Source organism: Micromonospora sp. CPCC 205558 (assembly GCF_036902955.1).
Taxonomy (GTDB): Bacteria; Actinomycetota; Actinomycetes; order Mycobacteriales; family Micromonosporaceae; genus Micromonospora.
The window spans coordinates 288,358-344,640 of record NZ_JBAKHR010000005.1; the positions used below are offsets into that span (position 1 = coordinate 288,358).

Genomic DNA, 56,283 nt, shown 5'->3' on the forward strand with positions numbered 1-56,283 from the left:
CACCCTCTGGGCGCTGGGTGCCGTGGCGCTGATCTTCACGGTGCTCTCCTTCGGGCCGGTGGCCAAGGTCGACGGCCGGCGCACCGACCTCCCCATGCCGTTCGACCTGCTCGGACAACTGCCGGTGGTGAACGCCGCGCTACCGGCTCGCCTGGCGCTGGTGGTCGCGCCGGTGGTGGGGCTGTTGCTGGCGTACACGATCGACCAGTTGCGCGCCGCACCCGTGCGGCACCGCTCCACGGAGCTGGCCTGGCTGCTCGGTTTCGTGGTGGCCCTGCTGCCACTGCTACCCACCCCGTTGCTGACCGACGAGCGGGAGCCGATCCCGCGGTTCATCACCTCCGGCACGTGGCGGGAGTACGTCTCACCCGACGGGGTGCTGACCCCACTGCCGCTGACCGTGGACATCTACCCGGACGGCCAGCGGTGGCAGGCGTACGCGTTGTCGCACCGGCAGGGCGAGTTCGCCATCCCCGGCGGCTTCTTCCTCGGCCCCGGCGGGCCGGACGGGCGGGGTCGGATCGGCCCGGTGCCACGCACGCTGAGCGCGTTGATGGACCAGGCCGGCCGCACCGGGCTGGTCCCCATCATCACCGACGGAACGATCCGGGAGGTCCAGTCGGACCTGCGGCACTGGCGCATCGAGACGGTGGTGCTCGCCGACCAGGTGCACGGCGCGAAGTTCGAGGTCGACGAGGAGGCGCTGCGGCGCACCGGCACCGCCCTGTTCGGCGAGCCGCAACGGGTCGACGACGTCTGGCTCTGGCGGATCCCGCCGAGCAATGGTGATCTTCCCCGGTGAGGCGGCTCACCAGGGAAGATCGCCTTCAACGGGACTACGCTGGGGCCGTGACAACGACGACCCCCGGCCTGACGGCCGTTCGTGCCGGCCTGCTCGACTACCAGGCCGCCTGGGACGAGCAGCGACGCCTTCACGAGTCGGTGGTGGCTGGCGCGCGCGGCGACACCGTGCTGCTGCTGGAGCACCCGAGCGTCTACACCGCGGGCAAGCGCACCGAACCGTGGGACCGCCCGATGGACGGCACCCCCGTCGTCGACGTGGACCGCGGCGGCAAGATCACCTGGCATGGGCCGGGGCAGCTCGTCGGTTACCCGATCCTGCGCCTGCCCGACCCGGTGGACGTGGTCGCCTACGTGCGCCGGACCGAAGAGCTGCTCATCGACGTGTGCGCCGAGTTCGGGCTGAGCGCCGGCCGGGTCGAGGGGCGCAGCGGGGTGTGGGTGCCCGAGGACGACCGGGGGCCGGCCCGCAAGGTGGCCGCCATCGGCATCCGGGTCGCCCGGGGCGTCACCCTGCACGGCTTCTCGATCAACTGTGACTGCGACCTGACGTACTTCGACCAGATCGTGCCCTGCGGCATCCGGGATGCCGGCGTCACCTCGCTCACCGCCGAGCTGGGCCGCCCGATCAGCGTGGCCGATGTGCTGCCGGTGGTCGAGCGCCGGCTCTCCACCCTCGTCACGGTCTGAGACCCGACCGCGCGTCGGGGTGACCGACGGTCGGCCTACCCTCGGTCGGTGCAGATTGATCTGGTCACCGTCGTCGTCACCGAGTACGACCCCGCCATCGCCTTCTTCACCGGCGTGCTCGGCTTCGAGTTGGCCGAGGACACCCCGTCGCTGACCAACGACGGACGGCCGAAGCGCTGGGTGGTGGTCCGTCCGCCGGGCGGCGGCACCGGCCTGCTGCTGGCCCGCGCCGACGGCGAGCGGCAGGAGGCCGCGGTGGGCGACCAGACCCACGGCCGCGTCGGGTTCTTCCTCCAGGTCGACGACTTCGACGCCACCTACCGCCGGATGGTCGAGAACAACGTCGAGTTCGTCAAGCCGCCGCGCACCGAGCCGTACGGCCGGGTCGCCGTCTTCCGCGATGTCGCGGGCAACCTCTGGGACCTGCTCGGCCCCGCCTGAGCCCCCGCCGGCCCACTCCACCGATCGAGTGGGCCGGCAGGGCGCCCACCTACGGCGTCAGGCGGTGCAGGTCGCGCGGGAACGCGGTGACCTCCCGGACGTTGCCCGCGCCGACCAGCCGCGCCACGAACCGTTCCAGGCCAATGGCGAAGCCACCGTGCGGCGGCATGCCGTGCCGAAACGCGTCCAGATAGCCGGCGTACGGCTCGACCGGCTCGCCCCGGGCCGCCAACGCCGCCAGGTAGTCGGCGTGCCGGTGCAGCCGCTGCCCGCCGGTGACCAGCTCCACACCACGAAAGAGCAGGTCAAACCCGTTCGAGTACGCGGGCCGCGCCGGGTCCGGGTGGGTGTAGAAGGGCCGCTTCGCCATCGGGTAGCCGGTGACGAAGAGAAAGTCCGACAGGTGCTCACGCAGTGCCCACTCACCGAGGGCCCGTTCGTGGGCGGGCGCGAGGTCCGGCTCGTCGGCGGGCGCGCCGGCGATCGTCAGCGCCTCGGTGAAGTGCACCGCCGGGATCTGCGCCGGCACCTGCGGCGGCGTGACGCCGAGCGTCGCCAGAGCGGCGCCGGCCCGCTCGCCCACCGTGCCCAGCATTCCGGCCAGGGTGTCGCGCAGCACCCGCATCACGTCGGAGTGGTCGGCGATGAAACCGAGCTCCGCGTCGAGCGACGTGTACTGGGCGAGATGCCGGACGGTGTCGTGCGGCTCGGCCCGGAAGACCGGCCCCACCTCGTAGACACGTTCGAAGACGCCGACCATCAGCTGCTTGTAGAACTGCGGCGACTGGGCCAGGTACGCGGGCCGCCCGAACCAGTCCAGCGCGAACACGTTCGCCCCGCTCTCGGTGCTGGAGCTGACCACCTTCGGCGTGTGGACCTCCACAAAGTCGCGGGCGTCGAGTGCGGCCCGGAACCCGGCCACCGCCGCCGCCGAGATCCGCAGCGCCGCCGACCGGGTGGGGTGCCGCAGCGCGGTGGGCGCGTTGTCCAACTGGGTGGGCAGGCTGGCGGTGAGCGCCGGCCGGTACAGGTCGAACGGTGGCGGTGTGGCGGGCGGCCCGAGTGGACGTACCGTCGGGTCGGTCAGCTCGACCCCGGCGGGTGCCGTGCCGTTCGCGGTGGCCGTCGCGGTGACCTCGACGACCGTCTCCTCGGTGAGTTTCTCCAGCTGGGCGCGGACGGCCGGGTCGGTGACGACCACCTGGGCCAGGCCGGTGGCGTCCCGCACGATCAGGAAGGCCACCGACTTGAGCAGTCGGCGGCGGTGCACCCAGCCGGCGATCCGCACGGTCGTGCCGATCGTGGCGGGCAGTTGATGGGACAGGGTTCGTTGCATGGCGGACTGCTCCTCGGTCGATCGCCACGCCGTCGCCGCCCCGGGGCGGCGAAGCGTCGCATCAGCCCCAGGCAGGTGTGGGCGAGCGGGAACCTCGCGGTGCCACCACACCTTCACCCCCGCCGAAGCGGGGGCCTCGTTCGTCGCCTGATGACCGGGGCCAGCCGGGCGGGCTCTACTGGGCGTTTCGCCGTTCTGCCCGCAGCTCGGGAGGGTCTTCGCGCGCCGGCACCAGACCGCCTCTCAGCACCGGCGGCTCTCTGCACTGGCGGGTCGGGCGCTACTTGGCTCCGTCATCGCTGTTGGCGGTGACCGTAGCACCCGAAACCCGCTCGTGTGACGCCCATTTTCGACAGGCCGGTGTCCGGCGTCACAAGGTCTGAGGCGTGACGCCGGTCGCCCGACGCACATAGACACCTGCCGTCCGGCGTAGGCTCGTTTTCGTGACGATCGAGCACTCCGCGCCGACGACCGGCCAGGCAGCGCGCACCGCAACGGCGGCCCCCGAGGGGCGGCGTCTGCTGCGGATCGAGGCGCGTAACGCCGAGACGCCGATCGAGCGCAAACCGCCGTGGATCAAGGTCAAGGCCAAGATGGGTCCGGAGTACACCCAGCTGCGCGGGCTCGTCTCGCGCGAAGGGCTGCACACCGTCTGCCAGGAGGCCGGCTGCCCCAACATCTACGAGTGTTGGGAGGACCGGGAGGCCACCTTCCTCATCGGCGGTGACCAGTGCACCCGGCGCTGCGACTTCTGCCAGATCGACACCGGCAAGCCGGCCGAGTTCGACGCCGACGAGCCGCGTCGGGTCGCCGAGTCGGTGGTCTCGATGGGCCTGCGCTACGCCACCATCACCGGTGTCGCCCGTGACGACCTGCCCGACGGCGGCGCCTGGCTGTACGCCGAGACCGTCCGACAGATCCACGCCCTGCAGCCCGGCTGCGGCGTCGAGCTGCTGATTCCGGACTTCAACGCCGTCCCCGAGCAGTTGGCCGAGGTCTTCGGCTCCCGGCCGGAGGTGCTGGCGCACAACGTGGAGACCGTGCCGCGCATCTTCAAGCGCATCCGCCCGGCGTTCCGCTACGACCGCTCGCTGGACGTGATCCGGCAGGCCCGCGCCGACGGCCTGGTCACCAAGAGCAACCTCATCCTGGGCATGGGCGAGGAGCGGGCCGAGGTCTCGCAGGCGCTGCGCGACCTGCACGACGCCGGCTGCGAGCTGATCACCATCACCCAGTACCTGCGCCCCACGCCCCGGCACCACCCGGTGACCCGCTGGGTCAAGCCGGAGGAGTTCGTGGAGCTGCGCGAGGAGGCCGAGGAGATCGGCTTCGCCGGGGTGATGAGCGGGCCGCTGGTGCGTTCGTCGTACCGGGCCGGTCGGCTCTACAAGCAGGCCATCGACGCCCGCGCCGCCGCCTCGGTCGTCACCGCCAGCTGACCCGCCGACAGCGCCGCGCGGGCCGCGCGGCGCCCGGGTGCCATGATCGTGCGATGACCGCCGGGGTACGCCAGCAGCCGCGCGACGCGGACCAACCGCGTCCGCGGCCCGGTGTGCGCCTCGGGCTGGTCGGCTGGCTCACCGGGTTGGCCGTGCTCGCCGGGGTCGGCTACCGGCTCTGGCTGCTGGCCCGGGCCGCGCCGCCGACGAACAGCGACGAGGCCACCATGGGGCTGGCGGCGCTGCACATCGCCCGGGGGCAGGGCTTTCCGATCTGGTTCTACGGCCAGCAGTACATGGGCACGCTGGAGGCGTACCTGGCCGCGCCGGTGTTCGCCCTGGCCGGTGGGCCCTCGCTGCTCGGGCTGCGGTTGCCCACGCTGGCCCTGTACGCGCTGTTCCTCCTGCTGGCCTGGCGGTTGACGCTGCGGCTGACCGGGGACCGCTGGTTCGGGCTGCTGGTGGTCGCGCTGCTGGCCCTCGGCTCCGACCGGGTCGTCAAGAACCAGCTGATCGCCGGCGGCGGCTACCCCGAGATGAACGCGGCCGCTGCGGCGCTGGCCCTGCTCGCCGTGGACCTGGCCAGCGACCGACCGGGGCCGGACACATCGGTCACCGGTCGACGCGGCTGGCGGCTGGCCCGCTGGGCGACGTGGGGGTTGCTGGCCGGGCTGATGCTCTGGGTCGACCCGCTCGTGCTGCCGTACGTCGCGGCGACCGGGGTGGTCCTCGTCGCGTTCTGCCGCCGGGAGCTGTGGGGTGCCGCCGGGGCGCTGCTCGGGGTGGCGGCCGTGCTGGGGGCGGCCCCGCTGCTGCTGCACAGCGTGCTGACCGGGCGGAACCCGCTGCACGCCGTGCTCGTGGCCGGCGGCGCCAACGTCAGTGCGGGCTGGGCGGACCGGCTGCACGGCGGCCTGGTGCTCGGCCCGTCGCTGGGCATGGGCTTCTGTGCTCCCGGCAGGTGCGCCACCTGGCAGCTGTGGTGGGCACTCGTCCTGCCGCTGCTGCTGGTCATCGCCGCCGCCACCGCCTGGCGGGCCCTACGCCGACCGACCGCCAGCCCCGCCGCTGCCAGCCCCGCTTCTGCCGGCCCTGCCCCTGCCAGCCCCGCCCCTGCCAGCCCCGCCCCTGCCGGCCCTGCCGCTGCCGGCCTCGGGGCGGTGTCGCCCCGGGTGGCGGCGGCGGTCCGGCTGGCGCTCGTGCTGGCCGCGGTGGCCACCCTCGGCGCGTACACAGTGAGCAGTGCCGCCGGGCTCACCCCGGTGGAGAGTTCCCGCTACCTGTCCTGCCTGCTCATCTCCCTGCCGGCGCTGCTCTGGCCGGTGTGGACGGCGGCCCGGCACGGGCTGCGACCGGCGGCGACCGGCCGGCACGGCGTCGGGTCGACGCTGGCCCGGTCGGTCGCGGTGGTGTTGCTCGCCGCCACGCTGGGCACCGCCGCCCACGCCACCTGGCGGGCGGCGGCCACCGTCCCGGCGACCCGGGCCGCCGAGGCCCGGCACACCGAGTTGGTGAGCACCCTGCGTCAGCTCGGCGTACGGCACGTGCGCGCCGGCTACTGGACCTGCAACCGGCTCACCTTCGCCAGTGCGGAGCACGTGGTCTGCGCGGTCGTCGACGACACCCTGCGCCCCGGCTTCGACCGCTACCCCGCGTACCGCCGGGAGGTGGACAGCTCGGCGGCACCGGCCTGGGTCGCACCGGCCGGCTCGGCGCTGGCGGCGGTGCTCGACGAGCGGCAGCGGAGCACGCCGGGCAGCCTCGACCTGATCACGATCGAGGGCTGGCGCATCTACCTGCCGCGCTGATCCCGCAGGCGGCTGTCAGCGCGGCGCGGTGGCCTCGACATGCGTCAACGCGGCGCGGCGGCCTCGGTGAGCAGGCCGAGGCGGTGGGCCAGTGCGGCGGCCTCCACGCGGTTAGTCACGCCCAGCTTCGCGATGATCCGGGAGACGTGCACGCTGGCCGTCTTCGGCGAGATGAACAACTCTTCGGCGATCCGGCTGTTGCTGTGCCCCTCGGCGACCAGCCGCAGCACCTCCCGCTCCCGGGCGGTCAGCAGGTCCGCGCCGGGCCCACCTCCGGCCGCGCCGCGCAGGCCGACCCGCCGCGCCAGGGTGGCGGCCGCGTCGACCAGTGGCGCCGCACCGAGCCGCCGGCCGATCTCGGTGGCCTCGGTGACCGCCGTCGCCGTCTCGTCGCGTTCCCCGGCGGCGGCGGTCGCCTCGGCCAGCGACAGCAGCGCCCGGCCCAGCGGGTACGGCTGCCCGTCGGCCCGCCACGCGTCGACCGCCGCACGCCATGCCGGCAGCGCCTGGTCGCCGACCGCGAGCAGCGCGGTGACCTGGGCGGCGTGCGCCCGGGCCGCCGGGTGCCGCGCCGGCAGGTCGGTGGCGAGCGCCGCCACGGCGGTTGCCAGCTCCCGGTCACCCACCCGGGCTGCGGTACGCGCAGCGGCGCTGAGCACCGGCCAACCCTCCCGGGGCAGCTGCGGCAGGCTCTCGTCGGCCACCGCGACGTGGGCCGCCCGCACCGCCTCGACCTTGTCGTCCCGGGCCAGCGCCGCCTCGATCGCCAGCTCGTGCAGGGGCAGTCGGTGGTTCGGCCACAGGTACGGCCGACCGAGGAAGGTGAGCGCCCGGTCGACCAGTTCGTCGGCGCCCGGGTGGGCGCGGGCGAGCCGCAGCCCGGCGCCCAACTGGAGCCAGTGCAGCCCGGTGACACCGGACAGGTCGATCCGGGCGGCCTCCGCGCAGACCGCCTCGGCCTCGTCCCACCGGCCCAGCGCGATGAGCGCCTCGGCGCGGTTGGAGAGCAGGTACGCCCCGGTGGAGCGGCTGATCCCGACGCGGCGTGCCTCGGCCACCCCGGCCTCGGCGGCCTGCGCGGACTCGGCATAGCGGCCCAGCTCGCAGAGCATGTCCGACTCGAACACCATGGCGAGCACCAGGGTCGGCGCGTCTCCCGCGGCACGGGCGGCGGCTGCCGCCTGGCCCAGCTCGGCCAGCCCTCCGGTCAGGTCCCGCTCACCGTGGCAGAGCAGCGCGATCCGCGTCGACAGCAGCGCCACGTGTTCGCCGAGCGCCTCGGCGTCGGTGGCGGCCTCGGCTGCCACCCGGGCCGCCTTCTGCGGATCGATCTTGACCAGGTGGGTGGCGATGTCGGCGAGCAGCCGGACCCGCTCCACGCCGGGCGGGCCACCGGCCGCCAACCGGTACGCCTCATCCAGCTCGCGACTGCCGTCGCTCTTGCCGAGCAGCGCCATCAGTCGACCCCGCTGATCCAGCAGGCGGGCGGCGCGCAGCGGTGCGGCGTCGGCGTCCACCTCGGCCAGACCGGCCCGGGTCAGGGTGATGGCCCGGCTGAAGTCGCCGGCGGTGACCGCGGCGTCCAGGGTCTGCTCCAGCAACGCCAGATGGTCCATGCCGAGCAGGTCGGCGGCGTCCGGCACCAGCTCCCACAACTCCAGCGCCCGCTCCAGCAGTCGGCGCTGCTCGGCGTACGCGTACCGGTCGGCGGCGGCAGCCGCCGCGGCTCGGGCGGCGACGAGAGCACGGGGGTGGTCGTGTGCGGCGTACCAGTGGTGGGCGATCTCGGCGGGGGCCCGGCCGGCGGCGACCAGGTGCGGCTGGGCCTCGATGGCGGCGGCGAAGCGGGCGTGCAGCCGGGCGTGCTCACCGGGCAGCAACTCGTCGTGCACGGCCTCGCGGACCAGCGCGTGTCGAAACTCGTAGTCACCGTCCCGGTCGGCCACCACCAACTGGGCGGCGACGGCGGCGCGCAACGCGTCCTCCAACTCGGCCTCGGGCAACCCGGCGGCCTCGGCGATCAGGTCATGGGCGAACCGGGTGCCGCCGGCGGCCGCGATCCGCAACACCCGCTGGGCCGGCTCGGGGAGTCGGTCCACCCGGGCCAGCAGCAGGTCACGCAGCGTCTCGGGGAGCGCCACGCAGCCGATCGGGTCACCGGCGACGGCCAACTCCTCGATGAAGAAGGGGTTGCCCTGGGTGCGTTCATGGACGTCGTCGACCGCGCGGGCGAGCGGCTCGGCGCCGAGCAGGTCGGAGAGGATCGCAGCAGTGCCGTCGCGGTCCAGGCGGCCCAGCTCGACCCGCTCCACACCACGGGCCCGATCCAGCTCGGCGAGGAACGGACGCAACGGATGCCCGCGCTGCAACTCGTCGGTGCGGTAGGTGCAGACCAGCAGCAGCCGGCCCGGCCGAGCCGCCCGGACGAGGAACCCGATGAGGTCACGGGTGGAGCGGTCGGCCCAGTGCAGGTCCTCGATGATCAGGACCAGCGGACGAGCGTCGGCCAGCCGCTGGAACAACTCAGCGACCAGGTCGAACAGGTAGCCACGCGGGGCGTCGCTGAGTGCGGCGGCACGCGGTGCGGCCAGCGCCACGGAGGTGCGGCCCAGCTCGGGCAGGAGCGGGACGAACTCCGCCTCGTAGCCGGCGAAGACCTCGGGACCGTCGGCGCGGAGCACCGCGCGCAGCGCGGCGGCGAACGGGGCGAACGGCAGACCCGCCTCGCCCAGCTCCAGGCACTGGCCGACGAGCACCCGCGCCGCGCCGTCGGTGGCCCAGCCGGCGAACTCCTCCAGCAGCCGGGTCTTACCTACGCCCGCCTCGCCACCGACCAGTACGGTTGTCGGCTCCCCGGCACGCGCCCGGCCCAGCGCGTCCCGTAGCGCCGCGGTCTCACGGTGGCGCCCGACGAGGACGGAGCTGGCGGCGCGTACGGTCACGTGTTCGAGCATGCCATGGCGGCCCACTCCGCCGGCCCCGCCGATCGGCTGGCGGCCGGGCGGCGGGGTCGGATCGGGTCGGGCGGACCGCCCGGCGGGCGTCGTGGACGTGCCGGCCGCGCTGGGTGCGGTGGCCGTGCCGGCCGCGCTGGGCGCCGTGGACGTGCCGGCCGCGCTGGGTGCAGTGGCCGTGCCCGCCGCGTTGGGTGCGGTCACCGGCGGGCGTCGCTGGTGCGACCGGCCTGCCTGCGCCGGCCCAACCACCCACGGCTGACCGGACGCGACAGCGACCGGGCGAGCCGGTCCGCGGCCGCGTCGGCGCGCAGCTCGGCGGCGTGGGTACGGTGCAGGCTGAGCAGGAAATCTACGTCGTTGCCGAACATGTCGGGCTCCTTCGTGGCGTCGTCATCTTCTGCTGATGACTCTGCGCGCGAAGGCCCCACCCGGGCATGGGCATGCCGCCTCATCTTCCCGGCTCAGCGCCTCCTTACCCGGCGGGTAAGGAGGCGTACGGAGACGTAAGGTACTCAGCTGCCCCGGCACCCGGACGCGGATCAACCGGGCCGGCGGCGACCACTAGACTCTGCGGCATGGCAAAGCCCCAGGAGAAGGTCTCGTTCGGCCAGCGGCTGAAGCAGATCGGGATGGTGTTCCAGTTCACCGCCAAGCAGGACCGGTGGTTCGCGCCGTTGGTCGCGGCGGCGGTGCTGATCCCGCTCGCGCTCACCGTGGTCGCGGTGATCTTCTGGGGCTGGATCTGGCTGCCGCTGGGCATCCTGTTCATCCTGCTCGCGGTGCTGATCGTGCTCAACCTGCGATCCAACAAGGCGATGATGAACGCCGCCGAGGGGCAACCCGGCGCGGCGGCCCAGATCATGGAGAACATGCGCGGCGACTGGCGGGTGACCCCGGCGGTCAGCTCGACCACCCAGATGGACATGGTCCACCTGGTGATCGGCCGTCCGGGCGTGATCCTGCTGGCCGAGGGCAACCCGCAGCGGGTGCGCGGCCTGCTCGGCCAGGAGAAGCGGCGGCTGTCCAAGGTGATCGGCTCCGCTCCCCTGCACGACTACGTGATCGGGCAGGAGGAGGGCGAGCTGCCGATCCGCAAGCTGCGCACGACGCTGCTGCGTCTGCCCCGCGCCCTCTCCGGCAAGGACGTCAACTCGCTGGACAAGCGACTCAAGGCGCTCACCGCCCGACCGCAGATGCCCAAGGGCGCGATCCCGAAGAACATGCGCCCGCCGGGTGCCTTCCGCCAGTCGCGGGGCCGCTGACCCCTTTCGGCGTACGCCGACAAGAGCCGGACCCATGCGGGTCCGGCTCTTTCGCGTCGGGGCGTCGAATGCGGGTCGCCCCGTCGGTCCCGTCGCCTCGCGCCTCGCGCCTCGCGCCTCGCGCCTCGCGCTTCGTCGCCAAGATCGTGCTCGAACCTGGGTGTAGTGGTCTCAGTGGCGCGTGGATGCCACTACATCAATGATCGAGCACGATCTTGGGCTGCCGAGCTCGGCTCAGCCGCCTTCGGGGGCGCAGAGGGTCGGGTCAGGCGCGGGGGGCGTCGACGATGACCGAGTCGGCGAGTCGGTCGTGCAGGCCGCGCCGGTGCTCGTCCATGATCAGTGCGGGGACGACCAGGGCCAGCAGCAGGCCACGGATCAGCGCCCGGAGCACGCCGATCCGGCCACCGTCGTGCCAGTTCACGCAGCGGATCTTGGTGATGTACATGCCGGGTGTCTGGGCGAACAGGCCGAGGAAGATGCCGTACTCCAGGACCAGCACCAGCACCGGCGCCCAGCCGTCGCGTACCGGGTCGGCAAAGAAGTTGGACACCAGCAGGCAGAGCACCCAGTCGATGATCAGCGCCCCGAACCGCCGACCAAGGCTCGGCGCGGTGAAGGTGGGGTCGGTGGCCGGCGCTGCCGGAGGGTGCGGATTGGTCACAGCGGTCAAGGGTATCCGCGCCGGTATGAGGGTCTGTCGAGTGCCGCCGCCACTGTGTGCCGATTCAGGCCAAAGGCATCAGATGTCATTACACTGGCACAGTCGGTACGGCGTTCCTGGCGGGCCGGAGGCGCGGGCAGGGACGTTCCTGACCCTCCGCGAGGGACGTAACACGGCAGAAACAACGGAGACACGGCCGGGCAACCCCCCGGCCCTAGCGTCGCCAGAAGCCTAGCCACCCCGTGGACGTGCCAGGAGGATGTGTGTTCGCCAATCCCGAGGAACTGCTGCGATACCTCAAGAACGAGGACGTGAAGTTCGTCGACGTTCGTTTCTGTGACCTGCCCGGCGTGATGCAGCACTTCAACCTGCCGGTCGAGTCCGTCAACGACGACCTCTTCACCGACGGCCTCGCGTTCGACGGTTCGTCGATCCGCGGTTTCCAGGCGATCCACGAGTCGGACATGCTCCTGCTCCCGGATGTCGCCACCGCTTTCATCGACCCGTTCCGCGCGCAGAAGACTCTCGCGCTCAACTTCTTCATCCACGACCCGTTCACTCGCGAGGCGTACACCCGCGACCCGCGGAACGTGGCGAAGAAGGCCGAGGCGTACCTGGCGGCGAGCGGCATCGCCGACACCGCCTACTTCGGCGCCGAGGCGGAGTTCTACATCTTCGACTCGATCCGCCACGAGACCTCGGCGCACCAGTCGTTCTACTACATCGACTCGATCGAGGGCGCGTGGAACACCGGCCGCGAGGAGCCGGGCGGCAACCGCGGTTACAAGACCGCGTACAAGGGTGGCTACTTCCCGGTGCCGCCGGTCGACCACTACGCCGACCTGCGTGACTCGATCGTGCGCCGGCTGGTCGACACCGGTTTCACCGTGGAGCGTTCGCACCACGAGGTGGGCACCGCCGGCCAGTCCGAGATCAACTACAAGTTCTCGACGCTGCTGCACGCCGCCGACCAGCTCCAGCTCTTCAAGTACATCGTGAAGAACGAGGCCTGGGCCAACGGCAAGACCGCGACGTTCATGCCCAAGCCGCTGTTCGGTGACAACGGTTCCGGCATGCACACCCACCAGAGCCTCTGGCTCAACGGTGAGCCGCTGTTCTACGACGAGACCGGTTACGCCGGCCTGTCCGACATGGCCCGCTGGTACATCGGTGGTCTGCTGCACCACGCGCCGTCGCTGCTGGCCTTCACCAACCCGACGGTCAACTCGTACCGCCGCCTGGTGCCGGGCTTCGAGGCGCCGGTCAACCTGGTCTACTCGCAGCGCAACCGGTCCGCCTGCACCCGCATCCCGGTGACCGGCAGCAACCCGAAGGCCAAGCGCGTCGAGTTCCGCGTCCCGGACCCGTCGGCCAACGTCTACCTGGCCTTCTCGGCCATGATGATGGCCGGCCTGGACGGCATCAAGAGCAAGATCGAGCCGCCGACGCCGATCGACAAGGACCTCTACGACCTCCCGCCGGAGGAGTGGGGCGACGTCAAGCAGGTGCCGGGCTCGCTGCCGGCCGTGCTCGACTCGCTGGAGGCCGACCACGACTACCTGCTCGACGGTGGCGTCTTCACCCCCGACCTGATCTCCACCTGGGTCGACTGGAAGCGCGCCAACGAGGTCGACCCGGTGCGCCTGCGCCCGACCCCGCACGAGTTCGCCATGTACTACGACTGCTGAGCAGTCAACTGCACGACGACTGCTGAGCAGTCGCTCGAACACCGGCCGGGCCGGCTCCGCTCATCGCGGGGCCGGCCCGGTCCGTGTTGCGCCACCCCCCGACATACCTTCGCGTCCGATATATTGTTCGCGTGGACACACCGCTGCGCGAACCAACCTTCCTGATCCTCACCGCGCTGGCCGCCCAGCCGATGCACGGCTATGGGCTGATCGGTGAGGTCGCCGCTCTCTCCGACAATCGGGTGTCGCTACGCCCCGGAACGCTCTACGGGGCGCTGGACCGACTGGTCGACGCCGGCCTCGTCGAGGTCGAGCGGGAAGAGGTGGTGGACGGCCGACTGCGTCGCTACTACCGCCTCTCCGCCAGCGGCGAAACCACGTTGAGCGCCGAGACCGAGCGCCTGCGCCGCAACGTCGAAGCCGCCACCACTCGGCTGTCCAAGCGGACTCGGGCCGCCCTCCCGATCACCCCACGCACGGTCGGAGGGCTGGCATGAACGACCTGGAACGCCGCTACCTCCGGCTGTTGCGCGCGTACCCCACCGACTACCGGCGTGCCCGCGGTGCCGAAATCGTCGGTACCTACCTCGACCTGGCCGTCCCTGACCAACGCTGGCCGACGCCGGCGGACGCCGCGGACCTGGTGCGCGGCGGCCTCCGCCAGCGGCTGCGGGCCGCGGGCGTCACCGACCTGATCCCCGGGGTACGCCTCGCGGCGCTGCTCGCCCTGGTCACCGCGAGCGCCCTCGCCGGTGTCTGGGGTACGGCGGAGCTGCATCCACCGCCCGTGGAGTGGGGTGTCCCCCACGTCGGCCCGTTCGTGTCGCTCGGTGTCGTCGCGTGGGCGGCATGGCTGCTGGCGGCGGTGGTGATCGCCGTCGCGCCGAGCCGGGTCGCGCGGTGGGCCATCACCGTCGCGCTGCTGCTCACGCTGGCGCTGCCACCGGTGGCCGCGGCGCTCGACGCACCCCGACCGCCGCTGATGGTGCTGCTGCCGCAGGTCGTCCTGGGCCTGCTGGGGCTGGCCCTGCCCGACCGACTTCCGACGGCGTTCCGCCTCGCACCGCTGCTGTCCGCGCTGTTGGCGGCGGCGGCGGCGGAATTCCTGGTGGGGTTGGGCCCGATTTTCATGTACTACGGCGCCGCCATGGAGGTCTTCCTGCCCACCGTCGGCGGACTGTTGCTGGTCGTCGGGGCTCTGCTGGCCATGGGTCTGGCACTGGGCGGGGACACCCGCGGCGGCTGGGCGCTCGTCACACTGCTCACCCCCGCCGGCTTCCTGGCGGTGCCCGGCCTGGCCGGCGGCGTCAGCCCGGCACACGGCGCCGTCACCTTCGCGGAACTGGCCGTGACCGCTGGCGCCGTCGCGCTCACCGGCCCCGCCGTCCTGCTCCTGACCGTCCTGATCCGCTCCCGCCGGACCGTCACCCCCCAACTCTCAGGCCAACCCTGCCCCACCTGTGGCGCGCGCGCCTGACCACCACCTTCTGGTTGATCGTGAGGTTGACGGACGGACCGAGCGAAGATCGTGCTCCATCATTGATGTAGTGGTGTCCGCGCCGGATGCCACTACATCCACGTTCGAGCACGATCTTGACCGCACAAGCTTGACGATCATGAGATTGCCCAGACATTCCGTCCGGTTTGTCGCCCGTCAACCTCATGATCGGCGGGTTGGCCCCGGGGACGGGCGGCGGCGGAGCGCGAACAGGAGCACGAGCAGGGCGGTCATTGCCAGGGCGCCGGGTGCCTTCGTGAAGCGGGCCAGGTTGGTGCCGTCGGGCAGGGCGAGGAAGGCCGCCGCCGCTGCCGGCAGCACGAACCACGTCGTCCTCGAAGCGGCCAGCGCGAGCAGCGCCAGCGGCCAGGTCGCGTACCAGGGGTGGAAGACCGGGGACAGGACGACCGTGGCGACCAGAGCCAACGCCGCACCGCGCAGCGCCACCCAGGGCCGCGCCAAGCCGGCCGCCCGGGGCCGCCCCGCCCAAGCCCCCGCCACCCAGGGCCACACCGCCCAATGCACCTGAGGACGTGCCGCCTCGACCCGTGCCACCCGCAGCCGGTCGTCATTCAACCCGCGCAATGTCCGCCAGGCCCGCCACCAGAGCACCACCAGCACCCCGACGAGCAGCACCAGTGCGACCGCCCGGACCACGGGCACCGCCTGCGGGTCCCGGCCGACCAGCGCGCCGGCGTAGTCCACCACGAAGCCGACGGCGGTGGGTGGTGACGTCCACTGCTCCGAGTCACCACTGTGGGTCAGCCCGCCCACCCAGCCGAACCCGAGCCCGGACACCGCCGAGGTGACCATCAGCGCGACGAGCGACCCGCCAACCAACCAGCCGCCAGCACGCAGCAACGCCCGCACGGTGTACCGGCCATGCACCCCGGCCAACACGGCGAACGGCACCACCACCACGGCCGTGGCCTTCACCGTGACCGCCAGTCCGAGCAGCACCCCGGCCAGCAGCAACGCCGCCAGCCGGCCCGGTCGACGGACCACGACCAGCAACCCACACAGCAGCAGGCCCAGCATCACGGCGTCGTTGTGCGCGCCGGCCACCAGGTGCACGCCGACCAGCGGGCCGGCCAGCGCCAACCAGGCCGCCCGCCGGGGCGGTATCCCGGCCGCCCGCGCCAGCGGGGGCAGGCAGAACGCGGCCAGCAGCAGCCCCGCCACGGCGATCACCCGCAGCGCCACGATCGTCCCGGTGAGCCCACCACCGAGACCGACCGCCAACGCCGCGAGCAGGACGAACACCGGCCCGTACGGCGTCGGGGTGTCCCGCCAGATCGGGGCCACCGTGTCCACCCAGGGGCAGCCCGCCGCCGCCACCCCCACCGTGTACGGGTCGACGCCGTGCGCGTACGTCCAGCCCTGGCAGGCGTACGAGTAGACGTCCCGGCTGCCCAGCGGCGGCGCGACCAGCAGCGGCAGCGCCCACAGCCCGGCGGTGACGTACGCCCAACGGGTCGACGGCGCACCCCCGCGCAGCGACCACCACGCACCGACCAGCAGCACGGTGCCGACCAGCCAGCAGGTCAGCGTGGCCGGGCCGTCCGGGGCTCGCCAGATCGACGCGGGTGTCGCGCCGAACGGGGCGTCGGGCAGCGCCCCGCCGAGGTACCCGGCCACGGCGAGCAGCACCGCGCCGAGCAGGCCGGCGTACCGGGAGAGAGAGGCACCGGGAGCGGTCACCGGCGCACCTTCCCTCAGTCGGCGGCGACCGGTCGACGGGCCGCCCGAGCCGACCGTACCAACCCGATGACCACCACGATCACCAACAGCGTCATCAGCGGCGCCCCGACCGTCTTGGTGTAGCGGGGCAGCCCGGTGCCGTCGGGCAGCACCAGGAACGACGCGACCAGGGCGACCACTGTGAACCACCTGGTCCGCTGTGCGGTGGCCGCCAGCACGAACAGCGGCCAGGTCCAGTACCAGGGGTGCACGACGGGGGCGAGCGCGACGGTGAGGGCGAGCGCGAGGCCGGCGTAGTAGAGCGGGTCGCGGGTGCGGGCCCGCCACCAGAGCCAGACGAGCAGTACGGCCAGGAGAACCACGGCAATCCCGCGAGTGACCGGCAACGCGTCGATGTGTCCGCCGAACAGCGCCGCGACGTACCCGACGGTCTGCCCGACAGCGGTCGGTGGGGACGTCCAGGCGATCGCGGCGCCTCCCTGGGACAGCCCGCCGACCCAACCAAGGTCCAGCCCACCGGCGACGGTCACGCCGAACACCGTGGCGACCGCGCCGCCGACCACCCAGCCCCCGTCGCGGATCAGCGTTCGGATCCGGTACGGCCCGGCCGTGGCGGCCAGCGCGGCGAACGGCACCACCACCACGGCGGTCACCTTGATCGCCACCGCGACTCCGAGGAGCAACCCGCCGACCAGCAGCATCGCGCGGCGGCCCGGGTGCGACGCCACCACGGCCAACCCACCGACCAGCGCGGCGAGCATCAGCACGTCGTTGTGGGGCCCACCGATCAGGTGCGCGGCGACCAGCGGGGAACCCAACGCCAGCCACACCGCCCGCTTCGCCGGCACCCCGGCCCGACGTGCCAGCGCTGGTACGGCCCACGCGGCGAGGACCACGCCGACCAGCGACAGCGCCCGGAACACCACGATGCTGGCGGTCAGCGAACCAGTGGCCTTCACCACGGCGCCCGCGATGAGCACGAACAGCGGACCGTACGGTGCCGGGCTGTCGCGCCAGATGACCGAGACCGTGTCCAGCCAGGGGCACGGCAGCGCGGACACGCCCTGCTCGTACGGGCTGATGCCACCGGCGAAGCTGGCGCCCTGGCAGGCGTACGCGTAGACGTCCCGGCTGCCGAAGGGCGGCGCGATCAGCATCGGCAGCAGCCAGAGCCCGACGGTGACCAGGGCCCACCGGGTCGAGGGTCCCCCGTCGCGCAGTGCCCACCACGCGTACGCCATCAGACCGGTGCCGACCGCCCAGGCGGCGAGGATCAGCGGACCGTTGGACCCCTGCCAGATGCTGACCGGGGTGCTGCGCAGGGGGCCGCCGGGGAATGCGCCGCCGAGGAAGGCTGCGAACGCGAGCAGCATCGAGCCGGCCAGGCCGGTCCAGCGCGCGAGGTGGGTAGGCACGCCGGACATGCTGCCAGCACCCCGGTCGGAGGGCGACGGCAGCACCGTCAGCAGTGGTTCGCCGGAGTGAGTCCGCTGGAGATCGTGTAGTCGCCGGCCGTGCGGACCCGCACCTCGGTGAACCCGTCCGCGCCGGGGCGCACGCAGCCGTCCGGGCCGGTGAGCGAGAGCCAGCGCGACCACCGGACCCGCACCGGCACGTCGCCGGGCGCGGCGGTCAGTCGGACCGAGGCGCGGTCGGCCGTGACGAGCTGCCCGGGGGCACCGACCAGCGGGGTCGGATCGGCCACGGCGTACATCCGCCAGGTCGGGTCACGCCAGACCTCCCGCAGGTACGGCAGGCCGGCGCGGATCAGCGCGGCCTCGTCGCGGCCCCACCGGTCGACTGGTGCGTCCGGGGCGAGCACCACATAGCTCACCGCCTCGTGGCGTAACCACCGCTCGTACGTCTGCGCACTCAGGCTGCCGTCGTAGAACAGCGCGTTGCGATCACTGTCGACCTGGCGCTCCCAGCCCCGGGCCAGTGGCACTGTCGGTGGCAGGTACGCGGACTCCCAGTGGTCGCGCAGCGGCACCACCTCGACCCGCCCGGCCGGCTGCCGCCGGTCGAGTTCGGCGACGAGCGGTCGGTAGAAGCCCGCGGCGCTCTCCGGGGCGCCAGCCCGGGTCACGTCGCTCACCATCACCGGCGACTGCCACCAGACGGTCGCGGCCAGCAGCCCGGCCAGCCACGGCTTCGGCAACGCGGCGTACCCGGCCAGCACGGGTAGGGCGAACAGCATCGGCAGTCGCAGCGCGTTGGAGCCGATGGGGCTGGGCAGGTAGTACGCGCCGACCAGGAGCAGCACCGTGAGCACCGCGCCGACACGCAGCACCCGGCGGCGACGCGGCAGCACCACCGCCACCAGCACCGCGAGCGCGACGTTGATGCGCATCGACTCGGCCGAGTACGGCTGGGTTCCGCCGTTGCCGAAGACGAACGCCATCGGGGCGAGGGTGACGGCGGGCGCCACCGCCAGGACGAACCCCTCGGCCAGTGGTCGCTCGGCCCGCCATCCGCCGGGCAGCGGGCGGCCCGGCCCGTCACCGGTGCGCAGGGCGGCCAGCAGCAGCGCCGCGCCGGCCAGCCCGGTGAACAGCCCGGCGACCGGGCTGGCCGCCGTGGCCAGGGCGGCGCAGGCGGCGGCGAGCGTCAACCGGAGCCAGCGCGGTGGACGTTCCGCGCTGACCGCGCAGAGCGCCAGCAGCCCGAACGCCAACCCGACGGCGAAGGTGATCCGACCGCTGGCCAGGTTGCCGACCAGCACCACCGCGCCGAGTACGCCGGCCAGCAGCGGCCGGCGGGCCCGGTTGCGGGTGAACAGCCACCCCAGCGCGGCAGCGCCGACCACGGCGGCCACCGCCCCCAGCGGACGCACCCCGATCAGCGCGCCCAACCGGGCCGTGAAGAGGCTGTAGCCGTACTGGTTGACGCCGCCATACCAGCCGAAGTCGACCGGCGCGGCCCCGTACCGCTCGGTGAAGCCGGCCCGGGCCACCTGGGCGGCGAGGTCGGTGCCCATCGGCGAAGCGAGGAGGAACGCGACGGCGAGCAGCACCGCGGCCCCGGTCGCCGCCGCCCAGCCGGTGCCCACGACGCGTTGCCCGGTGGGGCGCGGCGACGCGTCAGGCATCGAGGACCCGTTCGGCCGCGGCGCGGGAGCGGCGGCCGGTGCGCAGGTACTCGTCGAGGAACTCCCCCGGGTCGTCGCGGCCGAGCAGCCGGGCCACCCCGGCCAACTCCACCCCGTGCCGGGGCAGTTGGTCGCCGGCCCGACCCCGGACCAGCATCAACGCGTTGCGGACCTGCGCGGCCAGGGACCAGCCGGCAGCCATCTCCGCGGCGTCCGCCGGGTCGATCAGGCCGGCCCGCTCGGCCGCCGCGAGGGCATCGAGGGTACGCGTGCCGCGCAGCTCCGGGATCGCCCCGGCGTGCCGCAGCTGGACGAGTTGCACCGCCCACTCCACGTCGGCGAGCCCACCGCGACCCAGTTTGGTGTGGGTGGCCGGGTCGGCGCCCCGGGGCAGCCGCTCGGTCTCCACCCGGGCCTTGATCCGCCGGATCTCGACGACCTGCTCGCGGGTCAACCCGTCGGCCGGGTAGCGCACCGGCTCGATCATCGCCTCGAACTCGGCGCCCAGGTCGGCGTCACCGCAGACGAAACGGGCGCGCAGCAGGGCCTGCGCCTCCCACACCCGCGACCAGCGGGCGTAGTACGCGGCGTACGCGGCGAGGCTGCGGACCAGCGGACCCTGGCGGCCCTCCGGCCGCAGGTCGGCGTCGACGCCCAGCGGCGGGTCGGGGGCGGGCACGCCGAGCAGTCGACGCAGCTCCTCGGCGACGGCGTGCGCGGCGGCGCTGGCCGCGCTCTCGCTGACGCCGGCCGGTGGGTCGTAGACGAAGAGCACGTCGGCGTCGGAGAGGTAGTTCGACTCGTACCCGCCGAGCCGGCCCATGCCGATCACCGCGAACCGCAGCCCTTCCGGCGCGGGTTGACTGGCCTGGGCGGCCCGCAGCGCGGCGGCCAGTGTGGCGTCGGTGACGTCGGCGAGTGCCGTACCGACCTGGGTGATGTCGGACAGCCCGGGGGCGGGCCGGATCGCGCCGTCCGGCCGGGTGGGGCTGGGTGCCAGCGCGCCCGCGCGGCAGAGCACGTCGGCGCAGGCCACCCGGACCAGCTCCCGACGTCGCAGCGCGCGTACCGCGCTGGTGGCCTCGACCGGGTCGGAATACCGGGCCGCCGCCGCCAGGAACCCCTCCCGGAGCACGTCACGGGAACGCGGGGCCAGTTCGTTCTCCTCGGCCAGCAGCCGCAGCGCCTCCGGGTCGCGGGCGAGCAGGTCGGCGACGTACCGGGACAGGGCGAGGACCCGGGCCAGCCGACGGGCGACCGGGCCGCCGTCGCGCAGCAACCGCAGATACCAGGGGGTGCTGCCCAGCTTGTCGGAGACCTTCCGGTAGTTGAGCAGCCCTCGGTCCGGCTCCGGCGCGTCGGCGAACTCGCTGAGCAGCACCGGCAGCAACGTGCGCTGGATGGCCGCCGTACGGCTCACCCCGCCGGTGAGCGCCTGGAGGTGGCGCAACGCCCCGGCCGGGTCGGCGAAGCCGAGGATCTCCAGGCGGTTCTTGGCCGCCTCCGGGGTGAGCCGCAACCCGTCGGCCGGCACCCGGGCCACCGACTCCAGCAGCGGCCGGTAGAGCAGTTTGGCGTGCAGTCGGCGTACCTCGGTGGCGTGGGTGACCCACTCGGCCCGGAAGCTCTCCACCGCGCTGCGCCCCGGCGCGGCAGTGAAACCCAGCGCGGCGGCGAGCCAGCGCAGCGCGCCCGGCTCGGCGGGCACTGTGTGCGTACGACGCAGGCCCTGTAGTTGCAGCCGGTGCTCGACGCTGCGCAGGAAGCGGTAGCCGCGCAACAGGGCCTCGCCGTCGGCCCGACCGACGTAGCCGCCGGCGACGAGCGCGCGCAGCGCCGGGATGGTGCCGGGCTCGCGCAGCGTCTCGTCACCGCGACCGTGCACGAGTTGCAGCAACTGGACGGCGAACTCGATGTCGCGCAACCCGCCGGGACCGCGCTTGATCTCGCGCTCCAGCTCCTTCGGCGGGATGTGGTCGATGATCCGGCGGCGCATGGCGCGGACGTCCTCGACCGCCTCGGGTCGTTCGGCCGCCCGCCAGACCAGCGGCGCGAGCTGGTCGATCCACTCCTGGGCCAGCGGCAGGTCCCCGGCGGCCGGGCGGGCCTTGAGCAGCGCCTGGAACTCCCAGGTGCGCGCCCACCGCCGGTAGTAGGCCAGGTGGCTGGCGAGGGTCCGCACCAGGGGGCCTCGGCTGCCCTCGGGGCGCAGCGCCGCGTCCACCGGCCAGGCGACCAGCCCGCAGATGTAGATCAACCGGGTCGCCACCAGGGTCGCGGCGGACAGGTCGGCGTCCTCGGCGGCCACGAAGATGACGTCCACGTCGGAGACGTAGTTCAGCTCGTCGCCGCCGCACTTGCCCATCGCGACGACCGCCAGCCGCGGCCGCTCGGTGCCGTCGGCCAACTCGGCGACCGCGATCTCGTACGCTGCGGAGAGCGTCGCGTCGGCCAACGCGGAGAGCGCGGCCATGGTCTGCTCCAGGCCGCGCCCGCCGGTCAGGTCGGCCGCCGCGATCCGCAGCAACGCCAGGCGGTACGCGGTCCGCAGCGCCGCCACCGGGTTGCCGCCGTCGAACGGCTCCAGCAGCCCCTCGGCGGCCGGCGCGAGCCCGTCCGGGGCGGTCCGCAGCGCCTGGTAGTGCTCGGGGTGGGCCACCAGGTGGTCGCCGAGCGCCGCCGACGCACCGAGCACCGCGATCAGCCGCCGCCGCAGCCCGGGGTCGTCGTGCAGGTCCGCGAGCAGCGGCGATCCGAGGCTGCCGTCGGTGCTGCGGCTTCCGGCGCTGCCGTCGGCGCTGCGGCTCTCGGCTTCCACGATGCGGTGCAGCTGGCGCAGCGCCAGGTCCGGGTCGGCGGCCCGGGACAGCGCGGCGAGCAGCTCCCCGGCCACCTCGTCGACCGGCTCCTGCTCGACCGGCCGCCACAGCCGCAACCCTTCCGGGCCGAGCAGGTCCGCGGCGCGCGCGCCGCCGTCGCCTTCGGCGATGCCGAAGCCGTACCGGGCGAGCCGGCCCGGTGCCCTGGTCGGCCGGCTCATCAGTGCCCGAGCAGCGGCAGGCCGCGCCGCGTCGTGCTGTCGTCCAGCTCGCCGAGGGCCAGCGCGGCGAACCGGGCGGCGAACGGTTGCCAGACCTCCTCGACGTCGGCCAGCACCGAGGCGCAGGCCGCGACCACCAGCTCCGGGTCGTAGCCCAGCTCGGCGAGTTGGGTCGAGTCGGTGGCCCAGTCCGCGATCATCGCGGCGTCGCACTCGATGTGGAACTGCAACCCCCACGCCCGATCACCGAGGCGGAACGCCTGATGCGGGTAGCGGGTGGACGCGGCCAGCAGGGTCGCACCGCGAGGCAGCTCGGTGACCTCGTCGGAGTGCCACTGGAGCACGTCCGGGATCAACGGCACGTACCGGAACAACGGGTCGCTCTCGGCGGCGTCGCGCCGACCGACCACGCCGGGGCCGATCTCCGGCCCGGACGGGCTGCGCTCCACCAACCCGGCGTGCGCGGTGGCGAGCAGCTGCGCGCCCAGGCAGACCGCCAGGGTCGGCACCCGGTACCGGACCGCCTTGCGCAGCAGGCCCTCCACCGCCGGGAACCAGGGCGCGCCGGGCGAGCCGTCCGGCAACGGGTACGCCTGTTGTTCGCCGCCGAGCACCACCAGCGCCGCGTACCCCTCCAGGTCGGCGGGGAGCTCGTCGCCGGCGTGCGGGCGAACCACCCACAGCTCCAGCCCAGCCTCGGTCAGCCACTCGCCCAGCCGGCGCGCGTCGTCCGTCGGGTCGTTCTCGATCACCAGCGCGGTTGCCACCCGTCGAGGCTAGCCGGTACACCGCGCGGCACCACGCCCCGGCACGGGCCGCGCGGCCTCCCACCCGCCCGTGCCGCAGGCTCTCGCTGCCGTGCGGAGGGCCCGCGCTGCCCGTGCGGCGGCCGTCCGCCGCCCGTGCGAGGGTCCTGCGCTGCCCATGCCGCGGCCTCCCGCCGCCCGTGCGAGGGTCCCGCGCTGCCCGTGCCGCGCCCTCCCGCCGCCCGCCTCCCGCCTCCCGCCTCCCGTGCGAGGGTCCCGCGCTGCCCGTGCGAGGGCCCCGGCCACGGCGGGGTGGTTAGGCTCTGCGGTTGTGATCAGCGAGGACAGCACTGTCGTACGCCCGCCCGTGCTGCGCCCGTGTGACACGGTGCTGCTGGTGTCGCCGTCCGGGCCGACCTCGCCGGAGCGGGTGGCCCGGGGTGTGGAGCTGCTCACCGGATGGGGCCTGCGGCCGGTGCCGGCGCCGAACGCGTACGCCCGCCACGGCTACCTCGCCGGCACCGACGACCTGCGCGCCGCCGACCTGAACGCGGCCTTCGCCGATCCGGAGATTCGAGGGGTGATCTGCACCCGGGGCGGGTACGGCGCCCAACGGATCGTGGATGCCATCGACATGGCCGCCGTCCGCCGTGACCCGAAGGTGGTGGCCGGCTTCTCGGACATCACCGCGTTGCAGTTCGCACTGTGGCGGGGCGCCCGCCTGGCCGGGGTGCACGGCCCGGGGGCGGCCTGGCGCGACGAGCGGACCCCGCTGCGCTCCGCCGAATCCCTGCACGCGGCGCTGATGACCACCGAACCGGTGTCGATCACCGCGGTCCCCACCGAGGAGACCTTCGACGTACGCGTCCCTGGTCGCGCCACCGGCACCCTGCTCGGCGGCAACCTGTGCATGATCGCCGCGTCGATCGGCACCCCGGACCTGCCCGACCTGACCGGTGCGGTGTTGTTGATCGAGGACGTGCAGGAGCCCCCGTACAAGGTCGACCGGATGCTCACCCACCTACGTCGAGCCGGCGCGCTGGACGGGCTGGCCGGGGTGGCCGTCGGGCAGTTCACCGACTGCGGCGACGGCTGGGACACCACGATCGTCGACGTGCTCACCGAACGCCTCGGCGACCTGGGCGTACCGGTCCTCGGCGGCCTTCCCATCGGTCACGGCCCCAATCAACTATCCGTCCCGGTGGGCACGAAGGCCACCCTCGACACCACCACCGCCACCCTCACCACAACCCCCGCCGTCCAATAAAGCCCAACCCACCGCCCGCGCCCCCTCCGCGCCCGCCCCCGCGCCCCGCGCCCCCTCCGCCTTCCTGCCCCCCTCCGCCTTCCTGCCCCCTCCGCCTCCGCCCTGCCACCTCCGTTGATCATGAAGTTGTTGTCACTGAGGCCGGCGTGTCGTGGCAATAACTTCATGATCGTCGCGGGGTGGCGGTGGGTTGGTGGTGGGTTGGTGGTGGGTTGGCGGTGGGGTGGCGGTGGGGTGGGTGGGTTAGGGGGGTGGGGTTAGGTGGGCTATTGCGCCGATTTCCAGGGCGGCCCAGACGCCGGCGGGGGTGCGGGTGATGCCGTGCGGTTCGGCGTTGGGGGTGGGTAGGGCGTAGCCCTCGATCCGTCCGGCGGGATCGAGATGGCCGATCCGGTTGGCACCCCACTCGGTGAACCACGCGCCGCCGTCCGGGTCGGCGACGATCGCGTGCGGACGGGCCGCCCGGTCCGGCAGCGGGAACTCGACGATCTCGCCGTCCGGGTCGATCCGGCCGAGTTGACCGGCAGCGATCTCCACGAACCAGATGGTGCCGTCGTCGCCGAGGGTGATGCCGACCGGGCCCGCCTTCTCGGTGGGTAGCGGGTACAACGTCATCCTGCCGTCGAGGTCGATCCGGCCGATCGCGTTGGCCTGGTTGAGCGTGAACCAGAGAGCCTGGTCCGCGCCAGCAGTGATCATCGAGGCGAACCCGCCGATCACCGGCAGCGGGAATGCGCTGTGGGTGCCATCGGTCTCCACCCGGCCGATCGTGTCGGAGGTCATCCCGGCGTACCAGAGCGCGCCATCGGGCCCGGCCGCGATGCCACACGGCCCGGTGCCTGCCGGCAGGGCGATGGTGCGCTGCTCACCGTCGACGGTGATCCGACCGATCCGGTCGTCCCCCGAGCGGGTGAACCAGAGCGCGCCATCCGGCCCGGTCGTGATGATCAGCGGGCGACCACCCGCCGGCTCCAGCGGGTAGGTCCGGACTGCGCCGTCGGGCGACAACCGGGCGATCCCGCCGGCCTGGGCCAGCGTCAGCCACAGCGCGCCGTCCGGGCCAGGCGTGATGCCGTACGGCCCAGACGCCGGCTCCGCGAGTGGAATCTCCCGAATTTCGACGGGCATTTCGCGTGTCCTTCCGTCGGTGGATCGTCCACCCTGACCGCTCAGCCAGCGACGACACAACCGATTTCGGCTACCGCCGGCCAGGATTGTCAGCTCGCTGACAGGGTCGCCACGGCTTCCGCCCAGACTGCCCGGTCACTGTCGGTCACGACAGCGCACGATGACCGAACCTCTGGAGGACAGCATGTCCCGCACCATCCGCAGGAAGCACCTGCTGGCCGGCCTGGCCACCGCCGGCGTCCTCGGCGTCGGGATCGCGGCCCCGACGATCGCGTTCGCCGCCGACAGTTCCACGCCGACATCGAGCGCCAGCACCGCCCCGGCTCCGGGCGCGCGGGCCGACCGGCAGGGCGAGTTCGCCGAGGCGCTCGCCAAGGAGTTGGGCGTGCCCACCGACAAGGTGACAGCCGCACTGGAGAAGATCCGCGAGCAGCACCGGCCGACCGACCGTCCGCAGCGCCCGTCCGCCGAGGACCGGCAGGCGGCGCTCAAGCAGCGCCTGGAGCAGGCGGTCAAGGACGGCAAGCTCACCCAGGAGCAGGCCGACGCCATCACCAAGGCCGTCGAGGCCGGCGTCTTCCCCGGCCCCGGCGGCCACCGCGGCGCCCACCACGGCCCAGGCGCACAGCACGGCGAAGGTACGCCCGGCAAGTAGTCAGGCGGGCCGGCCCCGGCAGGCACAGACAGGCCGGGGGCCGGCAGGCACAGACAGGCCGGGGCGGCAGGCACCGACAGGCCGGGGCCGGCCTCAGCGCACCCCGGCCTGCCCCGGTCCGCCCTGTCGTGCGGGTGCCGGCCTAGATACACCTCGACCGGCCCCGGTCTGCCGTCTCAGGCCAGGGCCGGTCGGGCCCGTCGCGGCTTGATCCACTCGGTTTCCGTGAAGTCGCGGTGTCCGAGTGCGCGGGACACCACGACATCATGAAAACGGAGTCGATCACGGGTGCCCTGAGGCCCCTCGTGCCAGGCCAACTTCCCAATGACACGCCCTGCCCGCCGGAATCACGATGACCTGACCGGGCTCCTCGGATCACTCCCCCACCCGCGCCCCACGCCCGCGCCGATCTTGCAGTTTCGGTCGCCGAGATGCGTGGAATGCCCTCTATGCCGTGACAGCAAGTGCAAGATCCGCGGAAAGGGTGCGGCTGAACGTCGCGGCTCGGGGTGTCAGCCCAGAAACCCCGGGACCAGCTCAGGAACCCCGGGACCAGCTCAGAAACCCCGGGACCAGCTCAGGAACCCCGGGACCAGCCCAGCCCCGGACGGGACCAGAGCAAGGCCAGGCCAACCCGGTGCCAAGCCCAGCCGGGGCCAGGGCCGATCAGTTCGGGAGCGCGGGCCGGGACCGGGAATCGCCCAGCCCCGGTGGGCGTCAGCTCTGCTGGGGCGGGGGCGTGAACACGCCCAGGTGATTGCCGGCCGGGTCGAGCAGGTGGGCCGACGTGAGACCGCTCGGTGTCGTACGCGCGGGCACCAGCACCCGGCCGCCGGCCGCTTCGGCCCGCCGGCAGGTCTCCGCGACGTCGGCGACTTCGGCGTAGAACACCGTGTAGTTCGGCGACGTCCCGTCGGTCGCCCGGATCGCCCCGCCGATCCCGGTATCACCACCGGCCCCGGTCACCCGGTAGGACCCGCCGTTGGGCGGGCCCTGCTCCTCGAAGGCCCAGCCGAACAGCTCGCCGTAGAACCCCTCCGCGTCCTCGGGCCGGTCGGTGCCGATCTCGAACCAGGTGACGGGCGTGGTGGATCTCGACATGTAATGCCTCCAGAGGTTTCGTGCCGGCCGTTCGGCCGTCGTCTGGAGCAGTCTTTAGGCCGTCCGCGACAGCGTCCTGTCGGTGTTTCCGGATCACCTGACGGGATTTTTCACCGACGAGGTCCGGCCGGGCCCGGCGCACCGAGCCCCGTTTCAGACCAGGCTCAGCGGGCGCACCCGTTCGTGCGGGATGTCGAGATCCGTCAGGCGTAGCTCCCGGGCCACCACGTCGGGCAGCTCTTGGACCGCCAGGATCCGGTCGGTGCGGAAGCACCGCAGCTCGTCACGGAGCCGGCACCAGGCCACCAGGTACCAGTGGCGGGCGTTGCCGAGGTAGCCGAGTGGCTCGACGTCACGGGTCGAGTCGGCGCCGGCGCGGTCGGCGTACCGGATGCGCAGCACCCGCCGCGCGGTGACCGCGTCGGCGACGGTGGCCGGGACGGGCGTGGCCGGGCCGTCGCCGATCAGGTGCACCCGGCCGGCGAGGCGGTGCGCCTCGGCGGCGTCGGCGGCCGGCAGCACCGCCACCAGCTTGCGCAGGGCGGTGACGGCCGGCCCGGCGAACGGCGAGCCGGCGAGCCGGTGCAGCGCCACGGCCATCGCCACCGCCTCGGCGGCGGTCAGGTTGACCGGCGGGAGGGTGCGGGCGCGGTCCAGGACGTAGCCGCCGGTGCGCCCGGGCTCGGCCCAGATCGGCACCCCGGCCTCCTGCAACGCGCCGAGGTCCCGTTCGATGGTCCGGCTGCTCACCTCGAAGCGCGCGGCCAGCCAGCGGGCGCTGCGCGGGCGCGGTGACACCGCCCGCAACTCCTCGACCAGCGCGTAGAGGCGATCCGTGCGATTCATACCCGGCACGCTACGGCCGGGGTACGACGCCCTCCGGCGACCGCCCGGTGACGTTCGCGCCCGTGGGCGCGAGCGCCTCGACCATCGGAGATCTTGGACAGTTTCCGTCAGCGGCTGACGGAAACTGTCCAAGATCTCCATGCGCGAAGACGCGCGCCCGAAGACGCACGGCCGCAGACGCGCGGCCTTAGGCGATGCAGGCGCAGACGATCAGCGCGGCCCCGAAGTGGGTGGCAGCGCTGACCCGGGCCGCCGGGTGCGGCTCGGGCGAGCAGATGACCTCGCCGAGCTTGCCCGGGGTGAGCAGGTCCAGCACGAAGAAGGCGAGCGCCATGATGCCCAGCCCGAGCAGACCGAACACCACGGTGGACGCGAGCCCCTTGCCGAAGTCGCTGTAGCTGGTCAGGATCGCGGTGAAGACGATCCCGGCGATGCCGAGCTGGTTGGCGGCGAGCAGCAACCCCGCGTTGGCGTTGCGCTCGACCCAGATCAGGTCCCGTAGCCGGCCCGGGGTGAGCAGGTCGACGAGCCCGAAGCCGGCGGCCATCAGCCCGACGCCGACGATCCCGAACACGACGCTCTGCCAGGCACCGCTGAGCAGATCCTCCAGCACCGACTTGCCTCCCGACTCTCCGCCCGGAGGGGTACCGGCGCGGTGATCGAGACGATAGCGGCACCGCGCAATCGCGTCAGCCCCCGTGCCTACAGCGCCAGGTAGCGCTGCCGCTCGTACGGGGTGACCTCGCGGCGGTACTGCTCCCACTCGGCCCGCTTGTTGCGCAGGAAGAAGTCGAAGACGTGCTCGCCGAGCACCTCCGCGACCAGCTCGGAGCCGGCCATCACGTCGATCGCCTCGGCGAGGTTCTCCGGCAGCGCCTCGTAGCCCATGGCACGCCGCTCCGCGCTGGTCAGCGACCAGACGTCGTCCTCGGCGCCCGGCGGCAGCTCGTACCCCTCCTCGATGCCCTTGAGGCCGGCGCCGAGCAGCACCGCGAAGGCGAGGTACGGGTTGGTGGCCGAGTCCAGTGAGCGGACCTCGACCCGGGCCGAGTTGGGCTTGCCGTACGCGGGCACCCGGACCAGCGCGGACCGGTTGAGGTGACCCCAGCAGACGTACGCCGGGCTCTCGGTGATCCGGTCCGGCAGGTGCTGCGGGAAGAGCCGCTTGTACGAGTTGACCCACTGGTTGGTGACCGCCGTGTACTCCCGGGCGTGCACCAGCAGGCCGGCGATGAACGACTTTGCCACCTTGGACAGCTTCATCGGGTCGCCGCTGTCGTGGAAGGCGTTGCGCTCCCCCTCGAACAGCGACAGGTGGGTGTGCATGCCGCTGCCCGGCTGGTCGGTGAACGGCTTCGGCATGAAGCTGGCCTGCACACCGGTGGAGAGCGCGACCTCCTTGACCACGTGCCGGAAGGTCATGATGTTGTCGGCGGTGGTCAGCGCGTCGGCGTAACGCAGGTCGATCTCCTGCTGGCCGGGAGCGACCTCGTGGTGGCTGAACTCCACCGAGATGCCGATCCGTTCCAGCGCCAGCACGCCCTGGCGGCGGAAGTCCCGCGCCACGGCGTGGGTGGTGTGCTCGAAGTAGCCGCCGGTGTCGACCGGGGTGGGCACCGAGCCGTCCTGCGGGCCGTTCTCCAGCAGGAAGAACTCGATCTCCGGGTGGGTGTAGAAGGTGAAGCCCTTCTCGGCCGCCTTGGACAGCGCGCGGCGCAGCACGTGCCGGGGGTCGGCCCAGGACGGACTGCCGTCGGGCAGCAGGATGTCGCAGAACATCCGGGCGCTCTCGCCGCTGACCCCGCCCTCGAAGGGGAAGACCTGGAAGGTGGTCGGGTCGGGCATGGCCACCATGTCCGATTCGAAGACCCGGGCGAAGCCCTCGATCGCCGAGCCGTCGAAGCCGATGCCTTCCTCGAAGGCCGCCTCCAGCTCGGCGGGCGCCACCGAAACGCTCTTGAGCGTGCCCAGAACGTCGGTGAACCACAGCCGGACGAACCGGATGTCCCGCTCTTCCAGCGTGCGGAGGACGAACTCCTGCTGACGGTCCACTTCCCCAACCCCTCGCGACACTCTTCTGTCCGCCTTGGCCGGGCTGCGCCCGACCTGATCGCCCAGTGTTCCCGGGCCTGGTTACGCAGACGTTACGCGAACTGCCGCCGGCCGTCCCCTCGTGTCCCGCCCGGCGAGCGGGTGCCCCGGCTGTCGGGCGCCGCGCCGCCCCCTGTCCGCCGCCGGGACGGCCAGGCTCCGGCCGCCGTACGCGCGTCGCGGCAGGTGGCGGCAATCTCGTCCGAGGCTACGGATCGTCGCGACGGGCCTGGGGCAAGATGAAGACATGCCCACCCTGCGTCTCGCCTTGTCCCAGGTCAACCCGAGCGTCGGCGACCTCGCCGGAAACGCCGACCTGGTCCGCAGCTGGACCCGCCAGGCCGCCGATGCCGGTGCCCAGCTGGTGCTCTTCCCGGAGATGATGCTGACCGGCTACCCGGTCGAGGATCTGGTCTTCCGGCGGTCCTTCGTCGCCGCGTCCCAGGCCGCCGTGCAGCGGCTGGCCGCCGACCTGGCAGCTGACGGTCTCGGTGAGTTGCCGGTCGTGGTCGGTTACCTGGACGCTGACGGGCCTCCGCAGGTCAGCGGGGACGCCGAGCCGGGCCGGGGTGCCCGCAACGCCGCCGCGCTGCTGCACCGGGGCGTCGTGGCCGCCCGCTACTTCAAGCACCACCTGCCCAACTACGGGGTCTTCGACGAGGACCGGTACTTCGTCTCCGGTGACGCGCTGACCGTCGTGCGGATCGGCGGGGTGGATGTCGCGTTGACCATCTGCGAGGACCTGTGGCAGGCCGGCGGTCCGTTCGCCGCCGCCCGTCGGGCCGGCGTCGGCCTGGTCGTCAACATCAACGGCTCGCCGTACGAGCTGAACAAGGACGACATCCGGCTACCGCTGGTCCGCCGCCGGGCCGCCGAGGCGGGCGCCACCATCGCGTACGTCAACATGACCGGCGGCCAGGACGAGCTGGTCTTCGAGGGCGACTCGATGATCGTGAGCGCTGACGGTGAGCTGCTCACCCGGGCCCCGCAGTTCGTCGAGCACCTGCTCGTGCACGATGTCGAGCTGCCGGCCGCGGCCACCCCGCCGGCCACCCCGCCGGCCACCGGGACGGTGGCGGACGACATGCGGATCGTGCACAGCACGCTGGACGGCATTCCACCCTCGCCGTCCGGCCCGGCCGCCACCGGCGGGCTGATCGAGCCGGTGGCCGACGAGGCCGAGGTGTGGCAGGCGTTGGTGCTGGGCCTGCGCGACTACGTCAACAAGAACCGGTTCCCCTCGGTGGTGCTCGGTCTCTCCGGCGGCATCGACTCGGCGGTGGTGGCCGCCCTCGCCGTCGACGCGCTCGGGCCGGACCGGGTGGTCGGGGTGTCGCTGCCCAGCCAGCACTCCTCGGAGCACTCCCGGGAGGACGCCGCCGACCTGGCCAAGCGCACCGGCCTGGACTACCGCGTCGAGCCGATCCAGCCGATGGTCGACGGTTTCCTGGCCAACCTGTCGTTGTCCGGCGTGGCCGTGGAGAATCTGCAGGCCCGGGTCCGGGGCGTGATCCTGATGGCGTTGTCGAACCAGGAGGGCCACCTGGTGCTGACCACCGGCAACAAGAGTGAGCTGGCGGTCGGCTACTCCACCCTGTACGGCGACTCGGTGGGCGGCTTCAACCCGGTCAAGGACGTCTGGAAGACGCTGATCTGGCGGCTGGCGAAGTGGCGCAACAGGGACGCCGCTCGGCGCGGTGAGACCGCCCCGATTCCGGAGAACTCGATCGGGAAGCCGCCGAGCGCCGAGCTGAGCCCGGGCCAGCTCGACAGCGACAGCCTGCCGGACTACGACGTCCTGGACCCGATCCTGATCGGTTACGTCGACGGCGACCTCGGCCGCGACGGGCTGGTCGAGTCCGGTCACGACCCGGCGATCGTGGACAAGGTGCTGCGGCTGGTGGATACCGCCGAGTACAAGCGCCGGCAGTCGGCGCCGGGCACGAAGATCTCCATGAAGGCGTTCGGTCGGGACCGCCGTCTGCCGATCACCAACCGGTGGCGCGAGCACGGTTGAGCCGTACCCCTGGGGGTGCCGGGTCGGTGGCGCGGCCCGGCGCCGCCGCCCGGTGACCTGGTGGCTGTGACGCCGCGGCCTCGCCCGCTGCGGAGTGACATCTTGCACTGGGCCCTGCCGTCACCCCGTCCCACGGTGCGACGATCGCGACGGAACCCGGGGACCGCGCAGGCGGCCTCGAGGAAGGGAGACAGAGATGGTGGAGTCCACTGGGCCCGAGGTGACCGCGTTGTACGGCGGCCCGGCCACCCGACGGGTCCGTACCCGCGACCTGATGGCCGCCAAGGAGCGCGGCGAGCGGTGGCCGATGCTCACGTCGTACGACCAGTACACGGCGTCGATCTTCGACCAGGCAGGTGTCCCGGTGCTGCTGGTCGGCGACTCGGCCGCGAACAACGTGTTCGGCTACGAGACGACCCTGCCGATCACCGCGGACGAGTTGCTTCCGCTGGTGCGGGCGGTGGTGCGGGCGACCCGGCAGGCGCTGATCGTCGGTGACCTGCCGTTCGGCTCGTACGAGGAGGGTCCGGCCCAGGCGCTGCGGACCGCCGTGCGGTTCATGAAGGAGGGCGGCTGCCACGCCGTGAAGCTGGAGGGTGGCCGTCGCAACGCCGCACAGATCGCCGCGATCGTCGGTGCCGGCATTCCGGTGATGGCGCACATCGGTTTCACGCCGCAGAGCGAGCACACCCTGGGCGGCTACCGGGTGCAGGGGCGCGGGGACGCCGCCGACGAGGTGCTGGCCGACGCACGGGCGGTGGCGGAGGCGGGCGCGTTCGCGGTGGTGCTGGAGATGGTGCCCGGCGAGGTGGCCAAGCGGATCACCCACGAGCTGCCGATTCCCACGGTGGGCATCGGCGCGGGCCCGAACACCGACGCGCAGGTGCTGGTCTGGCAGGACATGGCCGGGCTGCGGACCGGCAAGGCCCCCCGGTTCGTCAAGCGGTACGCGGACCTGGCCGGCGCGCTCACCGACGCCACCCGCCGGTTCGCCGACGAGGTGCGCGGCGGGGAGTTCCCCGCCGCTGAACACACCTTCTAGCCGGCGGCTCCGCCCTGCCGATGTCGGGGTGTCCCTGGCGGCCCTGGGACGCCCCGACATCAAGGGTCAGAGGTCGGTGACGCGGATCCCGGCGTGTGCCTTGTAGCGCTTGTTGATGGCGATCAGGTTGGCGGTGAACGCCTCGATCTGGTGAGCGTTGCGCAACCGGCCGGCGTAGATGCCCCGCATGCCGGGGATCCGGGCGGCGAGCGCGCCGACGATGTCGACCAGCTCGCGGTCCTCGGTGCAGATCAGCACGTCCAGGTCGATCCGGTCGACCTCGGGGTCGGCGAGCAGCGGTGCGCTGACGTGGTTGAACGCGGCGCAGACCCGGGAGTCGGGCAGCAACGCGGCGGCCTGCTGCACGGCACTGCCTTCGGCGACGGTCAGCGCGTACGGGCCCTGCTTGTCGAAGCCGAGCGGGTTGACGCAGTCGACGACGATCCGGCCGGCGAGCGGCTCGGCGAGGGCGGCGACGGTGGCGGCGTGCCCGTCCCACGGCACCGCGATGATCACCACGTCGCTGCGTCGGGCCACCTCGTCGTTGGCCGCACCGGTGACGCTGCCGCTGGCCGGCACCCCGGGCAGGGCGGCGATCTCGGCGGCGGACTCGGCGGCCCGCTCAGCGTTGCGGGAGCCGATCAGCACCGTCTGCCCGGCCCGCGCGAACCGGTAGGCGAGGCCTCGCCCTTGGTCACCGGTGCCACCGATGATGCCGATCGTCAGCCCGGACACGTCGGGCAGCGTGCTCGCGTCGTATGCCATGGCCTCATCCTCGCAAACCGCCCGGTCGGTCAGCAGCGTCGAGCGCTGTGAGAATCCCCGCTGCCGCCGGCGCCCGCGCCGCCGAGGACCGGCGAGCGTCGGCGCGGACCGGGCCCGGCGGGCGTCGGCGTGGACCGGGCCCGGCGAGCGTCGGCGTGGACCGGGCCCGGCGAGCGTCGGCGCGGACCGGGCCCGGCGAGCGTCGGCGCGGACCGGGCCCGGCGGGCCGGGATCGCGGTCAGGCCAGCTCGAACAGGACGGTGCGGGCCGCCGGGTCGGCGGTGACCAGGCGGACCCGGACCCGTTCGCCGAGCGGCAGCTGGCCGAGGCAGCGGGCGCGTACCGGCGGGGCGTCCAACGCGACGGTGCCACCGGGTGGTCGGGGCCGGGACTTGCCGTTGGGCGGGGCGTCGACGTCGAGGACGGCAGCGTCGAAGGTCTCGCCCACCCGGTGCTCCAGCACCGCCGCCTCGGCCAACTCGACGGCCCCACGGGCGGCCCCCGAGGCGACCCGGTCGGTGCTCGCCATCACCTCGGGCAGCCGGGGCAGCGCGGCGCGGGCCCAGTCGGGCACCGGCTGGCCGCCGTGCAGGGCCAGGCAGACCTCGGTGGCGTACCGGTCGGCCAGCCGCCGCAACGGCGCCGTCACGTGGGCGTACGCGGCCGCCACGCCACCATGTTCCGGCTTCTCCGGCAGCTCCCCGTCGAAGGCGGTGTACGCGGCACCGCGCATCAGCTCGGCCGCCTGGTCGATGAACGCGGCGGCGCGCGGCTGGGCGGCGTCCAGACCGGCGATGACCTGACCCGGGCCCACGTCGTCCGGCCAGTGCACGCCCAGCGGCGCGGCGGCGGCCCGGAGCCGCTGCACCGCCTCCGGTTTAGGCGCCGGCATGGTCCGCAGCAGGCCCACCCGGCCGGCCAGCATGATGTCGGCGGCGGCCATCCCGGTCAGCAGGGAGATCTGCGCGTTGTGCTCCTCCATCGGCACCGGCGCGCGCAGCACCAGCCGCCAGCCCTCCCCGTCGGGCTCCAGATCCTGCTCGGGCAGCGGCAGGTTGATGGCTCCGCGCCGCAACCCACGCGCGGTCAGTCGGTCGCCGATCTCCGGCAGGAACGCGATCGGGTCGGGTAGCCGGCCGGCTTCGGCCGCCGCCTGCACGCTGGTGTAGTCGAGCTTGGCGCGACTGCGGACGAGGGCGCGTTCCAGCTCGACGGCCACTGTGGCACCGTCGGCGTCCAGGTCGATGGTCCAGAGCACCGCGGCCCGGTCGTCGTCGGGCAGCAGGCTGGCGGCACCCTCGCTGAGGGTGCGCGGGTGCAGCGGCACGTTCCCGTCGGGCAGGTAGATGGTCTGCCCCCGCCGCCAGGTTTCCGCCTCCAACGCGCCACCGGGGGTGACGTGCGCGGCGACGTCGGCGATCGCGTACCGCACCCGGTAGCCGCCACCTGGGCGGCGGGCGAGGTGCATCGCCTGGTCCAGGTCCCGGGACGTGGCAGGGTCGACCGTGACGAACGGGATGTCGGTGCGGTCGACGGGCGGCTGCGGCGGTGCCGCAGCCGCCTCGTCTGCTTCACGCTGGGCGTCGGCCGGGAACTCCTCGGCCAGGCCGAGCTCGCGGCGCAGCGCGCCGAAGTCGATGCGGGGCGCGAGTACGCGTCGGATGACCACGGCTCAATCCTGACAGCGCCGCCGGTGATCCGCTTCCGGTGACCGGCCGAGAAATCCACCTGCCGAGAGGTGGCCCGCTCTCAGTCGGTCGCCTTCCGGGCGGCGCTGCGCGTACCCCGGGGGGCGGTGGCTCGGGCGGCGACCGGGCTGGCCGGCGACTTACGGGCGGTCACCTTGCGGGCCGGTGCCTTGGCCGCGACGGTCCTCTTCGCCGGTGCCTTCTTCGCCGCCGCCTTACGCGCGGTGGTCGACGAGGTGCTGGTCACCTTCGCGGCGGGAGCCTTCTTGGCCGGGGCCTTGCGGGCGCCGCCGCTGGGGCGGGTGGACGCGGCCTTCTTCGCCGGGGCCTTCTTGACGGCTGCCTTCGTCGCGGCCGTCTTCTTCGCCGCCGTCTTCTTGACGGCGGAGGCCTTCGTCGCGGTCTTGCGCGCCGGTGCCTTCGCCGCGGTGGCGGTCTTGCGGGCCGGTGCCTTCGCCGCGGTGGCGGTCTTCCTCGCCGCCGAGGTGGTGGTCTTCTTCGCGGCGCCCACTGTCTTCTTCGCGGCGGCGGTGGTCTTCTTCGCCGTACCCGTGGTCTTCTTCGCGGCGGCGGTGGTCTTCTTCGCGGTCGCCGTGCTCTTACGCGTCGCGGGCCGCGTCGCGGCGGCGGTGGAGGTGCGAGAAGCCGGCGCCCGCTTCGCGGCGACTGTCGTCGTGCGGGTGGTGGTCTTCTTCGCCGGAGCCTTCTTCGCCGTCGTGGCCCTGCTGGTCGTGGTGGTCCGGCTCGTCGTGGTGGCCTTCTTCGCGGGGGCCTTCCTGGCCGCCGTGGTGGTCTTCTTGGCCGGGGCACGCCCCGCGCCGCCGGCCACCTTGCGTGCCGGGGCCTTCGCCGCCGTCGCACCGGCGGTGGACTTGCGTACGGGGGTGGTCCGGCTCGCCGCCGTGTTCCGCTCCGCCGCGGCGGTCTTCTTCGCGGTGGTGCGTCGGGCGGCCGGGCGCTTGGTGGCCTGCTGTGCTTCGGCCATCGTGGTTCCCTCCTCGGGGGCGTGCTCTCGCGTGCGTCGCGGAGCACGAAATACCTCGGCGCGAGCCGTCCCGCGCCGCCTATCTGTCGTCCCCGGCCCAACGAGCGTCCTCGGCATCCCACGCCTCGTTCCGCTCCTGCACTCGTTGCAGGGCGTTCTCCGCGTCGGCCGCCGAGTCGTACGGGCCGAGAACGTGCTTCGCCGGACACACGTTGGCGTCCGTCTCGACCCGGTGATGCCGGGTGCACCAGTAGAACTGCCCACCACGTCCGCTGTCGCTCATGGGAATCACTGTGCACCGCGAACCGGCCGGCCGCCACCGGATCGCACAAGTCGCCGACGATCTCCACAGTAGATATGCATTCCCCGCTTCGGGCCGGAACAGCAAAAGAAGGCGAGTTCGAGAGTTTTCAGAACACGAGTTCTGCTGCGCCCGGTGCGACCGGTGAACCCTCCGACAATTGACCGGGCCAGTGACGGGGTTCGATGATGAGAGGCGGTCATCCTCCGTCCACCCTGGGCGGGCCACCGGAGACGGAGCCCTGCGATGCCACGCACACGCCGCTTGCCCGCCATGATCATGGCCCTCGTTCTGCCGCTGCTCGTGCTCGTCGGAGCGGCTCCAGCTGCCGCCGCCGCCCCCACGCTCAAGGTCAAGTCGGTGACCCTGGTCGCCAAGGGCGCCGGTGTGCGCCTGGACGTCGTGGTGACCTGTGACGAGGGCTCCTCCGGGGAACTGCGCGGCACGATCACCCAGGCCGCGGGGAACCGCATCGCCAACGGCTCCGTGCCGCAGTACCGGGTCTGGACCTGCACCGGCCAGTCGCAACAATTGTCCACGCTGATTCCGGCCGATGTCGCCGGTGCGCCGTTCCACACCGGCGAGGCACTGCTGCTGATGGTGGCCTACGCCTGCCCCGGCGCAAACTGCGAAGAAGCCCGCGCCGAACAGGTGGTGCGGATCGTCCGCTGACCCGCGCGACCGCCGTTCGGCGGGGTCGCACGGTTTATGATCATCGGATGGGAATACCGGACTACATCGTGCAGATGCGCAAGCACGTCGGCCACGACCTGCTCTGGCTGCCGAGCGTCAGCGCGGTGGTCCGCAACGACGCCGGTGAGCTGCTGCTCGGCCAGCGCGCGGACGACGGGCGCTGGTCGGTGATCAGTGGTTTCGTCGAGCCGGGTGAGCAGCCGGCCACCGCGCTGGTCCGCGAGGTGCGCGAGGAGACGGGCCTGGAGGTCGCGCCGGTGCGGATGTCCAGCGCCGTCTCGCACCCGCACACCTACCCGAACGGGGACCGCTGCGACTACCTGAACCTGGGCTTTCTGTGCCGCCTGGTGTCCGGCACCGCCCAGGTCAACGACGACGAGTCGCTGGCCGTCGGATGGTTCCCGTTGGACCGGCTGCCCGAGCTGGACAAGCACGCCCTGCTCGTCATCGCGTACGCGTTGCGCGAGAAGCAGCTGACCGGTTACCTGGAGCCGGGTACGACCTGGGACGACGTACCCGACTGAGGTTCACACCGGGGTCGGCACGAGGGCGACCGGCGCGGCGGGCGCGGACCGGGCCGCCCGGATGGTGTAGGCGAGCGCGTACGGCATACAGGCCAGGTAGAGCATGGGCTCCACCCGCAGTTGGTAGCTGATCAGCTGGAAGACCTCCCACGGGATGTGCTGCGGCACGCCGACGCTCCAGCCTGTCCAGGCGGCGACGAGCCACAGCGGCGCGGCGAGCCAACCGACGTCGTCCGGTCGCAGGGGACCGCTGAGCGGGCCGGCGCCGCTGCCCATCGGAAGGGTGTCGACGACGGTGCGGATCACCGCGAGGTCGGTCGCCGCGAGCGCACCGAGCACGCCCACCCACCAGGCGGCGCGGGGGCGGTGCCGGGCGGCGAGGCTCGCCGCGGCCCAGAGCGCGAGTGTCAGGCCGGCCAGCCACAGCAACATCCCGGGTACGGCACGGGCCAGGTCGTCCGGGTAGGTGACGTACAGGAGCGGGACCGCCGCCGCACCGACGGGGAGCACCACGCCGAGCGCGATCCGCAACGGGCCGTCGAGGGCGTTGTGCCGGGCCCATCGTCCGGCGAACACCGCCAGCAGTGTCGCCATCCCGACGGTGAGCGCCGTCCAGATCGGCTTCTCCACCCAGCTCGCCCCGTTCGAGATCTGGATCCGGAACGAGATGTAGGCGCTGCCGAGCATGATGCCGATGCAGGCGAGCGGGGACAGCAACAGCGCGGCGGCCGTGCGGCGGGCCCGCCGGTGCAGCACGCTGCGGTCGACCACCGGAGCGCCGGCCCTGCTCACCGCGAGGCTCGCGGCGAAGCCGAGCATCTTCGTCCAGCGGCCGCTCTCGGCGAGCACGTGCAGTTCGGCGGCCCATTCGCGGCGCAGCTCGTCGCGGACCTCGGCCGGCCAGCGGCGGGCGGCCACCTCCAGCAGCAGCTCGGCGGCCCGACGGGTCACCACGCCGGCGCCCCGGTGGGCTCGGTGCCGCCCCACGATGGACGACCGTCGGGGATCGCGGCACGCAGGTCGGCGAGCGCCTGCCGGGCCCGCGTCACCCCTTCGGCGGTCAGCCGGTAGTAGCGGCGGGCCGGCCGGCCGGCCGCGACGGGGTCGATCGCCTCCCAGTCGGCGGCCAACCAGCCGGCCCCACTCAGTCGGTGCAACACCGGGTAGAGGGTGCCGCTGGGCAGCCCGGTCATCCGCATCAGGTCCAGCCCATAGTGCTGCTCGTCGGGCTCGGCGAGCAGCGCCGCGAGCACCTTCGCGACCGGAATGGTGATCCGCATTCGACCACTATATTGGAACTCTACATAGGGTGGGGTCCCTTTCGATCGAAATCCGCAACTTTCGCTCCGGTGCCGTCCTCGGTCGGATGGGTCCGCCGCCCCGGCGCGCACCGCCGATGCCATAGCCTGGCGGACTTTGCTTCTTGAGGAGGTTGACGTGGCCGAGTATCCGCAGGACGTCGTGCAACGCTTCCACGGCACCCCCGAACAGGTCGACGCCGGCTTGGTGGGCGAGCCGCCGCGGTCGTGGGCGTCCGTCGTGATCGAGGAGTACGACCCGGCCTGGGCACGGCGGTTCATCGGCGTACGGTCGTCGCTCACCGAGGCGCTGGATGGCCTGATCATCGGTGTGGAACACGTCGGGTCGACGGCGGTGCCAGGGCTGGCTGCCAAGCCCGTCCTCGATGTCGACCTCGTCATCGAGGACACCGACGACGAAGCCGCCTATCTCCCCGCCCTGGAACGGCTCGGGTACCGACTCGTCCTGCGCGAGCCCTGGTGGCACGGGCACCGGATGCTCGTCGGCCCGGCCGAGGACATCAACCTGCACGTGTGGCCGCAGGGCGCGCCCGAACCGGTCCGGCACCGGCTGTTCCGGGACTGGCTGCGCTCGCATCCGCACGACCGGGAGGTGTACGCCGTGGCCAAGCGACGCCTCGCACGGGACACCGCGCGCCGCCCCCGCGACTACAGCCTCGCGAAGAACGACGTCATCGACGAGATCTACGCGCGCATCTTCGCCGCCTGACGACGCGCCGGCTCAGCCCCGGTAGTAACGCCGAGATCTTGGACAGTTTCCGTTACGAGCTAACGGAAACTGTCCAAGATCTGGCGGTAGGCGACGACCCGGACGCGGCGATGAGGTTGTGGGCGCTGTCGCTGGGTTGATCCGCCGACCGTGACGTCCTAACGGGGTGGCTGCTGCATGATCCAGGTGGGTACGGGCTCCGACAGGGAGCCCACCACGTCCCAGCCGGCCCGGCGGTACAGCTCGACGTTGCCCGGCTTGCTGGTCTCCAGGATCGCCGGCAGACCGTCGGCGGCGGCACGGTCCAGCCCGGCCCGCATGACGGCCCGGCCCCAGCCCCGTCCGGCGCTCTCCGGGTGGGTGCCCAGGACGCCGAGGTACCAGAACGGGAACGTCGGCAGGGCGGCGTGCACGGCCTCGTCGTAGCCCTGCACGCGGGCCAACACGTCGGCGGGGTAGGAAGCTCCCTCCGGCGACCCGTGCGCGGCGGCCGGCGGGTCGGCTGGCAGGTCGGCTGGCGGGTCCGCCGGCGGGGCGGCTGGCAGGGCGGCTGGCAGGTCGGCTGGCGGGGCGGCTGGCGGGGCGGCTGGCAGGGCGGCTGGCGGGTCCCAGAGGGCGACCGACGCGCCGCCGCCGATCGTCCAGATGGACGACCGGTGCACCCGCTTGTCGAAGAGGTGCCCGAAGAAGGCTGCGGCGTAGCGCGGGTAGGTGTCCTCGTCGGGGAACAGGTGTCGCAGGACGGGATCCTTCACGAACGCGGCAACCAGGCAACCGACCACCGCCTCGCGGTCCGCTGGGGTGGCGATGGTGATCTCGGGCGTCGTCATGAGATTGACGATATTGCAGGCCGACCGGCCCCACCGACCCCGGCGCGGGCAGGCAGACTCGTCGCATGAACATCGATGACTACCGTCAGCACTCCCCGTACAGCGATCCCGGCCGGCACGCCGCGCTGCTCGACGCCGTCCCGGCTGACATCGCGTCGGTGGCGGCGACCGTCCGCAACGTGATCGTCCACTACCGTGCCGGCGGGGTCGAGTTGCCCCCCGACCGGCTCGAGGAGGTGAACTGCCGCTGGGTGGACCGCATCCTCGACACCGACCAGTCCCGATTTCCGCTGCCCCTCGCGGCGGAGCGTCCGGCTGTCGACCGGGTGGCCGGCTGTTGTCGGGACCACACGCTGCTCTCGGTCGCGGCGCTGCGTCAGCACGGCATTCCCAGCCGCAGCCGGGTCGGTTTCGCCTCGTACTTCGTGCCCGGCTGGCACCTCGACCATGTCCTGGTGGAGTACTGGGACGGCCGCCGGTGGGTCTGGGCCGACCCGGAGGTCGACCCGGCCGGTGACTGGGGGTTCGACGGCTACGACATCGACCCGAAGGCCGGGCTCTTCGACTCGGCGGCGCGGGTGTGGTCGGCGTACCGGGCCGGGACGATCGACCCCGAGCGGTACGGCGTGAGCCCGGAGCTGCCGTTGCGAGGCGACTGGTTCATCCACGACTACGTCCTGATCGAACTGGCCCACCGCCAGAAGGACGAGCTGCTGCTCTGGGACGGCTTCGGCGCGATGACCGACGACCTCGCCACGGCCGATCTCACGCTCGTGGACGAGATCGCCGCGTTGCTGCTCGCCGCCGACGACGGTGACGAGGCCGCGGAAAAGGCCCTCGCCGAGCGGTACGCCAGCGACGCCCGACTCCGCCCCGGCACGCAGGTGCACAGCATCTCGCCGGTCTCCGGCAGCGTCAGCGTGGTCGACCTGCGCCGTTGATCGGCCCGGCGCTCTGACCACGGGCTCCTTAGCCGAAGGTGAAGGCGTACGCGGCCGCGCCGGGCTCGCCGAACGTGATTTCCAGGGTCCGCTCGCGGACCGCGTCGTCCTGGCGTACGAGCTGGTAGAGGCGACCGTCCTGGAGCACCCCGTTGCCGTCGGCGTCCACGTCGACGCCGTGTGACGGGCCGGGAGCATCCCCGTCGAGCAGCACGCGGAACGGGATCGACCGTCCCGGCGCGGGGGCCAGCACGAGGTGGGCGTCACGGGCGTGGAACCGGAAGGCGATGCCGCCGCCCGCCTGGTCGACCACGACGCTCTCCGCCCCGATCGTCCACTCCCCCGCCAGCGCCCACTGGTTGAGGCCCAGGCGCTCGGGCACCTGGTAGGCGCGGCGTTCGTCGAGCGCCGGGCCGTTCGGCGAGGCGAAGTGTTCGCCGCGACTGAAACCGAGGTACGTCTCGGGCGTGCGCAGGTTGTCCCAGTCGGCATCCGCCTCCGGGCCGAGCCCTGCGACGGGTACGGGGTCCCGCTCGATGCCGAGCAGTTGCTGGAGCACCCGTTCGGACTGCTCGTACTGGCCCTCGCCGAAGTGGTCGTCGCGGATTGCGCCGTCGCGGTCGACGAAGTACAGCGCCGGCCAGTAGTGGTTGTCGAAGGCCTGCCAGATCGCGTAGTCGTTGTCGACGGCGACCGGGTAGTCGATCGACCGCGCGGCGACCGCCCGGCGCACCTGGTCGACGTCGTGCTCGAACGAGAACTCCGGGGTGTGCACCCCGACGACGACCAACCTGTCGTCGCGGTACGCCTGCGACCAGGCCCGCACGTACGGCTCCTGGCGTAGCCAGTTGATGCAGGTCAGCGTCCAGAAGTTGACCAGGACGACGCGTCCGCGCAGGTCGTCCGGGCCGAGTGGCTCGGAGTTGAGCCACTCGGCCGCCCCGTTGAGCGGGGGCATGTGCACGGCCATCTAGCGCAGCGACCGGAAGGCGGTGCGAAGCTCTTCGGAGAAGATCTTCGGCTGTTCCCAGGCCGCGAAGTGCCCGCCCACGTCGAGCTTGTTGTAGTAGATGAGGTTGGAGTACGCCTGCTCGGCCCAGCTCTGCGGCGCCTCGTAGAGCTCGTCGGGGAAGACGCTCACCGCGACCGGGATGTCGACGCCCTTCGCGGCGAAGAACGACAGCTTGTTCTCCGCGTACAGACGGGACGCGGAGACTGCGGTGTTCGTCACCCAGTAGAGCGAGATGTTGTCCAGGATGTCGTCGCGGGTGAGGCCCGCTTTGGCCCCGTCGAAGACCTGCGCGATCAGGGCCAGACTCTTCGCGTCATGGTCGAGCAGGAAGGACGCCAGGCCGACCGGGGAATCCGCCAGCCCGGTCAGCGTCTGCGGGCGCGTTGCCATCATGAGGGCGTACGCGACGTGTTTCCAGACGTAGTTGGCTTCCTCGGCGGCACGCATCTCGTCGGCGGAGAGACCGGACGGCAGTGAGCCCATGGCGTTGTTCGCGCCGGTGGTGTCGCCCTGGAACAACAGGTCGATCTCGGGTGGGATCGCGCCGGGCATGTTGGTGTGGATGCCGAGCAGTTCCGGGGGCGCCTGGAGGCCCATCTGGTCCACGATGACCGCGCCCCAGTCGCCGCCCTGCGCGACGAACCGGTCGTAGCCCAGACGCTTCATCAGCTCGGTCCAGGCGGTCGCGATCTTCTGCGGGTTCCAGCCCGACGCGGTCGGCTTGCCGGAGAAGCCGTGGCCGGGCAGCGACGGGATCACCAGGTGGAAGGCGTCCGACGCGCTCCCGCCGTGGGCGGTGGGATCGGTGAGCGGCTCGATGATCTTCAGCTGTTCGATCACCGATCCGGGCCAGCCGTGGGTGACGATGAGCGGCAGCGCGTTCTCGTGCTTCGAGCGCACGTGGATGAAGTGGATGTCCACCCCGTCGATGGTGGTCAGGAACTGCGGTACGGAGTTCAGCCGCGCCTCGACCTTGCGCCAGTCGTACTCCTTCTCCCAATAGCGGGCGACGGCCTGGATCGTCGCGAGTGGCACGCCCTGCGACTGGTCGTCCACCGTTTCCTTGTCCGGCCAGCGGGTGGCCTTGATGCGCCTCTTCAGGTCGTCGAGGTCGGCCTGGGGAATGTCGACCGAGAACGGCCGAATCTCCGTGGTGCCCGGACGGGTCTTGGTTTTGACAGCCATGCGTGGTTCCTCTCCGTCTAGGTTTGCGCCTCGCGAAAGGAAATGGGGTGCAGGCTCTGCCCGGACTTGTGTGCACCAACGATTGGGCACGCCGCCGCCACATCTCGGAGCCTAGAACGCCACACCCCGGGCCCGTGGCGATACGGCTCTGGCTGCACCGCAGCGGGCCGCTCACCACCGAGTACGCGGACCTCGTCGTCAGCACCGCCCTCAACGGATTGCGCCCCCGCCGATCCGGCGAGTGACGATCGGTGGGACGGCTTTGCGCTGCCGCAGCGCGGTGCGGCAACATCAGGCGCCGTGACGGCACCAGGCGCGGCACCCGACAACGACACCCCGGCCAGCAGCACGCCCCGGTTGAGTCGGCGGGCCCGGCACTGGTTGGCCGGCGCCGGGGTCACCGCCCTGGCCGCCGTACTCGGCATCACCCTCGCCGTGCGCGGGGGCGCCACCCCGGCCTGCGCCGCGCCGCCGTCGGGAAACGCCGTCCACAAGGGCAAGGCCAGCTTCTACGACGCGGGCCGCTCGGGCGGCAACTGTTCCTTCCCCGGACCTCCGGCGGACCGGCTCTACGTGGCTCTCGGCTCCTCCCAGTACTCGAAAGGAGCGGCCTGTGGCAGTTACCTGGACGCGACCGGGCCGAAGGGCACCGTCCGGGTCATGGTCATGGACCAGTGCGGCGGCTGCGAACCGACGAAGATCGACCTCTCCACCGAGGCGTTCACCAGGATCGCCGACCGGTCGCAGGGCATCGCCTCGGTCACGTACCGGGCAGTGGTGAACCCCCCGCTCGACGGCGGGCTCACCTTCCGGGTCAAGGGCGGCGCCTCGCAGTACTGGTTCGCCGTGCAGGTCGGCAACCACGGCAACCCGCTCCGCTCGATCGAGGCGAAGGGGACCAGCGGCGGCTTCCGCAAGGCCGCCCGCCAGAGCGACAACTACTGGACCGTCGAGGGCGGGCTGGGCCCCGGGCCGTACAGCATCAGGGTCACCGACGTGTACGGACGCCAGGCGACCGCCGCCGGCATCCGGATGGTCACCAAGCAGGTGCAGCGCAGCACCGCCACCCTCGCCAGCACCTCCCCCACACCCAGCAACTCCCCCGCGGACCCGCCGACCCCCGGCGCTGCGCCTTCGCCGACCTCGACGGAATCGGTCGCGCCGACGGCGACAGTCGAAGCGCTCGCCGGCGCCGCCGGGCTGGACGCTCCTCGCTGCTGACCGAACCGCATCAGTCGGCCTGCCACCTGCGGGTTTCGCGGCTGCGGCAGCCACCGCCTCGTCTTGGGCCCACAAGCTTCGAGACTCGACGGTGGCTGCTGAGCCGTCACACCTCCCTGGTCGGCTGGGTTTCAGCTGAAGAGTGCGCCCGGGATGTCGGCGTAGAAGAGGGCCGGGTCGCGGGAGAGCGAGGCCTTGACGTTGGCGGTGGGGCTGTCGGCGATCACTTCGAGCTTGCCCGCTTCCAGGCCGTCCAGGGCCACGGCGACCACCTCGTGGGGTGGGAGTTTGGGGATGTCAATGCCGGCCATCATGTCGGTGTCGGCGATGGCCAGGGCCAAGGCCGTGACCTGGGTCTTCTGGTCGGCCAGTTCGAGTCTGATGCCGTTGGTGAGAGACCATTCCGCGGCTTTGGAGGCGGCGTAGCCGTTGCTGGAAGGGGCGAAGGTGTACCAGCTCAGCGCTGAGATGACGTTGAGAATGGCGCCCTCGGCGAGTCTGGGGGCGAAGGCACGGGTGACGTTGAGGGTGCCCCAGAAGTTGGTGTCGAACTCGCGGCGGATGTTTTCCGTGGAGGGCCCGAGCAGGGGCGCGTCCGTGGAGATGCCAGCGTTGTTGATGAGGACATCAAGGTCGCCCACTTCGGCGGCCGCCGCCTCGATGGACGCCGGGTCGGTGATGTCCAGTTGGAGGGGGACCACGCCGGGGATGTCGATGCTCTCGAGCCGGCGGGCGGTGGCGTAGACGGTGGTGGCACCGCGGGCGAGGAGCGCCTCGGCGAAGGCCTTGCCGAGTCCGCGGTTGGCACCTGTTACGAGGGCTTTCGTACCGTTGATCTGCATGCCCCCACGCTAAAACCTCACGTTAACGTGAGAGGCAAATATGTGCGAGGTGGGTCACTGCGCCGAGGCAAGGGGACGTGGCGAGCTGGTGGGTCGTGCGGAAAGAGAGAAGGGACACCGTCCGAGGCCCGTTGACATGCGTTTCCGGCGAGTGACAGCGTTGTCATCGACTCATTTCCTCCATATGAGACGAGGAGCGCATCTTGCTCTATCGGAACTCACCGCGTCGGCGCGCGACAGCAGCCGCCGCGGCCGGCATTCTCATCACGGGGCTGGCGCTCGCGCCGTCCGGGCCGGCTCAGGCCAGCCGCGACAAGGCGAAAGACGGCGCCGTTAGGTCGGGCAACGCACGTTTCGAGGTGCTGTCGCCAACCCTGATCCGCACCGAGTACCAGAAGGACGGCAGGTTCACCGACGCCGCCACCTTCAACGCCATCGGGCGCGACGACTTCCCCCGTACGCGATTCACCAAGCACGTCGAGCACGGCTGGCTCACCATCGACACCGGTGCGATGACGCTGCGCTACCAGGTCGGCTCGGGGGCGTTCACCGCCGACAACCTCACCGTGCAGCTCAAGACCGGCAAGCAACTCGTGCAGGGCCAGCCCTGGGCCGGCCACACCGCCCCGGCCTGCGCGTTCGGCGTGCTCTGCGAGGCCGAAGCACTACAGCTGAACGGCCCCGGCGTGGCCACCGACCACCAGGGACACACCGGGCGCGGCTTCGCCGCCGGTTTCGCCTCGTCCGGCGACTCGGCCACGTTCGCGCTCGACGCGCCGCAAGGCGGCACGAAGCAGCTCACCGTCCGCTACGCCAACAGCACCGGCGGCGACGGTCAGAACGTGGCCCGCACCCTGACGGTGCAGGTCGACGGCGACGCCGGCCGCACCCTGACCCTGCCGCCCACCACGAACTGGGACACCTGGGCCCTGGCCAGCGTGCCGGTCGACCTCACCGCGGGCCGCCACGAGATCAGCGTCGTGCGGGGTCCCAACGACTCCGGCAATGTGAACATCGACAGCCTCGCGGTGGTCAACCCGGGTGAGACGTACCCGGCACCGGCCACTCCCCAACCACAGTCGCTGCGCTTCGGCACGTTGGGAGAGGCCGAGACCGGCGCGCTGATCGGCGGCGCACGGCCCGCGAACGACCACAACGGCGCTTCCGGTACGGGATTCCTGGCCGGCCTGGAGAGCACCACGTCCGCCGTCGCGCTCACCGTGACGGATGTGCCGTCCGCCGGTGACTACCGGGTGCAGATCCGCTACGCCAACGGCCAGGCCGGCTCCCAGCCGAGCCAGGCGCGCACCATGTCGGTCACCGCCGCGACGACTACGCCGGTCACGGCGACCCTCCCGCCGACGAGCGGGTGGGACTACTGGAACACCGTCTCCGTTCCGGTCCATCTCGACCGTGGCACCAACACCGTGACGCTGGGCTGCCCGACGGACGCCAGCTGCAACGTCAACGTCGACACCGTCGCCGTCACGAGCAAGGACTCCCCGCTGCTCGCCCCGCACGCGCCGCTCGGTGGCTACCGCCGCGGCCTGGACGGCGTGACCGGTCCCGCGCTCACCGCCCCGGGCCTGCTCTACCAGGACGGTTGGTACCTGCTCGACGACTCGGCCTCGGCCCTGAGCAACACCAAGCCCCGGCCGGCCGCCGAACAGGACGGCTACGTCTTCGCGTACGGGCAGGACTTCACCCGTGCTCTGCAGGACCTGTCGACCCTGACCGGGCCCACGAAGCTGCTGCCGAAGTGGGCGTACGGGGTGTGGTACTCCGAGTACTACGACCGCACCGCGACCGAGTTCCAGAACCTGGTCGCCCGGGCCAAGGCCGAGGGTATGCCGCTGGACGTGCTCGTCCTCGACACCGACGTCAAGGCCCCGGACAAGTGGAACGGCTGGAGCATCGACCCCACCCGGATCCCCGACCCGAAGGCGTTCTTCGACTGGGCCAGGAAGCAGGGCCTGCACACCGGGATCAACATCCACCCGAGCATCCTCGGCTCGGACCCGAAGTTCGCCAAGGCGCAGGCCACCGCGAAGGGCAAGCTGCAGCGCGTCGGCTGCAACGGCGGCCCCGACTGCTACACGTTCGACTTCGGCGACCCGGACCAGCTCAAGGCGTACATGCAGCTGCACGACGGGATGCTGCCGAAGGGCAGCAAGGGCCCGGACCTGTGGTGGCTGGACTGGTGCTGCGACAACACGAAGTCCTCGCTCGCCGGGGTGACCGCCGACGCCTGGATCAACCAGCAGTACGCCGACAAGACCGGCTTCGCCTTCTCCCGCGCGTACGGCTCGTTGCAGGCCGGCGGCTACAGCAGCCCGACCCCGGTGTCGACCGGGCCGTGGGCCGACAAGCGCACCACGCTGCACTTCACCGGCGACACCACCTCCGACTGGTCGACCCTGCAGATGGAGGTCGGCTACACGCCGGGCGAGTCGGCCGCGACCGGGCTGGCCGCGGTCAGCCACGACATCGGCGGGCACACGGGCGGCCTGCAGGAGCCGGGCAGCGAACCGGGCAGCACGAAGCTGCCCGACGACCTCTACGCCCGGTGGGTCCAGTTCGGCACGTTCCAGCCGATCGACCGGCTGCACTCCAACCACAGCGACCGGCTGCCCTGGCAGTACGGCCCGGAGGCGAACAAGTCGGCCAAGAAGTTCCTGAACCTGCGGGAGGAACTGCTGCCGTACACCTACGCCGCCGCCAAGGAGGCCACCCGCACGGGTACGCCCATCGTCCGGTCGATGTACCTGGCGTACCCGAATGAGCAGGCCGCGTACGCCACCGCCGGTTCCCAGTACCTCTACGGCCCGGACTACCTGGTGGCACCGGTGACGACGCCCGGCACCACCGCCACCACGTCGGTGTGGTTCCCGCCGGGCAACAGCTGGACCGACATCTTCACCGGGAAGACGTACCGGGGTGGCACCACGCAGAACATCACCACCACGCTGGACACCATGCCGGTGTTCAAGAAGCACTGAGACGGCGTTTCTGAGACCGGCCGGGTGGGGCAACCTACCCGGCCGGTTCGTTTGGTTAGCTCAGCTCAGTGTCGGCGAGGCCGGCGGACCAGCGACAACCAGCCGAGGAACCGGGCGTGCATCGTGGGCAGGTCCGGACGCAGCCCCAGGCCGTACCCGTCGTCGATCGCCTCCTGCATCGACGCGGCCAGGTAGAACGCCAGCGCGATCGAGTGACCGTAGAACTCCGTCACGAGCGCGAGCTGAGCCGGGCCACACGGCCAGGGCGCCGCGCAGTTGCGGCACAACCACGCCGGCCGCATCGGCAGGTGCGGGCGAGGACGCGCGGTCATCCGACCCGCACCGGGCGTCGCCGACGTTTGGCGGGTTTGGCCGGTCCGACGGGCAGAGGTTGCAACCGCACGCCCGCACGCATCACGTACAACTCGCGCCGCGCCACCGCGTCGCCCGCCGCGTTCAGCTGGTAACCCTCGATCCAGACCCACCCGTGGTACGTGTGCAGCTCGGGCAACTCGCGGATGACGCGTACGAAGATCGGGCACAGGAACTGCACGCTCGCCGCGGTGGTCAGGTGGACCACGTCGCCGGCCGTCATCTTCCCGATCACCGCAACCCCCATGGGTACGCGACAGCGCAGTTCGCGTACGGCAGCCGTTTTGGGTTGGGCTTCTCGGGTTTGTCGTCGGGCACGGTCTCCCCCTTTGGTGCCGTTGGAAAGGGGCCGCTCCCGTGAGTGCTCGCCCGTCGGGAGCGGCCCCGCTACGAACGCGACCGTCAGATCTCGTGGGCCTGCCAGCCGCGCCGCCTGGTGACACTCTGCTGTGGAGACCACTACGCTCGGAAGGTGCTTTCGGCATCCGGGGTGACCTGGCCTAACAGGGCCCTGACGTGTGGCCCCTCGGGTAGTCGATCTCCGATTTGAGGAGCGTTGAATGGCTGACGTGCCGAGTCCTCTCGCGGACTTCATCGTGAGCGAGATCCGCCGCGCTCGCGGAGCGTCCGGGATGACCCAGGAGTCGTTCGGCCGAGCAGCAGGCTTCAGCGCCTCGCACGTCAGCGCCGTGGAGAGCGGCACCCGGGCACTGACGATGGACTTCATCCGGGGAGCGGATCGCGCCTTCAACAACGACGGGTTGTTCGGACGCCTAGTGGTGAAACTCGGCGCACCGTCGTGGTTTCTGCCGTGGCTGGACGCCGAGCGCGGCGCGCGACAGCTTCGTCTCTTCGAGCCACTACTGATCCCGGGCCTACTCCAGACCGAGAACTACGCCCGCGTCGTGATGCGCTTGAACGACCTCATGTCAGCCACGGAGGTCGACCAACAGGTCAGCGCCCGGATGAGCCGACACAAGATCCTGACCGGTGACACGCCACCGCAGGTGGTGGCCGTGCTGGATGAGTCCACGCTTCGCCGGGCCGGTGACGAGCACGCCGGCATCATGGCCGAGCAGGTCGCCCACCTCGTCACCGTCGCCGAGTTGCCGCACGTTCACATCCACGTGATCCCGGCGGGGGCCGGCCTCCACATCGGGCTGTCCGGACCGTTCGCGCTGGCCCGGGCCGGCGACGGAGCCTGGGTCGGGCACCTCGAAAATCAGCTGGGCGGGATCGTGGTCGATACCGATGATGGACTACATACTCTTCAGACGAGGTGGGAGAACGTGAGGAACGAAGCACTCCCGCGCCGACAGTCCAACGAGCTGATGAAGGAAGTGCACAGCCATCATGGATCTCACTGACGCCATCTGGCGCAAGTCCCGGCGCAGCGGCTCGTCCGGGGGCAACTGCGTCGAGGTGGCAAGGAACCTGCCCGGTGTTGTGGCCGTCCGCGACTCGAAGGACGTGGCCGGTCCAGCGTTGACCTTCGCCCCGGCAGCCTGGGCCGCATTCGTTACCCAGGTCTCCGAGCGGCGATAACCGACGCCAGACGTGTGGAAGCGCCCGCCCCGACGCCAGGCGGGCGCGACGCCTTAGGCCCGTAGTGCCGTGGCTGTGGCCGCGACGAAGCCGTCGGGGTTGTCCAACATGATGTTGTGGCCGGCGTCCGGTACGGCGACCACCCGCACGCCGGCGTCAGTCAGTGCCCGCGCACCGACCGGCTCGTTGTCGGCCGGGTGGAGGTATGTACGCGGCATGGGCAGTTCGAGGAGCAGCTCACGCATGGTGGGGGTGGTGCCCCGGCCGAGATGCGCCGCAGTGCGATACAGCGCCTCCGCACCGGTAAGGCGCATCGTTGCCGCCCAGGCCGCGCCGACTCGGGTGAGCGTCTCGGCTCGGCCGTCGCCGTTCACGAACTGCTCCTCGGTGTAGCGGGCGCGGATGCCGACACCCGGAGGCTGCGGGTCGAGGGTGGCGTCGACGAGGACCAGCGCGGAAACAAGGTGCGGATGGCGGGCGGCCAGGACGATGGCGACTGCGCCACCCATGCTGTGAGCGATCACCTCCGCACCACTGACCTCGGCTGCTGTCAGCGCGACAGCCAGGAGATCGGCGTGCTCCTCCAGGGTGTACGAGGCGTCGGCCGGTCGGTCGCTGATGCCGTGCCCGAGCAGATCCAAGAGCAGGCTGCGCCTTCCGGCAAGGGCGGGGTTGGTCGCCACCGTCGCGTAGTACGCGGGCGAGGTGGCACCGAGCCCGTGCAGGTAGACCCGAGTGGGTTCGATGCCGGGGAGTTCCACCCAGCGGATCGTCGTGCCATCTGGTCGCACCTGGGCGCCGCGCATCACGTACCTCCTGACCAATACCTCGCCGTCGAGGTATCACGTTGCCGAGGTAAGTTAACACGGTGTTGGAGTTCGCGATACTGGGCTTCCTGGCCGACGCCCCGCTGCACGGGTACGAGCTGCGCAGACGCGTGGCGGCACTCACCGGCCACGTCCGGCCGATCGCCGACGGGACGCTGTACCCGACGATCAAACGCATGGAGCGCGCGGACCTGCTGCGTCGCGACGTACAGGCTGGCCAGACGGCGGCACCACGGCACGTGCTGACCCTGAGCGCCGCCGGGCACGCGGAGTTGCGGCGTCAGCTCCGCACACCCGACGAGCTGTTCATCACCGACGAGAACCGCTGGTTCACACTGCTGGCGTTCCTGCACCATCTCGACGACCCCGCAGCCCAGGGGGCCGTGCTGCACCGCCGGCTCGACTTCCTCACCCAGCCGGCAAGCTTCTTCTGGGACGGCGACCGACCGCTGCGCGCGGACGACTTTCCCGACAACCCCTTCCGCCGGGGGCTGTTCCGCATCGCCACCGCCACCAGCCGCACCGAGATCGCCTGGCTGCGGGAAATGCTGACAGCACTCACACGATGAGGTGTTGCCCACGACCGGGCGACGGAGCCACGCAGCAGCACCCGAGTAGAGCCGAGCCCACTCCCTGATCACGGTCTCTGAGCTGGTGGGCGACGGACGAGTCGACCTGTACGCCGGATTCTGTGCGCGGCGCGTACCCACAAGGGGTTTGCGCCGGCGGCGGCCATCCATCTCGGCCTGCCGTTGCCGACAGGCTCTAGCGGCCTACCCGCAGACATCGGGCGGGCAGCCCTCAAGCGTCTGCGCCGGGTCGTCATCTTGCGATGACGGCCCTTGCTTGGCCTTGCTCCGGGTGGGGTTTACCGAGCCACCCCGGTCACCCGGGGTGCTGGTGGGCTCTTACCCCACCGTTTCACCCTTACCGTCCCCGTTGGGGTCGGCGGTCTGTTTTCTGTGGCACTGTCCCGCGGGTCGCCCCGGGTTGCCGTTAACAACCACCCTGCCCTGTGGAGTCCGGACGTTCCTCGGCGGCGGGCCGAAGCCCGCCGACGCGGCCGCCCGGTCGACTCGTCCGTCGCGCTCTCATCCTAACGACGAGCGTGCTGCCGGTATTGCCGCCCCGCCTGGGCAAGATCGCCCAGCTCATGGACGGTCCGGCGAATCCCTCTCGCGAGGCGACGGCTAGCCTCGTGGGCCTATGGATCTCTCCCACGCCGCGCTGCTGCTCGCCGCCGGTCTCGCCGCTGGCACGGTAAACGCGGTGGCCGGTGGCGGTTCGCTGATCACCTTTCCGGCGATGATCGCGATCGGGTTGCCCCCGGTGCCGGCGAACGTCAGCAACTCCGTCGCCGTGTTTCCCGGGTATCTGGCCAGCGTGGCGGGCAGCCGGCAGGACCTGCCGCGCCCCCGTGCGCTGGCCACGTTGGTGCCCACCACCATCGTGGGCACGATTCTCGGGGCGTTGCTGCTGTTGGCCACTCCGGCCCGCGCGTTCGAGCTGGTCGTACCATTTCTGGTCCTCGGCGCGACAGCGGTCCTGGCCTTCCAGGACCCGCTGCGCCGGCTGGTCGGTCACCCCCGGGACCTGTCGCCACGCCAGCGGACGGTCACGGTCCAGACGATGGTCGCGCTTGGTGCGGTGTACGGCGGGTACTTCGGTGCGGCTCTCGGGGTGATGCTGGTGGCCGGGCTGGCCCTGGTGCTGGACGCGACCCTGGCGCGGGTGAGCGCGATCAAGAATCTGCTGTCCGCGGTGGTGGGGTTGACGACGCTCGTGGTGTTCGCCCTGTTCGGCCCGTTGAACTGGGCGGCCGTCGCGGTGGTCGCGCCGGCCACCCTTATTGGGGGGTACGCGGGCGCCCGGCTGGTCCGTCGGCTGCCGCCGGTGGTGCTCAAGACGGTGATCGTGGTGTTCGGCACGACGATCGGCCTCTACCTGCTGTGGCGCGCCCTGAACTGAGCCGCCCACCCGCTCCCCCACCGCCCGGTACAGCCCGGCAGCGCCCGGCACCGCCCGGCACCGCCCGGCACCGCCCGGCACCGCCCAGCGCCAAGATCCTCACGGCTTACCGGGAAACCGCTGCGTCGACGCGGGTTGAAGCAACGGTTTCCCGGCAAAGCGTGTGGATCTTGGAAACGAACCGGGGTCAGTACGCTTCGCCGACCGGCTCCTCGGCGGTCTTTTCGGCATTCGCCGCGCTGCGGTTCCAGCGGGACCAGAGCACCCGCTCGCCGTAGCCGGCGGCCATCACGTGCGCGAAGGCCAGGTAGACGAGCACACCGACGGCGAGCACCCCGAAGCCCACCCAGAACGGCAGTGACAGCGACTGCTCGGCGAGCTTGCCGGAGATGATCGGTGCCGGTGCGGCGGCGCCCCAGCGGACCAGGTTGAACGCGCCGGTGGCGACGCGCCGGTCGCTGGAGCCGAGGCCGAGCGCCAGGTCGGTGAGGTTGGCGTTGGCCATTCCCATGCAGAGCCCGGCGATCACCAGCACCACGAGCGCCTCGGCGGTGCTGGTGGAGGTGGCGAAGAGGACCATGCAGACCAGCAGCCCGGCGATGGCCACGCCGACTGTCTGCACCGCGCCGATGCGGTGGGCCAGCCGGTGGCCGATCACCAGGATGCCGGTGGCCAGGCCGAGACCCCAGCCGGTGAACGCGAGCCCCAGCGGGATGATGTCCAGGCCGAGGAAGAGCGGCGTGTAGCCGAGCACCACGAAGAACACGAAGTTGTACGCGCCGGTGACCGCGCAGAGGGCGATGAACGCCGGTCGGCGGTAGGTGGCGAAGATCTGGCCGACGCGTACCGGGGCCTGCCGGTTGGTGGGCTCGCGGAGTTTGCGGGAGGCCACGCCGAGGGCGAGGACCATGAAGACGCCGCAGACGAAGAACGGTAGCCGCCAGCTGATCTCGCCGAGCAGGCCGCCGATCAGCGGTCCGACGGCGAAGCCGAGGCCCAGGGCGGTTTCGAAGAGGCCGACCACCCATTCCCGGTCGACGGCCAGGTTGACCAGCACCACCATGGCGGTGGCGAAGAACATCGCGTTGCCCAGCCCCCACACGCCGCGCAGCACGGAGAGCTGCACGATGTTGTCGCTGAACGACGCGAGGATCGCGGCGACGCCGACCACGGAGACGCCGGTGATGAGCACCGGCTTGAAGCCGAACCGGCCGCTGGCCAGCGTCGCCGGGATCATGCCGACGGCCATGACCGCGATGTACGCGGTGAAGAGCAGCTCGACCTGCCAGGCGGTGACGCCGATCGCGTCGCCGATGGCGGGCAGGATCGGGTCGACGACGGCGATGCCGGCGATGGCGAGGAAGGCCACCAGTGTGGTGGCGTAGATGGCACTGCGGTTCGGTTCGGAACGCCGATCCACTCCGACTCCTCAGATAGCTGTATCGTACAGGTATTTATTCTGTATCATACAGCTATGAGCGACGACCGTGACGAGAGCACCCTCGGCCAGATCGAGACCGAGGTGGCCCTGCTGATGCGCTTCGGGGAGGCGACCCGGCGAGCCACCGGCACCGCCGAGCACCGGGTGCTCGACCGGGCCGCGTACGTGATCCTGCGGCACCTGGACAACGCCGGCCCGCAGAACGTCTCCGCGCTCGCCGCCCAACTCAACCTGGACGGCTCGACCGTGACCCGGCAGGTGTCAGCGCTCCAGCGCGACGGGCTGATCACCCGTACCCCGGACCCGTCCGACGGCCGAGGCACGGTCATCTCCGCCACCACCGCCGGCCTGCAACGGATGGCGGCGGTGCGGTCCGCACGGACCCGGCTCTACGGCGACATGCTGGCCGACTGGACCACCGATGACCGGGAAACCCTGGCGCGGTTGCTGACCCGCCTCAACCACGCCCTGGTGAACCGCAACCGCCGCCGCTGACCGCGCGCGGCGGTGTCGTGGAACGACTCACCGCGCCATCTACGCCAAGATCGCGCAAGATCCTGGCTGTAGTGGCCTGCTGCGCGGCCCAACACCACTACAACAACGATCGAGCACGATCTTGCGGTGAACCCGCCGAGCCCGCCCGGCCGCCCGCCCGGCCGGCCGGGCGGGCGGGGCGAGCGGGCGGGCGGGCGGGGCGGGCGGGCGGGCGGGGCGAGCGGGGCAGGCTTCAGGAGAACGTCCGCCGCGCCCACGTGCGGAAGTCGGTGGTGGGCAGGCCGAGAGCGCGGGCCATCTCCGGACGGGCCGGGC

At 72.1% G+C, this 56,283-nt stretch carries 53 protein-coding genes and 1 other RNA gene (2 of these 54 cut by a window edge); 24 read left to right on the plus strand and 30 right to left on the minus strand.

The genetic code is table 11. The features are described from left to right. The 3 genes in view from V6U86_RS06380 to V6U86_RS06390 are tightly spaced (at most 48 nt apart) and all read left to right on the plus strand, a layout consistent with a single transcriptional unit that may run on beyond the window. On the plus strand, positions 1-802 hold the 3' end of the coding sequence (locus tag V6U86_RS06380) for a DUF2079 domain-containing protein (protein ID WP_334499479.1). 1,043 nt of this gene lie to the left of the window's left edge; only the last 802 of its 1,845 coding nucleotides appear in the window; the start codon falls outside the window, past its left edge; its stop codon occupies positions 800-802. A 47-nt stretch (positions 803-849) separates the two neighbouring features. After that, complete coding sequence (gene lipB, locus V6U86_RS06385; RefSeq protein ID WP_334499481.1) at positions 850-1,491, plus strand: lipoyl(octanoyl) transferase LipB; 642 nt, start codon at positions 850-852, stop codon at positions 1,489-1,491. A 48-nt stretch (positions 1,492-1,539) separates the two neighbouring features. Further along, positions 1,540-1,932, plus strand: a complete 393-nt coding sequence (locus V6U86_RS06390) for a VOC family protein (RefSeq protein WP_334499483.1) — start codon at positions 1,540-1,542, stop codon at positions 1,930-1,932. Between the two features lie 49 nt (positions 1,933-1,981). Here the strand turns inward: V6U86_RS06390 and aspS are convergent, their stop codons facing one another. Next, positions 1,982-3,268, minus strand: coding sequence for an aspartate--tRNA(Asn) ligase (gene aspS / locus V6U86_RS06395; RefSeq protein WP_334499486.1), 1,287 nt, complete (start codon positions 3,266-3,268; stop codon positions 1,982-1,984). Positions 3,269-3,711: 443 nt separating this feature from the next. On the opposite strand from aspS, the gene lipA reads away from it, so the two are divergent. Further along, positions 3,712-4,707 (plus strand): lipoyl synthase, encoded by a 996-nt coding sequence (lipA, locus tag V6U86_RS06400; RefSeq protein WP_334499488.1) that lies wholly within the window; start codon positions 3,712-3,714, stop codon positions 4,705-4,707. Positions 4,708-4,760: 53 nt separating this feature from the next. After that, positions 4,761-6,515, plus strand: coding sequence for a hypothetical protein (locus V6U86_RS06405; RefSeq protein ID WP_334499490.1), 1,755 nt, complete (start codon positions 4,761-4,763; stop codon positions 6,513-6,515). A gap of 44 nt (positions 6,516-6,559) precedes the next feature. On the opposite strand, the gene V6U86_RS06410 is transcribed toward V6U86_RS06405, so the two are convergent. Further along, entirely contained in the window at positions 6,560-9,673 is a 3,114-nt protein-coding gene (locus tag V6U86_RS06410; protein ID WP_334499492.1) for a helix-turn-helix transcriptional regulator, read from the minus strand. After that, positions 9,670-9,840, minus strand: a complete 171-nt coding sequence (locus V6U86_RS06415) for a hypothetical protein (RefSeq protein WP_334499494.1) — start codon at positions 9,838-9,840, stop codon at positions 9,670-9,672. Before V6U86_RS06415 ends, V6U86_RS06410 begins: the two co-directional genes overlap by 4 nt. Before the next feature lie 207 nt (positions 9,841-10,047). Between V6U86_RS06415 and V6U86_RS06420 the strand changes: the two genes are divergently transcribed. Next, entirely contained in the window at positions 10,048-10,734 is a 687-nt protein-coding gene (locus V6U86_RS06420) for a DUF4191 domain-containing protein (RefSeq protein ID WP_130403179.1), read from the plus strand. Positions 10,735-10,999: 265 nt separating this feature from the next. Here V6U86_RS06420 and V6U86_RS06425 read toward each other — a convergent pair whose 3' ends face one another. Beyond that, a complete protein-coding gene (locus V6U86_RS06425) occupies positions 11,000-11,398 on the minus strand; it encodes an RDD family protein (protein ID WP_334499498.1) in 399 nt (132 codons plus the stop codon). Between the two features lie 263 nt (positions 11,399-11,661). Between V6U86_RS06425 and glnA (V6U86_RS06430) the strand changes: the two genes are divergently transcribed. The 3 genes from glnA (V6U86_RS06430) (at position 11,662) to V6U86_RS06440 (ending at position 14,563) form a co-directional block, all read left to right on the plus strand. Beyond that, positions 11,662-13,086, plus strand: coding sequence for a type I glutamate--ammonia ligase (gene glnA, locus V6U86_RS06430; RefSeq protein ID WP_334499500.1), 1,425 nt, complete (start codon positions 11,662-11,664; stop codon positions 13,084-13,086). Between the two features lie 131 nt (positions 13,087-13,217). Then, positions 13,218-13,583: a PadR family transcriptional regulator gene (locus V6U86_RS06435; protein ID WP_334499501.1), complete on the plus strand. Its 366-nt coding sequence runs from the start codon at positions 13,218-13,220 to the stop codon at positions 13,581-13,583. Beyond that, positions 13,580-14,563 carry a hypothetical protein gene (locus V6U86_RS06440; protein WP_334499502.1) on the plus strand — a complete coding sequence of 328 codons (984 nt, stop codon included), beginning with the start codon at positions 13,580-13,582 and terminating at the stop codon, positions 14,561-14,563. The genes V6U86_RS06435 and V6U86_RS06440 overlap by 4 nt, the downstream gene beginning before the upstream one ends. 183 nt (positions 14,564-14,746) lie before the next feature. On the opposite strand, the gene mptB (V6U86_RS06445) is transcribed toward V6U86_RS06440, so the two are convergent. From mptB (V6U86_RS06445) to V6U86_RS06465, 5 genes are read right to left on the minus strand one after another with little or no spacing between them, the layout of a single operon-like run. After that, positions 14,747-16,285 (minus strand): polyprenol phosphomannose-dependent alpha 1,6 mannosyltransferase MptB, encoded by a 1,539-nt coding sequence (gene mptB, locus V6U86_RS06445; protein WP_334499504.1) that lies wholly within the window; start codon positions 16,283-16,285, stop codon positions 14,747-14,749. 14 nt (positions 16,286-16,299) lie between these two features. Further along, positions 16,300-17,700: a polyprenol phosphomannose-dependent alpha 1,6 mannosyltransferase MptB gene (gene mptB / locus V6U86_RS06450; protein WP_334499506.1), complete on the minus strand. Its 1,401-nt coding sequence runs from the start codon at positions 17,698-17,700 to the stop codon at positions 16,300-16,302. Positions 17,701-17,747: 47 nt separating this feature from the next. Further along, entirely contained in the window at positions 17,748-19,373 is a 1,626-nt protein-coding gene (locus V6U86_RS06455; protein WP_334499508.1) for a hypothetical protein, read from the minus strand. Beyond that, on the minus strand, positions 19,366-22,413 hold the full coding sequence (locus tag V6U86_RS06460) for a bifunctional [glutamine synthetase] adenylyltransferase/[glutamine synthetase]-adenylyl-L-tyrosine phosphorylase (RefSeq protein WP_334499510.1): 3,048 nt from the start codon (positions 22,411-22,413) through the stop codon (positions 19,366-19,368). Before V6U86_RS06460 ends, V6U86_RS06455 begins: the two co-directional genes overlap by 8 nt. Then, positions 22,413-23,180, minus strand: coding sequence for a type 1 glutamine amidotransferase (locus V6U86_RS06465; RefSeq protein ID WP_334499512.1), 768 nt, complete (start codon positions 23,178-23,180; stop codon positions 22,413-22,415). Before V6U86_RS06465 ends, V6U86_RS06460 begins: the two co-directional genes overlap by 1 nt. A gap of 310 nt (positions 23,181-23,490) precedes the next feature. Between V6U86_RS06465 and V6U86_RS06470 the strand changes: the two genes are divergently transcribed. Then, entirely contained in the window at positions 23,491-24,426 is a 936-nt protein-coding gene (locus V6U86_RS06470) for a S66 peptidase family protein (protein WP_334499514.1), read from the plus strand. 243 nt (positions 24,427-24,669) lie between these two features. Here the strand turns inward: V6U86_RS06470 and V6U86_RS06475 are convergent, their stop codons facing one another. Next, on the minus strand, positions 24,670-25,554 hold the full coding sequence (locus V6U86_RS06475; protein WP_334499516.1) for a Vgb family protein: 885 nt from the start codon (positions 25,552-25,554) through the stop codon (positions 24,670-24,672). Between the two features lie 184 nt (positions 25,555-25,738). Between V6U86_RS06475 and V6U86_RS06480 the strand changes: the two genes are divergently transcribed. Then, positions 25,739-26,209 (plus strand): hypothetical protein, encoded by a 471-nt coding sequence (locus V6U86_RS06480; protein ID WP_334499929.1) that lies wholly within the window; start codon positions 25,739-25,741, stop codon positions 26,207-26,209. A 717-nt stretch (positions 26,210-26,926) separates the two neighbouring features. Here V6U86_RS06480 and V6U86_RS06485 read toward each other — a convergent pair. The 4 genes from V6U86_RS06485 to glnA (V6U86_RS06500) form a co-directional block, all read right to left on the minus strand. Continuing rightward, complete coding sequence (locus tag V6U86_RS06485) at positions 26,927-27,310, minus strand: VOC family protein (RefSeq protein ID WP_334499518.1); 384 nt, start codon at positions 27,308-27,310, stop codon at positions 26,927-26,929. 153 nt (positions 27,311-27,463) lie between these two features. Beyond that, positions 27,464-28,156, minus strand: coding sequence for a helix-turn-helix transcriptional regulator (locus tag V6U86_RS06490; protein WP_334499521.1), 693 nt, complete (start codon positions 28,154-28,156; stop codon positions 27,464-27,466). Between the two features lie 187 nt (positions 28,157-28,343). Beyond that, positions 28,344-28,769, minus strand: a complete 426-nt coding sequence (locus V6U86_RS06495; RefSeq protein ID WP_334499523.1) for a DUF350 domain-containing protein — start codon at positions 28,767-28,769, stop codon at positions 28,344-28,346. Positions 28,770-28,858: 89 nt separating this feature from the next. Beyond that, positions 28,859-30,208, minus strand: a complete 1,350-nt coding sequence (gene glnA, locus V6U86_RS06500; protein ID WP_030330117.1) for a type I glutamate--ammonia ligase — start codon at positions 30,206-30,208, stop codon at positions 28,859-28,861. Between the two features lie 286 nt (positions 30,209-30,494). Here glnA (V6U86_RS06500) and V6U86_RS06505 point away from each other — a divergent pair, with 286 nt between their 5' ends. Together V6U86_RS06505 and panB are read left to right on the plus strand one after the other, a co-directional pair. Then, positions 30,495-32,264 (plus strand): NAD+ synthase, encoded by a 1,770-nt coding sequence (locus V6U86_RS06505; protein WP_334499528.1) that lies wholly within the window; start codon positions 30,495-30,497, stop codon positions 32,262-32,264. Positions 32,265-32,460: 196 nt separating this feature from the next. Then, positions 32,461-33,306, plus strand: a complete 846-nt coding sequence (gene panB, locus V6U86_RS06510; RefSeq protein WP_334499530.1) for a 3-methyl-2-oxobutanoate hydroxymethyltransferase — start codon at positions 32,461-32,463, stop codon at positions 33,304-33,306. A 66-nt stretch (positions 33,307-33,372) separates the two neighbouring features. Here the strand turns inward: panB and npdG are convergent, their stop codons facing one another. The 4 genes from npdG to V6U86_RS06530 form a co-directional block, all read right to left on the minus strand. Beyond that, on the minus strand, positions 33,373-34,071 hold the full coding sequence (npdG, locus tag V6U86_RS06515; protein WP_334499532.1) for an NADPH-dependent F420 reductase: 699 nt from the start codon (positions 34,069-34,071) through the stop codon (positions 33,373-33,375). 238 nt (positions 34,072-34,309) lie between these two features. Then, positions 34,310-35,740, minus strand: coding sequence for an RNB domain-containing ribonuclease (locus V6U86_RS06520; RefSeq protein ID WP_334499534.1), 1,431 nt, complete (start codon positions 35,738-35,740; stop codon positions 34,310-34,312). An 80-nt stretch (positions 35,741-35,820) separates the two neighbouring features. Then, entirely contained in the window at positions 35,821-36,744 is a 924-nt protein-coding gene (locus V6U86_RS06525) for a histone (protein WP_334499536.1), read from the minus strand. A gap of 79 nt (positions 36,745-36,823) precedes the next feature. After that, complete coding sequence (locus V6U86_RS06530) at positions 36,824-37,027, minus strand: hypothetical protein (RefSeq protein ID WP_124855794.1); 204 nt, start codon at positions 37,025-37,027, stop codon at positions 36,824-36,826. A 264-nt stretch (positions 37,028-37,291) separates the two neighbouring features. Between V6U86_RS06530 and V6U86_RS06535 the strand changes: the two genes are divergently transcribed. Then, the gene (locus tag V6U86_RS06535) at positions 37,292-37,717 is read left to right on the plus strand and encodes a hypothetical protein (protein ID WP_334499543.1); all 426 of its coding nucleotides are present in this window, start codon (positions 37,292-37,294) and stop codon (positions 37,715-37,717) included. Positions 37,718-37,764: 47 nt separating this feature from the next. Continuing rightward, positions 37,765-38,262, plus strand: coding sequence for an NUDIX hydrolase (locus V6U86_RS06540; protein ID WP_334499545.1), 498 nt, complete (start codon positions 37,765-37,767; stop codon positions 38,260-38,262). Between the two features lie 3 nt (positions 38,263-38,265). Here the strand turns inward: V6U86_RS06540 and V6U86_RS06545 are convergent, their stop codons facing one another. Both V6U86_RS06545 and V6U86_RS06550 read right to left on the minus strand, forming a co-directional pair. After that, a complete protein-coding gene (locus V6U86_RS06545) occupies positions 38,266-39,249 on the minus strand; it encodes a hypothetical protein (RefSeq protein WP_334499548.1) in 984 nt (327 codons plus the stop codon). Next, positions 39,210-39,542: a PadR family transcriptional regulator gene (locus tag V6U86_RS06550; RefSeq protein WP_334499550.1), complete on the minus strand. Its 333-nt coding sequence runs from the start codon at positions 39,540-39,542 to the stop codon at positions 39,210-39,212. The genes V6U86_RS06545 and V6U86_RS06550 overlap by 40 nt, the downstream gene beginning before the upstream one ends. 157 nt (positions 39,543-39,699) lie before the next feature. Here V6U86_RS06550 and V6U86_RS06555 point away from each other — a divergent pair, with 157 nt between their 5' ends. Further along, the gene (locus tag V6U86_RS06555) at positions 39,700-40,290 is read left to right on the plus strand and encodes a GrpB family protein (protein ID WP_334499552.1); all 591 of its coding nucleotides are present in this window, start codon (positions 39,700-39,702) and stop codon (positions 40,288-40,290) included. Between the two features lie 158 nt (positions 40,291-40,448). On the opposite strand, the gene V6U86_RS06560 is transcribed toward V6U86_RS06555, so the two are convergent. After that, a complete protein-coding gene (locus tag V6U86_RS06560; RefSeq protein ID WP_334499555.1) occupies positions 40,449-41,120 on the minus strand; it encodes a GNAT family N-acetyltransferase in 672 nt (223 codons plus the stop codon). 65 nt (positions 41,121-41,185) lie between these two features. On the opposite strand from V6U86_RS06560, the gene V6U86_RS06565 reads away from it, so the two are divergent. Continuing rightward, positions 41,186-42,061, plus strand: a complete 876-nt coding sequence (locus V6U86_RS06565; RefSeq protein WP_334499557.1) for a transglutaminase-like domain-containing protein — start codon at positions 41,186-41,188, stop codon at positions 42,059-42,061. A 28-nt stretch (positions 42,062-42,089) separates the two neighbouring features. On the opposite strand, the gene V6U86_RS06570 is transcribed toward V6U86_RS06565, so the two are convergent. Both V6U86_RS06570 and V6U86_RS06575 read right to left on the minus strand, forming a co-directional pair. Continuing rightward, the gene (locus V6U86_RS06570; protein WP_334499559.1) at positions 42,090-43,031 is read right to left on the minus strand and encodes a redoxin domain-containing protein; all 942 of its coding nucleotides are present in this window, start codon (positions 43,029-43,031) and stop codon (positions 42,090-42,092) included. Continuing rightward, entirely contained in the window at positions 43,032-44,258 is a 1,227-nt protein-coding gene (locus V6U86_RS06575) for an epoxide hydrolase family protein (protein WP_334499561.1), read from the minus strand. A gap of 300 nt (positions 44,259-44,558) precedes the next feature. Between V6U86_RS06575 and V6U86_RS06580 the strand changes: the two genes are divergently transcribed. Continuing rightward, a complete protein-coding gene (locus tag V6U86_RS06580) occupies positions 44,559-45,479 on the plus strand; it encodes an expansin EXLX1 family cellulose-binding protein (protein ID WP_334499563.1) in 921 nt (306 codons plus the stop codon). Positions 45,480-45,610: 131 nt separating this feature from the next. Here V6U86_RS06580 and V6U86_RS06585 read toward each other — a convergent pair whose 3' ends face one another. Next, a complete protein-coding gene (locus tag V6U86_RS06585; protein ID WP_334499565.1) occupies positions 45,611-46,321 on the minus strand; it encodes an SDR family oxidoreductase in 711 nt (236 codons plus the stop codon). A gap of 203 nt (positions 46,322-46,524) precedes the next feature. On the opposite strand from V6U86_RS06585, the gene V6U86_RS06590 reads away from it, so the two are divergent. After that, on the plus strand, positions 46,525-49,320 hold the full coding sequence (locus V6U86_RS06590; RefSeq protein WP_334499567.1) for a TIM-barrel domain-containing protein: 2,796 nt from the start codon (positions 46,525-46,527) through the stop codon (positions 49,318-49,320). A 65-nt stretch (positions 49,321-49,385) separates the two neighbouring features. Here V6U86_RS06590 and V6U86_RS06595 read toward each other — a convergent pair whose 3' ends face one another. Further along, positions 49,386-49,652, minus strand: a complete 267-nt coding sequence (locus tag V6U86_RS06595; protein WP_334499569.1) for a hypothetical protein — start codon at positions 49,650-49,652, stop codon at positions 49,386-49,388. Continuing rightward, complete coding sequence (locus V6U86_RS06600; RefSeq protein WP_442934885.1) at positions 49,649-49,927, minus strand: hypothetical protein; 279 nt, start codon at positions 49,925-49,927, stop codon at positions 49,649-49,651. Before V6U86_RS06600 ends, V6U86_RS06595 begins: the two co-directional genes overlap by 4 nt. Positions 49,928-50,252: 325 nt before the next feature. On the opposite strand from V6U86_RS06600, the gene V6U86_RS06605 reads away from it, so the two are divergent. After that, positions 50,253-51,059 carry a helix-turn-helix domain-containing protein gene (locus V6U86_RS06605; RefSeq protein WP_334499571.1) on the plus strand — a complete coding sequence of 269 codons (807 nt, stop codon included), beginning with the start codon at positions 50,253-50,255 and terminating at the stop codon, positions 51,057-51,059. Then, positions 51,046-51,237 (plus strand): DUF397 domain-containing protein, encoded by a 192-nt coding sequence (locus tag V6U86_RS06610; RefSeq protein WP_334499573.1) that lies wholly within the window; start codon positions 51,046-51,048, stop codon positions 51,235-51,237. Before V6U86_RS06605 ends, V6U86_RS06610 begins: the two co-directional genes overlap by 14 nt. A gap of 53 nt (positions 51,238-51,290) precedes the next feature. Here the strand turns inward: V6U86_RS06610 and V6U86_RS06615 are convergent, their stop codons facing one another. Further along, positions 51,291-52,043 carry an alpha/beta fold hydrolase gene (locus V6U86_RS06615; protein ID WP_334499575.1) on the minus strand — a complete coding sequence of 251 codons (753 nt, stop codon included), beginning with the start codon at positions 52,041-52,043 and terminating at the stop codon, positions 51,291-51,293. 62 nt (positions 52,044-52,105) lie between these two features. On the opposite strand from V6U86_RS06615, the gene V6U86_RS06620 reads away from it, so the two are divergent. Beyond that, positions 52,106-52,633 (plus strand): PadR family transcriptional regulator, encoded by a 528-nt coding sequence (locus V6U86_RS06620; RefSeq protein ID WP_334499577.1) that lies wholly within the window; start codon positions 52,106-52,108, stop codon positions 52,631-52,633. A 93-nt stretch (positions 52,634-52,726) separates the two neighbouring features. Here V6U86_RS06620 and rnpB read toward each other — a convergent pair. Then, positions 52,727-53,143, minus strand: an RNA gene (gene rnpB, locus V6U86_RS06625) — RNase P RNA component class A. Positions 53,144-53,270: 127 nt separating this feature from the next. Between rnpB and V6U86_RS06630 the strand changes: the two genes are divergently transcribed. Further along, positions 53,271-54,032, plus strand: a complete 762-nt coding sequence (locus tag V6U86_RS06630) for a sulfite exporter TauE/SafE family protein (protein WP_334499578.1) — start codon at positions 53,271-53,273, stop codon at positions 54,030-54,032. Positions 54,033-54,219: 187 nt separating this feature from the next. Here the strand turns inward: V6U86_RS06630 and V6U86_RS06635 are convergent, their stop codons facing one another. Then, positions 54,220-55,452: an MFS transporter gene (locus tag V6U86_RS06635; RefSeq protein ID WP_334499580.1), complete on the minus strand. Its 1,233-nt coding sequence runs from the start codon at positions 55,450-55,452 to the stop codon at positions 54,220-54,222. A gap of 54 nt (positions 55,453-55,506) precedes the next feature. Here V6U86_RS06635 and V6U86_RS06640 point away from each other — a divergent pair, with 54 nt between their 5' ends. Then, positions 55,507-55,968: a MarR family winged helix-turn-helix transcriptional regulator gene (locus V6U86_RS06640; protein ID WP_334499583.1), complete on the plus strand. Its 462-nt coding sequence runs from the start codon at positions 55,507-55,509 to the stop codon at positions 55,966-55,968. Positions 55,969-56,200: 232 nt separating this feature from the next. Here V6U86_RS06640 and V6U86_RS06645 read toward each other — a convergent pair whose 3' ends face one another. Beyond that, positions 56,201-56,283: the 3' portion of an NmrA/HSCARG family protein gene (locus tag V6U86_RS06645; RefSeq protein ID WP_334499585.1), read on the minus strand. 808 nt of this gene lie beyond the right edge of the window; 83 of the gene's 891 nt are visible here — the last part of the coding sequence; its start codon lies beyond the right edge, outside the window; it ends in the stop codon at positions 56,201-56,203.

Coding starts and splice junctions, on each gene's coding strand:
- V6U86_RS06420 (WP_130403179.1), top strand. CDS start 10,048: ATGGCAAAGCCCCAGGAGAAGGTCTCGTTCGGCCAGCGGCTGAAGCAG.
- V6U86_RS06540 (WP_334499545.1), top strand. CDS start 37,765: ATGGGAATACCGGACTACATCGTGCAGATGCGCAAGCACGTCGGCCAC.
- V6U86_RS06595 (WP_334499569.1), bottom strand. CDS start 49,652: ATGACCGCGCGTCCTCGCCCGCACCTGCCGATGCGGCCGGCGTGGTTG.
- V6U86_RS06485 (WP_334499518.1), bottom strand. CDS start 27,310: ATGTCGAGATCCACCACGCCCGTCACCTGGTTCGAGATCGGCACCGAC.
- npdG (WP_334499532.1), bottom strand. CDS start 34,071: ATGGCATACGACGCGAGCACGCTGCCCGACGTGTCCGGGCTGACGATC.
- V6U86_RS06550 (WP_334499550.1), bottom strand. CDS start 39,542: ATGCGGATCACCATTCCGGTCGCGAAGGTGCTCGCGGCGCTGCTCGCC.
- V6U86_RS06630 (WP_334499578.1), top strand. CDS start 53,271: ATGGATCTCTCCCACGCCGCGCTGCTGCTCGCCGCCGGTCTCGCCGCT.
- V6U86_RS06490 (WP_334499521.1), bottom strand. CDS start 28,156: ATGAATCGCACGGATCGCCTCTACGCGCTGGTCGAGGAGTTGCGGGCG.
- V6U86_RS06640 (WP_334499583.1), top strand. CDS start 55,507: ATGAGCGACGACCGTGACGAGAGCACCCTCGGCCAGATCGAGACCGAG.
- V6U86_RS06575 (WP_334499561.1), bottom strand. CDS start 44,258: ATGGCTGTCAAAACCAAGACCCGTCCGGGCACCACGGAGATTCGGCCG.
- V6U86_RS06610 (WP_334499573.1), top strand. CDS start 51,046: ATGGATCTCACTGACGCCATCTGGCGCAAGTCCCGGCGCAGCGGCTCG.
- V6U86_RS06440 (WP_334499502.1), top strand. CDS start 13,580: ATGAACGACCTGGAACGCCGCTACCTCCGGCTGTTGCGCGCGTACCCC.
- V6U86_RS06455 (WP_334499508.1), bottom strand. CDS start 19,373: ATGCCTGACGCGTCGCCGCGCCCCACCGGGCAACGCGTCGTGGGCACC.
- V6U86_RS06480 (WP_334499929.1), top strand. CDS start 25,739: ATGTCCCGCACCATCCGCAGGAAGCACCTGCTGGCCGGCCTGGCCACC.
- V6U86_RS06565 (WP_334499557.1), top strand. CDS start 41,186: ATGAACATCGATGACTACCGTCAGCACTCCCCGTACAGCGATCCCGGC.
- V6U86_RS06505 (WP_334499528.1), top strand. CDS start 30,495: ATGCCCACCCTGCGTCTCGCCTTGTCCCAGGTCAACCCGAGCGTCGGC.
- V6U86_RS06460 (WP_334499510.1), bottom strand. CDS start 22,413: ATGAGCCGGCCGACCAGGGCACCGGGCCGGCTCGCCCGGTACGGCTTC.
- V6U86_RS06530 (WP_124855794.1), bottom strand. CDS start 37,027: ATGAGCGACAGCGGACGTGGTGGGCAGTTCTACTGGTGCACCCGGCAT.
- V6U86_RS06415 (WP_334499494.1), bottom strand. CDS start 9,840: ATGTTCGGCAACGACGTAGATTTCCTGCTCAGCCTGCACCGTACCCAC.
- V6U86_RS06475 (WP_334499516.1), bottom strand. CDS start 25,554: ATGCCCGTCGAAATTCGGGAGATTCCACTCGCGGAGCCGGCGTCTGGG.
- V6U86_RS06525 (WP_334499536.1), bottom strand. CDS start 36,744: ATGGCCGAAGCACAGCAGGCCACCAAGCGCCCGGCCGCCCGACGCACC.
- V6U86_RS06560 (WP_334499555.1), bottom strand. CDS start 41,120: ATGACGACGCCCGAGATCACCATCGCCACCCCAGCGGACCGCGAGGCG.
- V6U86_RS06605 (WP_334499571.1), top strand. CDS start 50,253: ATGGCTGACGTGCCGAGTCCTCTCGCGGACTTCATCGTGAGCGAGATC.
- V6U86_RS06535 (WP_334499543.1), top strand. CDS start 37,292: ATGCCACGCACACGCCGCTTGCCCGCCATGATCATGGCCCTCGTTCTG.
- aspS (WP_334499486.1), bottom strand. CDS start 3,268: ATGCAACGAACCCTGTCCCATCAACTGCCCGCCACGATCGGCACGACC.
- V6U86_RS06405 (WP_334499490.1), top strand. CDS start 4,761: ATGACCGCCGGGGTACGCCAGCAGCCGCGCGACGCGGACCAACCGCGT.
- panB (WP_334499530.1), top strand. CDS start 32,461: ATGGTGGAGTCCACTGGGCCCGAGGTGACCGCGTTGTACGGCGGCCCG.
- V6U86_RS06615 (WP_334499575.1), bottom strand. CDS start 52,043: ATGCGCGGCGCCCAGGTGCGACCAGATGGCACGACGATCCGCTGGGTG.
- V6U86_RS06570 (WP_334499559.1), bottom strand. CDS start 43,031: ATGGCCGTGCACATGCCCCCGCTCAACGGGGCGGCCGAGTGGCTCAAC.
- V6U86_RS06585 (WP_334499565.1), bottom strand. CDS start 46,321: ATGCAGATCAACGGTACGAAAGCCCTCGTAACAGGTGCCAACCGCGGA.